48 protein-coding genes and 1 pseudogene (1 of these 49 running past the window's edge) are annotated in these 46,671 nt (G+C 31.7%); 26 read left to right on the forward strand and 23 right to left on the reverse strand.

From position 1 onward, the window contains the following. Both DG508_RS18125 and dprA read right to left on the reverse strand, forming a co-directional pair. A protein-coding gene (locus DG508_RS18125; RefSeq protein WP_159090916.1) for a tetratricopeptide repeat protein crosses the window boundary here: on the reverse strand, positions 1-697 show its 5' portion. Its footprint begins 146 nt before the window's first position; the window shows 697 of its 843 coding nt (coding positions 1-697); the start codon lies at positions 695-697; its stop codon lies off the left edge, out of view. Positions 698-839: 142 nt separating this feature from the next. Then, positions 840-1,943, reverse strand: coding sequence for a DNA-processing protein DprA (dprA, locus tag DG508_RS18130; RefSeq protein WP_108869497.1), 1,104 nt, complete (start codon positions 1,941-1,943; stop codon positions 840-842). Between the two features lie 233 nt (positions 1,944-2,176). Here dprA and DG508_RS18135 point away from each other — a divergent pair, with 233 nt between their 5' ends. Continuing rightward, positions 2,177-3,160: an HU domain-containing protein gene (locus tag DG508_RS18135; protein WP_108869498.1), complete on the forward strand. Its 984-nt coding sequence runs from the start codon at positions 2,177-2,179 to the stop codon at positions 3,158-3,160. A 208-nt stretch (positions 3,161-3,368) separates the two neighbouring features. Beyond that, a complete protein-coding gene (locus DG508_RS18140) occupies positions 3,369-3,878 on the forward strand; it encodes an acyl-CoA thioesterase (RefSeq protein WP_103867000.1) in 510 nt (169 codons plus the stop codon). Between the two features lie 35 nt (positions 3,879-3,913). Here DG508_RS18140 and DG508_RS18145 read toward each other — a convergent pair whose 3' ends face one another. From DG508_RS18145 to porW, 17 genes are all read right to left on the reverse strand, one after another. After that, a complete protein-coding gene (locus DG508_RS18145) occupies positions 3,914-5,143 on the reverse strand; it encodes a murein hydrolase activator EnvC family protein (protein ID WP_108869499.1) in 1,230 nt (409 codons plus the stop codon). After that, the gene (lolB1, locus tag DG508_RS18150) at positions 5,140-5,913 is read right to left on the reverse strand and encodes a lipoprotein insertase outer membrane protein LolB1 (protein ID WP_108869500.1); all 774 of its coding nucleotides are present in this window, start codon (positions 5,911-5,913) and stop codon (positions 5,140-5,142) included. Before lolB1 ends, DG508_RS18145 begins: the two co-directional genes overlap by 4 nt. 7 nt (positions 5,914-5,920) lie before the next feature. Beyond that, complete coding sequence (locus DG508_RS18155) at positions 5,921-7,264, reverse strand: tetratricopeptide repeat protein (RefSeq protein ID WP_159090917.1); 1,344 nt, start codon at positions 7,262-7,264, stop codon at positions 5,921-5,923. Positions 7,265-7,328: 64 nt separating this feature from the next. Further along, positions 7,329-8,345 (reverse strand): sugar phosphate nucleotidyltransferase, encoded by a 1,017-nt coding sequence (locus DG508_RS18160; protein WP_108869502.1) that lies wholly within the window; start codon positions 8,343-8,345, stop codon positions 7,329-7,331. 154 nt (positions 8,346-8,499) lie between these two features. After that, positions 8,500-8,934 carry a dUTP diphosphatase gene (gene dut, locus DG508_RS18165; protein ID WP_108869503.1) on the reverse strand — a complete coding sequence of 145 codons (435 nt, stop codon included), beginning with the start codon at positions 8,932-8,934 and terminating at the stop codon, positions 8,500-8,502. Positions 8,935-9,009: 75 nt separating this feature from the next. Further along, positions 9,010-10,461, reverse strand: a complete 1,452-nt coding sequence (locus tag DG508_RS18170) for an oligosaccharide flippase family protein (RefSeq protein WP_108869504.1) — start codon at positions 10,459-10,461, stop codon at positions 9,010-9,012. A 62-nt stretch (positions 10,462-10,523) separates the two neighbouring features. Continuing rightward, positions 10,524-11,000, reverse strand: a complete 477-nt coding sequence (locus tag DG508_RS18175) for a hypothetical protein (RefSeq protein WP_159090918.1) — start codon at positions 10,998-11,000, stop codon at positions 10,524-10,526. 107 nt (positions 11,001-11,107) lie between these two features. Then, entirely contained in the window at positions 11,108-12,445 is a 1,338-nt protein-coding gene (locus tag DG508_RS18180) for a hypothetical protein (protein ID WP_108869506.1), read from the reverse strand. A 254-nt stretch (positions 12,446-12,699) separates the two neighbouring features. Continuing rightward, positions 12,700-13,560 (reverse strand): ATP synthase F1 subunit gamma, encoded by an 861-nt coding sequence (atpG, locus tag DG508_RS18185; RefSeq protein WP_108869507.1) that lies wholly within the window; start codon positions 13,558-13,560, stop codon positions 12,700-12,702. Between the two features lie 124 nt (positions 13,561-13,684). Beyond that, positions 13,685-15,265 (reverse strand): F0F1 ATP synthase subunit alpha, encoded by a 1,581-nt coding sequence (gene atpA, locus DG508_RS18190; RefSeq protein ID WP_108869508.1) that lies wholly within the window; start codon positions 15,263-15,265, stop codon positions 13,685-13,687. Positions 15,266-15,340: 75 nt separating this feature from the next. After that, a complete protein-coding gene (gene atpH, locus DG508_RS18195) occupies positions 15,341-15,868 on the reverse strand; it encodes an ATP synthase F1 subunit delta (RefSeq protein WP_328515282.1) in 528 nt (175 codons plus the stop codon). A gap of 5 nt (positions 15,869-15,873) precedes the next feature. Then, complete coding sequence (locus tag DG508_RS18200; RefSeq protein WP_108869509.1) at positions 15,874-16,374, reverse strand: F0F1 ATP synthase subunit B; 501 nt, start codon at positions 16,372-16,374, stop codon at positions 15,874-15,876. Between the two features lie 97 nt (positions 16,375-16,471). Further along, positions 16,472-16,660, reverse strand: a complete 189-nt coding sequence (gene atpE, locus DG508_RS18205; RefSeq protein WP_004569351.1) for an ATP synthase F0 subunit C — start codon at positions 16,658-16,660, stop codon at positions 16,472-16,474. Positions 16,661-16,699: 39 nt separating this feature from the next. Then, positions 16,700-17,797, reverse strand: coding sequence for a F0F1 ATP synthase subunit A (gene atpB / locus DG508_RS18210; protein ID WP_108869510.1), 1,098 nt, complete (start codon positions 17,795-17,797; stop codon positions 16,700-16,702). A gap of 580 nt (positions 17,798-18,377) precedes the next feature. Continuing rightward, positions 18,378-18,623, reverse strand: a complete 246-nt coding sequence (locus tag DG508_RS21395) for an AtpZ/AtpI family protein (protein WP_255412587.1) — start codon at positions 18,621-18,623, stop codon at positions 18,378-18,380. Next, positions 18,568-19,014 carry a bactofilin family protein gene (locus tag DG508_RS18225; RefSeq protein WP_108869512.1) on the reverse strand — a complete coding sequence of 149 codons (447 nt, stop codon included), beginning with the start codon at positions 19,012-19,014 and terminating at the stop codon, positions 18,568-18,570. Before DG508_RS18225 ends, DG508_RS21395 begins: the two co-directional genes overlap by 56 nt. Before the next feature lie 30 nt (positions 19,015-19,044). Then, on the reverse strand, positions 19,045-21,687 hold the full coding sequence (porW, locus tag DG508_RS18230; protein ID WP_328515283.1) for a type IX secretion system periplasmic lipoprotein PorW/SprE: 2,643 nt from the start codon (positions 21,685-21,687) through the stop codon (positions 19,045-19,047). Positions 21,688-22,330: 643 nt separating this feature from the next. On the opposite strand from porW, the gene DG508_RS18235 reads away from it, so the two are divergent. From DG508_RS18235 to DG508_RS18325, 19 genes are all read left to right on the forward strand, one after another. Next, positions 22,331-22,522, forward strand: coding sequence for a hypothetical protein (locus DG508_RS18235; RefSeq protein WP_159090919.1), 192 nt, complete (start codon positions 22,331-22,333; stop codon positions 22,520-22,522). A 396-nt stretch (positions 22,523-22,918) separates the two neighbouring features. Next, positions 22,919-23,971 carry a ferredoxin--NADP reductase gene (locus DG508_RS18240; RefSeq protein WP_108869515.1) on the forward strand — a complete coding sequence of 351 codons (1,053 nt, stop codon included), beginning with the start codon at positions 22,919-22,921 and terminating at the stop codon, positions 23,969-23,971. Between the two features lie 304 nt (positions 23,972-24,275). Continuing rightward, positions 24,276-24,851 carry a molybdopterin adenylyltransferase gene (gene mog / locus DG508_RS18245; protein WP_108869516.1) on the forward strand — a complete coding sequence of 192 codons (576 nt, stop codon included), beginning with the start codon at positions 24,276-24,278 and terminating at the stop codon, positions 24,849-24,851. A gap of 508 nt (positions 24,852-25,359) precedes the next feature. Beyond that, positions 25,360-26,478 carry an alpha/beta hydrolase gene (locus DG508_RS18250; RefSeq protein ID WP_108869517.1) on the forward strand — a complete coding sequence of 373 codons (1,119 nt, stop codon included), beginning with the start codon at positions 25,360-25,362 and terminating at the stop codon, positions 26,476-26,478. A gap of 140 nt (positions 26,479-26,618) precedes the next feature. Beyond that, positions 26,619-27,146, forward strand: a complete 528-nt coding sequence (locus tag DG508_RS18255) for a DUF6933 domain-containing protein (protein WP_108869518.1) — start codon at positions 26,619-26,621, stop codon at positions 27,144-27,146. A gap of 172 nt (positions 27,147-27,318) precedes the next feature. Then, entirely contained in the window at positions 27,319-27,813 is a 495-nt protein-coding gene (locus DG508_RS18260) for a hypothetical protein (RefSeq protein ID WP_108869519.1), read from the forward strand. 75 nt (positions 27,814-27,888) lie between these two features. Beyond that, complete coding sequence (locus tag DG508_RS18265) at positions 27,889-28,227, forward strand: hypothetical protein (protein WP_108869520.1); 339 nt, start codon at positions 27,889-27,891, stop codon at positions 28,225-28,227. Between the two features lie 145 nt (positions 28,228-28,372). Beyond that, on the forward strand, positions 28,373-28,840 hold the full coding sequence (locus tag DG508_RS18270; protein ID WP_108869521.1) for a hypothetical protein: 468 nt from the start codon (positions 28,373-28,375) through the stop codon (positions 28,838-28,840). A 676-nt stretch (positions 28,841-29,516) separates the two neighbouring features. Further along, positions 29,517-30,722, forward strand: a complete 1,206-nt coding sequence (locus tag DG508_RS18275) for a CobW family GTP-binding protein (RefSeq protein WP_108869522.1) — start codon at positions 29,517-29,519, stop codon at positions 30,720-30,722. A gap of 121 nt (positions 30,723-30,843) precedes the next feature. Then, complete coding sequence (locus tag DG508_RS18280) at positions 30,844-31,458, forward strand: hypothetical protein (RefSeq protein ID WP_108869523.1); 615 nt, start codon at positions 30,844-30,846, stop codon at positions 31,456-31,458. A gap of 215 nt (positions 31,459-31,673) precedes the next feature. After that, the gene (locus DG508_RS18285; protein WP_234859278.1) at positions 31,674-32,162 is read left to right on the forward strand and encodes a Crp/Fnr family transcriptional regulator; all 489 of its coding nucleotides are present in this window, start codon (positions 31,674-31,676) and stop codon (positions 32,160-32,162) included. Between the two features lie 62 nt (positions 32,163-32,224). Further along, positions 32,225-32,794 (forward strand): DNA-3-methyladenine glycosylase I, encoded by a 570-nt coding sequence (locus DG508_RS18290; protein WP_108869524.1) that lies wholly within the window; start codon positions 32,225-32,227, stop codon positions 32,792-32,794. Next, complete coding sequence (locus tag DG508_RS18295) at positions 32,791-33,090, forward strand: hypothetical protein (RefSeq protein WP_108869525.1); 300 nt, start codon at positions 32,791-32,793, stop codon at positions 33,088-33,090. The genes DG508_RS18290 and DG508_RS18295 overlap by 4 nt, the downstream gene beginning before the upstream one ends. A gap of 408 nt (positions 33,091-33,498) precedes the next feature. Next, positions 33,499-34,962 carry an alpha/beta hydrolase-fold protein gene (locus tag DG508_RS18300; protein WP_108869526.1) on the forward strand — a complete coding sequence of 488 codons (1,464 nt, stop codon included), beginning with the start codon at positions 33,499-33,501 and terminating at the stop codon, positions 34,960-34,962. Positions 34,963-35,090: 128 nt separating this feature from the next. Beyond that, the gene (locus DG508_RS18305) at positions 35,091-35,573 is read left to right on the forward strand and encodes a hypothetical protein (RefSeq protein WP_159090920.1); all 483 of its coding nucleotides are present in this window, start codon (positions 35,091-35,093) and stop codon (positions 35,571-35,573) included. 211 nt (positions 35,574-35,784) lie between these two features. Continuing rightward, entirely contained in the window at positions 35,785-36,600 is an 816-nt protein-coding gene (locus DG508_RS18310; RefSeq protein WP_108869528.1) for an AraC family transcriptional regulator, read from the forward strand. Between the two features lie 75 nt (positions 36,601-36,675). After that, a complete protein-coding gene (locus DG508_RS18315; protein ID WP_108869529.1) occupies positions 36,676-37,170 on the forward strand; it encodes a VOC family protein in 495 nt (164 codons plus the stop codon). 358 nt (positions 37,171-37,528) lie between these two features. Further along, complete coding sequence (locus tag DG508_RS18320) at positions 37,529-37,906, forward strand: DUF2200 domain-containing protein (protein ID WP_108869530.1); 378 nt, start codon at positions 37,529-37,531, stop codon at positions 37,904-37,906. A gap of 79 nt (positions 37,907-37,985) precedes the next feature. Next, positions 37,986-38,540: an SMI1/KNR4 family protein gene (locus DG508_RS18325; RefSeq protein WP_108869531.1), complete on the forward strand. Its 555-nt coding sequence runs from the start codon at positions 37,986-37,988 to the stop codon at positions 38,538-38,540. A 192-nt stretch (positions 38,541-38,732) separates the two neighbouring features. Here DG508_RS18325 and DG508_RS18330 read toward each other — a convergent pair whose 3' ends face one another. Both DG508_RS18330 and DG508_RS18335 read right to left on the reverse strand, forming a co-directional pair. Further along, positions 38,733-39,296 (reverse strand): PIN domain-containing protein, encoded by a 564-nt coding sequence (locus DG508_RS18330; RefSeq protein WP_108869532.1) that lies wholly within the window; start codon positions 39,294-39,296, stop codon positions 38,733-38,735. Next, positions 39,286-39,741 carry a helix-turn-helix domain-containing protein gene (locus DG508_RS18335; protein WP_108869533.1) on the reverse strand — a complete coding sequence of 152 codons (456 nt, stop codon included), beginning with the start codon at positions 39,739-39,741 and terminating at the stop codon, positions 39,286-39,288. The genes DG508_RS18330 and DG508_RS18335 overlap by 11 nt, the downstream gene beginning before the upstream one ends. Before the next feature lie 533 nt (positions 39,742-40,274). Here DG508_RS18335 and DG508_RS18340 point away from each other — a divergent pair. Together DG508_RS18340 and DG508_RS18345 are read left to right on the forward strand one after the other, a co-directional pair. Further along, the gene (locus DG508_RS18340) at positions 40,275-40,784 is read left to right on the forward strand and encodes a HigA family addiction module antitoxin (protein WP_108869534.1); all 510 of its coding nucleotides are present in this window, start codon (positions 40,275-40,277) and stop codon (positions 40,782-40,784) included. 4 nt (positions 40,785-40,788) lie between these two features. Beyond that, on the forward strand, positions 40,789-41,430 hold the full coding sequence (locus DG508_RS18345; RefSeq protein WP_108869535.1) for a nucleotidyl transferase AbiEii/AbiGii toxin family protein: 642 nt from the start codon (positions 40,789-40,791) through the stop codon (positions 41,428-41,430). Between the two features lie 462 nt (positions 41,431-41,892). Here DG508_RS18345 and DG508_RS18350 read toward each other — a convergent pair whose 3' ends face one another. Both DG508_RS18350 and DG508_RS18355 read right to left on the reverse strand, forming a co-directional pair. Continuing rightward, positions 41,893-42,951, reverse strand: a complete 1,059-nt coding sequence (locus DG508_RS18350; protein WP_108869536.1) for a bifunctional transcriptional activator/DNA repair enzyme AdaA — start codon at positions 42,949-42,951, stop codon at positions 41,893-41,895. Between the two features lie 2 nt (positions 42,952-42,953). Beyond that, positions 42,954-43,709: an isocitrate lyase/PEP mutase family protein gene (locus tag DG508_RS18355; RefSeq protein WP_108869537.1), complete on the reverse strand. Its 756-nt coding sequence runs from the start codon at positions 43,707-43,709 to the stop codon at positions 42,954-42,956. A 148-nt stretch (positions 43,710-43,857) separates the two neighbouring features. Between DG508_RS18355 and DG508_RS18360 the strand changes: the two genes are divergently transcribed. The 3 genes and pseudogenes from DG508_RS18360 to DG508_RS18370 form a co-directional block, all read left to right on the forward strand. Beyond that, positions 43,858-45,606: a hypothetical protein gene (locus tag DG508_RS18360; RefSeq protein WP_108869538.1), complete on the forward strand. Its 1,749-nt coding sequence runs from the start codon at positions 43,858-43,860 to the stop codon at positions 45,604-45,606. Beyond that, a complete protein-coding gene (locus tag DG508_RS18365) occupies positions 45,599-46,123 on the forward strand; it encodes a hypothetical protein (RefSeq protein WP_108869539.1) in 525 nt (174 codons plus the stop codon). Before DG508_RS18360 ends, DG508_RS18365 begins: the two co-directional genes overlap by 8 nt. 310 nt (positions 46,124-46,433) lie before the next feature. After that, a pseudogene (locus tag DG508_RS18370) lies at positions 46,434-46,671 on the forward strand (hypothetical protein); the annotation flags it as partial.

Consider the following 46,671-nt stretch of genomic DNA (forward strand, 5'->3'; position numbering starts at 1 on the left):
GAGCTGCTGCTTTTCCATGCCCCATATTAGCCGCTCTAATATAATACTCTATTGATTTATCAATATCTTTTGACACACTCTCATACCCTGTAGCATAATACGCTCCTAAATTATATATCGCTCTTCTATTATTACTTTCTGCTGCTTTAAAACACCAATCTATTGCTTTTGAGATATCTTCCTCCACCCCTATTCCTTGAGCATAATAAACGAATAATTCAAACATAGCATCTGAATTCCCTTTTTCTGCAGCTTTTTGGTGTGCTTCAAAAGATAATTCTAAATTTTCCTCATACGCATATCCTTTATAAAGCATATACCCCTTTAGTAAGTATACTTCTCCACTAGCATCTTTCTCTTCTAATGTATTTACTAAATCAATAATTGTTTTTGCAGGAATATCTGTAAGATCAGCAAAATAAGCTATTCTAATATATTTTATCCAAGCATCCATACCATACCCAGAGTCTGCCGCCTGTTGAAAATATGATACTGCTCGTTCTGCATCTTGATCTACACCTGTACCTATATAATACAGCATACCTAATGCATACCACGCATCAGAATTACCTGAATTTGCTGATGTGGTATATAAATTAATCATTTTATCAACTTCTTTCTTCTCTAATATCCCCAACATCAAATCACCTCTTTCTATCTTAGATTTAATCTCTTCTGCTTTTTGATAATCTGTCATTTCAATTTTTGTTTTAAAAAGACTACAACTTACAAAAAAACATACCACTAACAGAGCGAGAAATAATTTTAAGCTTTTCATTTTTCTATAGCAACTATTTATTTTTAATATATCAATTTCACATTACTGAGTTTATCAAGCATCAAATTACTTCAAACAATTTACCTGGCAAAGGTTTTACAACTCCTTTAAGTTCCATATTAAGAAGAATAGAAGCTGTTTTAAATGTAGGAATCTTACATTGTAATGCAATACTATCTAGCAGCTCTTTTCCTTGATTTTCTAAAAAATCATATATCTTTTTCTCTTGTTCATCAAGCTCTACAAATAATTTTTTCTGCACTACAGGCTTTTGTTTTTTATCAATTTCCCAATTAAGCATATAAATCAAATCGGCTGCACTAGTAAGCATATGAGCTTGTTGTGTCTTAATAAGCATATTACACCCTTTGCTCAATGGATCATATGTTTTACCAGGCACTGCAAATACATCTCTATTATAGGAATTTGCCATATTGGCTGTTGCCAAAGAACCTCCTTTTTCTGCACTCTCTATCACAATAGTAGCCTCACTAAGTCCCGCAATAATTCTATTACGGCTCAAGAAATTTTTGCGATCAAATGTATCAGTACTGTAGAAATCTGTAAAAAAACCTCCATTACACTCTATATCCTTACTATATTTTTGATGTGCTTTAGGATATATTTGATTTAAACCATGCGCAAGACAACTTACTGTTTGTAAATTATGTTTCATTGCCGCACATTGGGCAGTAATATCCACCCCATATGCAAAACCAGATACAATCACAGGATTTATTGGCGCTAATGCTTCTATCAATTCCTCACAAAATCGTACCCCATAACTTGTTACTTTTCGTGTACCTACTACACTTACTATTTTCTTATTATGAAGATCAATTCTCCCTCGACTGAACAAGACTACAGGGCCATCAATACAATGTTTTAATTTTTCTGGATATTCCTGTTCATCATACATCAAATAATTTATATGATTCTTTTCAATAAATTTCAGCTCTTGTTCTGCCAATTTTTGATATTCCAGTTTATGTATATTCTTAACCCTATACTTACCTATACCATCAATTTTGAGGAGGTTATCTGTTTTTTCAGATAACACCGCCTCTGCACTACCTACTTCTCGTATTAATTTTTTGATAGAACTATCCCCTAGATTAGTCACTTTTTTAAGAGTAAGTAATGCAAATAATTTTTCGATATTCATATGGGTTTAATTATAAAAAAACATACTAGTAAGAAAACTTGAAATCAACCATTTATAAAAATATTAATATTTTTATATTCGATCTAATATCTCTACAAGAAACAAAAAAATTCATGACTGTTAATAAATTCAGTGTATAGAATTAAAATCACTTTCATTTTTTTATACCTTTGATTATCTCGGAAAAGTCATTTTACAAAGACTATTTAAAAGATTAAATTTTACAAGGGGCAATGAATACCACAGCTAATTATATAGGTGAATTATTATATCGATACGAATGCGTAATACTTCCTGGGTTTGGAGCATTTTTGACAAGGCGTCAATCTGCTACAATTCAAGAAGGAACTAATACATTCTACCCTCCTCAAAAATTAATTTCTTTTAATAGTCAATTACAAAACAATGATGGATTATTAGCTAACTATATTGCTTCCGCAGAAAAGATATCATATACAGATGCAGTTGCCAAAATTCAACGTTATGTTTTATCTCTTCAAGAGAAAATGGCTCAAGGTCAACGTATTGAACTATCAAAAATAGGAACGTTTTACACTTCTGTAGAAAACACTTTACAGTTTGAACCACTGCAAGAAGTAAATTATCTCACTGAAGCCTTTGGTCTTCAATCTTTTGCTTCTCCTGCGATTACGCGTGAAGTGTATAAAGAAGAGGTTGAAGCTATTGAAGAAGTTACACCTCTTACTTTTACTCCCGAAAAACGTCGTGAACGCCCTTATTTACAGTATGCTGCTGCGGTGGCTGTAATATTAGGAGTAGGTGGATTTTTTGGCTTAAAACAAGTGAGCGACACTAATATAAGCTACAACAATAAAGAATGGCAAAAAGCCAATCAGGAAATAGAAAACAGAATACAGGAAGCTACTTTTGAAATCTCAAACCCGCTTCCTGCTGTAAATCTTTCTATTGTAAAAGATAAAGCAAACACCGAATCCGAATCAGATTCAAATATATCTACTACGGTATCAAAAAAGTTTCATGTAGTTGCTGGTGCTTTCAGAGTGCTTTCTAATGCTAATCAAAAAATACAGAAACTCAAAAAACAAGGGTTTGAAGCTCATCTGATCGGAGTAAATAAATATGGGCTACATCAAGTTGCCTATGAGAGCTATGAAAATCGACCTGAAGCATTGCAAGCATTAACCAAAATAAAAGAGCAAGAAAACTCTTCTGCATGGCTATTGATCAAAGAATAAGTATTTTCTTTGATCAATTAGAATACCATTTTTACACTATTATAACATTCATTTTACAAAGCCTACATGCGTATGTTTATTTTGTAAAGGATTTCTCATTGATTTTACCTTAACAATATTGACTTAGCACTTCTGGCAGAGGGCCTAAATACTGTGTAACTAATTTTTTCATTACGGCATTACCTTATATCTTTGCTAAAAAAATTACATGGAAGCTAGACATCCCTCAGAATCACTTACTACACTAACTGATTTGGTACTCACGGGAGAGACCAATCCATTAAACAACTTATTTGGAGGAGAGCTTTTAGCTCGTATGGATCGAGCAGCAGGAATTGCTGCTGGCAGACACTCTAGACGAATTGTTGTAACTGCTTCTGTAAATCATGTTGCATTCAATAAAGCTATCCCATTAGGAAGTGTTGTAACTGTAGAAGCAAAAGTTTCTAGAGCGTTTAGATCTTCTATGGAGGTTTATATAGACGTATGGGTAGAAGACCGCCAAAGTGGTGAAACAACAAAAGCTAATGAGGCTATTTATACTTTTGTTGCAGTAAATGAAAGCGGAACTCCTGTATCTGTACCACCCATACAACCAGAAACAGAACTTGAAAAACAACGCTATGACGCAGCACTACGTCGTAAACAACTGAGCTTGGTTCTTGCAGGAAAAATGAGTCCTAATGATGCTACAGAACTAAAAGCTTTGTTTGTTTAAATCTATAAGACAAAACTTAACATCAGAACTAAGCTTTACATCTTATAAATCCAGCTTTGAGGATTTAATCTTTTTGCATTTTGGTAGATTAAGAATTTCATAATTGCTCTACCAGTTGTTGGATTGGTACGCACCTCTCCTAAAGATTGTTTGGTCGCTACTTTCTGACCTTCTTTGACTGTTATATTTTCAATATTATAATAAGTAGTGATATAATTACCGTGTCTAATCTGAACCAAACGGCTTGCTCCTTTCAGCTTTTGAATTGCTATAACCTCTCCTTCAAAAATCGCTCTGGCGCGTTCTCCTGCCCTTGTTTCGATTTCTACACCACTACTATTGATTTGTATATTAGGTAGCGTAGGATGCGGCTGACGCCCAAATTTTTTGGTTACTTTTCCTGTACCAACTGGCCAAGGCAGCTTCCCTTTATTAGACGTGAAATTATCAGCCATTATTTTGGCCTCAGCTGTAAGAGCAAATGTAGTTGCAGATCCTTTTTTTGTGACTTTTTTACCGGCTTTTTTGTTTGCTTTGGCAATCGCATCTCTAATTAATTTTTCGATCGCTTTATCAATAGCACTGGCTTGTTGTTCCTTTTTCTTGATCTGTTTTGTATAAACTCCCTGCTTCTTCCTAATAGAAGCCATCAAAACTTGTTGTTCCTTTTTTTCTGCCTTAAGTTTATCTTGTGCTCCTCGATTTTCTTCAATCAACCCTTGCTTATCTTTTTTTTGCCTAGACAAATCTTGATTAAGAAATTGAAGTTCTTTTGTATTATTTTCTATTCGGATAGCTTGATCTTTACGATGCTCATTATATTGTTTCATATACTGCAATCGCTTATAGGCCTGAGTAAAATCTGCAGAAGACAACAAAAACATTATTTTGCTTTGATGTGATTTACTTTTATAGGACTTTGCAACCATTTTGGCATACTCTTTTTTGAGTACTGTAAGCTCCTTACGATATCCTTCTATTTTCTTGAAATTTACATTGATTTCTCTAGTCAATAGATTAGCTTGCTGATTGGTAACTTTTATTAGATTTTTTCGTGTATTGATTTGCGAATTGATGGTCTCTACTTCATCAAGTACAGAACGCTCCTTAAGCTTGTTATCAGCTCGTAATTGCTTCATCTGCTCAATTTCTTCTCTAAGTCGCTGACGTTCTTCTTCTAATTGTTGCTGTTTTGTACTTTGTGAAAAAGAAGGGCTGCAAACCAATACTAAACCTATAAAATATATAACTTGTAAAAATCTCATTGAATAGTAACTTGCTTATATCCTGATGGTATTTTAAACGGAAAACTTACTTTAGCATTGTAATCTACTGCCTTATAATCTATCTCTATTGTCGTTTTTTCTTTGTCTTGTATTGCTTCTATATAAATTTCTTTAGGAAAATCTTGATTACCTATCTTTTGATAGCTTTGGTAGTTAATCTTCAAATCTCTATTCTCTATTGGCTGTTTCAATTGCTGTGAGAATATCTTAAATGAATTTGGATGCACCAAAAACAAGCGTTCAAAAAGTGCTAGTTCTGTTTTAGGTCTTAATTGATACACCTTGCCTTCTATCGTCGATTTGTATTTATCTTGTCTCAAATTAAACAAGGCCTGCCCCAAAAGCATTTGTTGCACTTTGTTATAATCTAAATCTGTGCCCAACCATTCACTTAATAATTTAAAATCACCTTCAAAATAAGTGTTATTGATTTTTTCATAATAACTCACCTTTTTTGGAGTAATTAATGCTTTTGCAAGTGTAATTCCTAACATTTTTACACTTACCCAGATAGTTTTATCTTTTTCTATTCGCAAGGTTGCATTTGGACTAAACGATTGCCTCTTGTCGTTATATTTGATTTTTACTCTAGTATTAAGCGTTTCAAAATTAAAAGCTCGATTGTAATGATTCGCTATTACTTTTTCTGCATTTAATCTTTTAATTCCTGACTCACCTATAGCTTTTGTTCCTTTACATGAACTAAAAAGTACTATAGAAAAACATAATAGATATAATATTCTGCTCATTATCTCTTTATGATTTATTCTGAAGTTGATTTACTTTTTGCTGATATTCTGAAGCTTTTGTAGTATCTCCAAGTTTTTGATAAGCTACACTCATCTGTTGATAAAAATCTAATTCCATTTTATGGTCATCTATTACATAATCAATCCCGATAGCAAGGATCTCTACCGCCTCTTCGGCTTTATTAAGGTGAATTAACGAAACTCCATTTACCAAATAAAAGATGGGTTGCGCAGGATACATCTCTAATGCTAATTCACTTCCAATTTGCGCCTTTTCATAACGCTTTAAATCTAATTGCAATAATAATATCCTTTTTAGCAATGCAAAATCATTCGCATTGTTTTTGATACTACGTTCATAAAAATTAAGTGCTTGTTCTTTGTTTTCTTTTTTATAATAATAATGCCCTAATTCTGTAAAAACTTTTCCATTATTCTGTCCATTAGAAAGCAAAGATATGATTGTAGTCAATTGCGATTCATACTCTGGGTTTGTGTCTATAAAACTCAGAAAATCACTAACAATCTTATATTTTGATTCAATATCTGTTTTATTACTTTTTAAAGCAATTTGCATAGAATGAATCGCTTGTTTGATATTATTTTCTCCTAAATAAAACTTGTAAAGTGCTAAATGTACCAGTTCTGATTTTGGCTTTTTATTTAATAAAGATTTAGCCGTCTTAAAAGCTTTTTCCTTTTGATCACTCTTACTATATAGATAAATAAGGTTGAGGTAGTTTTGCTCGACCTCTGGTTTTTCTTTAATTTTTTGTTCTAATCTATTGATTTGACTATTAGGGTTTGTGATTTTTGAAGAAATTCGTTTTCGCAATCGATTACGATATTTATCTACACCATACTCATCATCCAATTCATCTAACGCTACAATTGCTTCGTCATATCTTTTCTCAAGAAAATATAAGTTTGCCAATTGCTCTTTAAACATAGAATTATGTTGTACCAGTTTTTCTACTACTGCCGTAGACTCTTTATACTTATGTTGCTGAAAATAAACTTCAAACAAATACTCAAGAACAAACTTATCGTTGGGTTTAGTCTCTAACACCTTTTTAAAATTATTCTCTGCTTGCTCATACAGCTTTAACTCAAGATAATTCTTGGCTAATTCTAGATATAAGAAATTAGAATTTGCATCAATTTCAACACATTTTTCTAATGCTTCAATTGCCTTATCATAATTGGTGATTGCTTTTTGTTTTAACGCTTCAAAAAAAAGTTCTTGAAATTCATCAGAAACATTTCCTAGGTCATCAATATTCACCTCTTGTTTAGGCTCTATTTCTTGAGAGAAAACAGTATTAACTGTAACTCCTAAGAATAGACACAAAAACCATATATGTTTTCTATAATCAATCATCAAATGAAACTCAAAACCTGTATTACATTATAAATTATTCTAAAATAGAGTAATCCCCGATACTTACTGTAGTGAAGTTTCCATCATAAACAGCATTATTCCCTATCATTGCATTGTCTAAGTTAGCATTTTTTATGATAGTTTGTGTCTGAACTAGACTATTTTTAATGGTTGTATTTTCTATAACACACCCTTTTCCTATAGAAACATTAGGTCCTATGGTTGCATTTTTTAACGTCACTCCTTCACCAAGATAACAAGGAGCTATTACCGTAGAATTCTCTTGGGTAACTGTGTTACTTACCAAATGCTCTCCATCCTTTTGCAAAAAGCCTAACATTCTCGTATTTGTTTCTACAGTTACATTTTTGTTTCCACAATCCATCCACTCATCAACCTGCCCTGTCACAAATACTTTTCCGCTACTCATCATTCTCTTAATACCATCATTGATTTGGTACTCCCCACCATGTACAATATTATTATCTAAAACATATTGTAATTCATTTTTAAGCACCCCTACATCTTTGAAATAGTATATTCCAATTACTGCTTGATCAGAGACAAACTCTTTGGGTTTTTCTACCAATTCTACAATTTGGTTATCTGTATTTAACTTTACTACCCCATAGGCTTCTGGTTGATCTACTTGTTTTACCCATATTACCGAGTCTGCTTCTTTATCCAAATTAAAATCTGCTCTAATCAATGTATCTGCATAGGCAATTACAGCAGGGCCAGATAATGATTCTTTTGCACACATAATTGCATGACCTGTACCTAAAGGTTGATCTTGTCTATAAATAGATGCCTTTGCCCCAAGACCTTCTGCCAACTCAGTCAAACTTGTTACGACATCTTCTCCAAAAAACGCAGGATCTCCTAATATAAAAGCTACTTCTTCTATAGGCTCGCCTAAAACTCTCGCAATATCAGATACTAATCGGTGTACAATTGGTTTTCCAGCAACTGGAATTAAAGGTTTAGGAACTGTAAGTGTGTGAGGTCTTAGCCTAGACCCTCTTCCCGCCATTGGTACAATGATTTTCATTTTTTTTGTTTTTGTGTTATGATAATTACTTCTATAGGTGGGGTATTTATATATTTACTCACTAAGTGAGATTTTAATGCTTCAAAGCTTGCTTCAATATTAAAGGTTAGTTTCAAACAAATACTTCATTGACTTGCCTCGAGGCAACTTATTGTTATTTGATTCCTGTACTTCCAAAACCACCTTCTCCTCTAGAGGTTTCTGATAATTCTGTCACTTCAACCCAATCAGCACGTTCATGTTTTGCAATAACCATTTGGGCAACTCTTTCTCCGTTTTCTACAATAAAATCTTCATTAGAAAGATTTACCAAAATCACTCCTACTTCTCCTCTATAATCAGCATCTACAGTACCTGGTGCATTAAGTACAGTGATTCCTTTCTTTGCTGCCAATCCACTTCTTGGGCGAACTTGTGCCTCATATCCTACTGGTAATTCTATAAATAACCCTGTTTTTATAATTGCACGTTCTAGAGGTTTCAACACTACAGGCTCTGCTATACTAGCTCTTAGGTCCATACCCGCAGAAGCAATTGTTTCATAATTTGGAAGATCGTGTGAGGATCTATTAATAATTTTTATTTGCATATTTATCTACTATTATCCAATAAAACAACAGACTACATACATTATAAATTATGAAAGTCTGAGTGTGAGTTAGATTTATTTTTTTAAGATTTGTTTTAATTCTTTTTTTTCTGAGGCGTACAAAATTACTAAAAACCCAAGTAACAACGGAATAGAAATCATATAATTACTATCAAAAATATAAAATGACACTATCGAAAAACTTATTGATAAAAACAGATATATTCCTATTTTTTTTAAATTATACGGAATCGGATAGTGTTTCCTTCCAAAATACCACGAAAGCATCATCATAACACTATATGCTGCTAATGTAGCTATTGCTGATCCTAAATAACTATAATTAGGGATTAGCATAAAGTTTAATCCCAATGTGATTATCGCTCCTATAACAGAAATATATGCTCCATACCTAGTTTTATCGGTAATTTTATACCACACTGATAGATTATGATATATACCAAGGCATAGATTAGCTAGCAAAATTATAGGAACAATTTTTACGGCTTCCCAATAAGATTCATCTCTTATTATAATTTCTTTTAAAAGATGCACAAAAACTACTACTACAAGCAAAATTACTGCTCCAAAGGCCACAAAAAACTTTGTAATCCTGGCATATGTCTCAGGAGCATTTTTGTTTTCTGAATACTTAAAGAAAAAAGGTTCTATCCCTAATCGAAACGCCGTAGCAAATAAAGTCATAAATAATGCCAATTTATAACATGCCGAATACACTCCTACTAAATGATCTGCTACATTTTCTGGTAATAAATAGTCTAATATAATTCTATCAAATGTCTCATTGATAGAATACGCAACTCCTGATATAAGTATAGGAAATGCATATATCATCATCTTTTTCCACAACTGTTTATCAAAATGATATTTGATTTTGGTATAAAACGGAATCAGTAGCAGCAATGTCACTGCGCTTGCAATCAAATTAGAGATAAAAATATAATTGATCTTATAGTCATCAAAAACAATAGCTTCTAATACTGTAAAATCACTAGATAATCCTCTAAGGAAAATTAAAAGAAAAACATTCAACCCTAAATTAACTACTACATTAAGAATCTTAATACATGCATATCGCATGGGTCTTTCTTTTGCCCGTAACCATGCAAAAGGAATAATTACTAAGGCGTCTAATAGAAGAATCCAGATTACCAGCGTTATATAATCTACATCTATACCTGTAAGTGATGCTATTTGCCCCTTAAACATTAAAGCCAAGACAAAAAAACCAAAAGATGATACTGCCAGTGATATTGCAGATGTGCTTATCACTGCATCTTTATCTGATTCTTTATTAAAGAATCTAAAAAAAGCAGTTTCCATACCATATGCCAGTATAACATTAAACAACACAAAGTATGAAAATATGATTGAAACCTTGCCATATTCTTCTGTAGGAAGTAGCTTGGTATATAGTGGAACCAGAATAAAAGACAACATACGCGGAAGCACAGTTGCCAACCCATAGATAAAGGTTTGTTTAAAAAGTTTTTGAAATATGCTCAATTGGTAGCGTGCTTATAAGCGTAAAAATACAATTTTTTATCACCTACACTATTTTGATAGGCCTACTCTTTTTTTTTGGGTACATTATTTAACTTGAAATCTCCTTTTTCTCCCTTTATGGTATATGTAATCATACACTCATCATCTTTAAGGTCAAAAGGGATTTTCTCTTCAATCTCTGGTAATTGATTTTGAAATTCTTTATTAGAATCATCACTCATGATCAAATCCTGTTGTTTCATAGCTTTTGTATAATGACCTGTATATACATTTCTATCCTCTTGATATGTAAGCTTTAGCTTTTTTCCTTTAAAATACGCATAATCCAATATCAAATTTGGCTTTTTTACCACCTCTATAAATATATCAAAACCAGAAACCTTATCTGTTCCTTTATATATTTGTTCTTCAAAATATACTTTTTTAACCTGTATTGGCATTGGATTATTCATATTTTGATTGCTAGCACATCTAGAAAAGGCTAAAAGCACAAACGCACTAATCAATAAAATTAGTATTACTCTTTTTGCATCCATCATATTTTTATAAAAACATTTAATCACTCATCTAAGCTCACTCAAATATAATACCATAAAGAAGAGCCTACAAATTGCAGGCTCTTATAAAATTAAAAAACGTTCTAAAATTATTGCAGATCAAATGATAAAATTCCACTTCCTGTATAATTACTATACCCTGCAACTTCAATATAATACGCACCTGCATTCAATGCACCAGTTAAAGCAGAATAATCACTACTACCAAGTAAAGTACCTGCACCATCATACAGATAAATATAGTCATCGTAATCTTCTGATATAATCTCAAAATTGTAGTTTGCCTGTGCACTAACACTAAAATGGTAAGCAATTTTGGCATCTACTTCAGATGTAGTAGTAAAATTATAAGAATTGTTATATGGAGCCGAAAGAGCACCTAAATTTATATCTGATAATGTAGGGTCTTGCATTGTCATATTAAATGTCCCATTTATTCCATTATCAATATAACCGTATTCATTTACTACCTCCAAATAATATGACCCTGCTCCTAAATTAATTCCTGAAATATTATTACTATAACCACCTATTATATAATTCCCGTAACTATCAAACAATTTAAAATAAATATTAGCTACAGAAGAAAAAGAATACCCAATTGATTCAGTTATTGAAAAAAGATACCCCAATCTATGATCTGGCTCCTTACCTGACATTGAAAAATCTATGGAGTTTTCATACGGTATTGTTAATACTCCTAGGTCAATATCTGTTGCCTTAAAATTAAACGTTTCTTTTATTTCTGTAACTCCTCCTGACCTATCGTTTGCAACCACTTTTATGACAATATCATCATTGATGAGATCTGAAAAATCACTATAATAATATGCTTTTCCAAATCCATCATAGTCGTCTGAACCAATAATATAATCCTCTCTAATCAATATATCATTAAGATACACATCATATGATAAAATATCTGCATCTGCATCTTGCGCAGGAGACCATTTGATATCAATATAATCGTATGAATTCGCATCAAATCTGATATACTCAAATGCAAATTCTCCTGGTGCTCTGTTTATAAAAACATTTCTCTTTGACTCTGTTCCTTCAGAAATTTCACCCTCACTATTATAGGTTTTAATTTTGATGAGTAACTCTAAGTTAGATCCTTTTGCATAAACTTCTTTACTATTTTTTCCATTGGTTTGGGATAATGTAATAAATTCACTCACATCAAACTCAATCACTCTCTCTGTCGTTTTACTAGCAATTACTTTATCATTGACCACAACTTCAAAAGAAGCTGGGCTATCTGTTGGATACTCCCAATAAAGCTTTACCATCGTTCCTTCTACTACTTCAGCCCCAATGTTACTTACTTCAGATACTGGTGCAATTACATGTCCATCATCATCACTTCCACATGATGTTATCAAAACACATAAAAATATACTTAAAACACTTACTATTTTTCTCATAAAATATTCCTTCTAAAAAAATTAATCTTTGTTAACTATATATAGAATGTCATTCAGCAAGAAAATGTTACCCTAATAAATGAATTATTTTTTTAAGAGATCCTACAATTATGAATTAAAACTATTGAAAAAGAATATATTCCTTCTAAAATGAAAATGGCATAACAAAACAACAAACCTCATAAGAGAACTTATGAGGTTTGATTATTTATTATAATAAACTCAGCCTAGGCTTGAATCATTAGTATATAATATTAGTTATTAAGTGCTTCTGCACCACCGACAATCTCAAGGATTTCATTGGTAATAGAAGCCTGTCGTGCCTTGTTATAAGATAGCTTAAGTGCATCTCTAAGCTCTGTAGCATTATCTGTAGCTTTATGCATTGCTGTCATACGTGCTCCATGTTCTGATGCAAATGAATCACGAATAGCCTTATACAATTGTGTTTTTAGCGACTTTGGAATCAATTCTTCTACAATCTCTTCTTTTGAAGGTTCAAAAACATAATCCAAGTTTACCTCTTGATCACTTTCTACAGGAACAATTGGTAAAAACTGTTCTGTAGTTACATCTTGAGAGGCTGCATTTCTAAACTTATTGTAAACAACTACAATCTTATCATACGAGCCTTTGGTAAAATGCTCCATCAATTCTTCTGCTATTGTAGCAACATTAGCAAAAGTAAGGTCATCATATAACTCACTTTTATTTGCAATTACTGTATGTGTTTTTGATACAACGTCATTCACTTTTTTACCAATGGTAACAAAATCAACTTGTTTACCCACATACTGATTTTCATACAGCTCTCTTACACCTTTAACAATATTGGTATTAAAAGCACCTGCTAAACCACGATTAGAAGCAACAGCTACTACAAGTACCTTATTTACCTCACGTTGTTCTGCATATACACTTGCACTATCACCGTCTAGTGAAGCACTCAGGTTTTGCAACAATTCTGTAAGTTTATCTGCATAAGGTCTCATTGCAGTAATTGCCGACTGCGCTTTATTCAACTTTGCGGCAGATACCATTTTCATAGCACTGGTAATCTGCATTGTTGAAGATACAGAGGTAATTCTACTACGTAATTCTTTTAAGTTTGCCATTGTTTATAGTATTGAGTATTGAGTAATAAGTAGTGTGCTACTATGTAAACTCATACTTTTCTAATATTAAACTCTTGAAGCTATGTATTGGTGAGGTATACTCACCAATACAACTTACTCCTTATTAATTTTTATATTTTGCTGAAATTTCTTTACAAGCCGAAATTAACACATCAGTCACTTCATCAGTTAATTTTCCAGCTTTCAAAGTGTCTAGAGTATCTCTATGCTTTGCATTTAGATATTCTATATAATCACTTTCAAATTCCTTTATTTTATTCACAGGAACATCTCTAAGCAAGTTTTTTGACCCAGCATAGATGATTGCAATTTGATCTTCTACAGTATAAGGATCATTCTGTGCTTGTTTTAAGATTTCTACATTACGTTTTCCTTTTTCAATCACATTCAATGTCGCTGCATCAAGATCAGAACCAAACTTAGCAAAAGCTTCTAATTCACGAAACTGTGCTTGATCTAGTTTTAATGTACCTGCTACTTTTTTCATTGATTTAATCTGTGCAGAACCACCCACACGTGATACAGAGATACCTACATTAATCGCAGGACGTACTCCAGAGTTAAATAAATCTGATGTTAAGAATATCTGACCATCTGTAATAGATATTACATTGGTAGGAATATACGCAGATACATCCCCTGCTTGTGTTTCAATAATTGGTAATGCCGTCAATGATCCACCACCTTTTACTTTAGACTTTAAAGAATCAGGAAGATCGTTCATATCTTTTGCAATTGTATCATCTGCAATTACTTTTGCAGAACGCTCTAATAATCTAGAGTGAAGATAGAAAACATCTCCTGGGTATGCTTCACGACCTGGTGGACGACGTAATAAAAGTGATACTTCACGATATGCTACTGCTTGTTTTGATAAATCATCATAGATAATCAATGCAGGACGTCCTGTATCACGGAAATACTCTCCAATTGCCGCACCAGCAAATGGTGCATATACCTGCATAGGTGCAGGGTCAGATGCATTTGCAGCCACTATCGTTGTATATGCTAATGCTCCTTTATCTTCTAATACTTTTGCTATTCCAGCTACTGTTGATGCTTTTTGCCCTATTGCAACATAGATACAATATACTGGCTCACCTGCATCGTAAAATTCTTTTTGATTTAGAATGGTATCAATACAAACAGTTGTTTTTCCTGTTTGACGGTCACCAATTACTAATTCACGTTGCCCTCTACCTATTGGCACCATCGCATCAATAGACTTGATACCTGTTTGTAAAGGCTCATTTACTGGCTGACGAAAAACAACACCTGGTGCTTTACGTTCTAATGGCATTTCAAAAGTTTCACCTTCGATTGCACCTTTACCATCAATAGGGTTACCTAATGTATCCACTACTCGCCCTACGATTCCTTCTCCAACATTGATAGATGCAATACGCTGTGTACGTTTTACTGTTGCACCTTCTCTAACTTCTGTTGAAGAACCTAAAAGTACTACCCCAACATTATCTTCTTCAAGGTTAAGAACGATACCTTCTAAACCAGAATCAAATTGTACTAATTCTCCGTATTGAGCATTAGACAATCCGTACACTCTGGCGATACCATCACCTACTTGTAATACAGTACCTACTTCTTCTAGTGAAGCCGTAGCCTCAAATCCAGATAATTGTTGTTTTAATATTGCTGATACTTCAGCAGGATTCACTTCTGCCATTTTATAATAGTTTGAAAGAAAGAGCTTGAATACTCTTTCTCATATTATTAAATTTATATTTTAAAACGTATGTATTTAATTACTTAATTCTCTTCTTAAGTTTGTAAGCTTGTTTGCGATACTAGCATTGTATTGCAAATCACCCACTCGTAGAATAAATCCACCAATGATGCTTTCATCTACTACATTCTCGATAGTAGCTTCATTACCTGTAAGCTCTTTTATCTTAGCCAAAACTTTGGAATTCATCTCCTCATCCAAAGGTATTGCTGTAGTAACTTTTGCTATTTGAGTATTATTAAGTTGATCGTGTAAAATAGTATATTGTTTTGCCACTTCTGCCAATATAGCTACTCTCTTATTATCAATTAACACATCAAAAAGCTTTTGTGTAATCTCGTTTGTATTTTTAAAAATCTCTTGCAATGAAGCAAGTTTGATTTCATTTTTAATCAACGGACTACTTAATACCATTCTGAGTTCAGCGCTATCACCAACTGTAGTGATAATACCTTGCATATCCTTCTGAACATCATCGGCTATATTTTTATCTTGAGCCAAGCTCAAGATTGCCTTAGCATAACGTATTGCTGCTCTACTCATTTAGTTTAGTTTAAAGTAACATCTTCTAACATAGTTTCAACCAATTCTAATTGCTTGTCTTTGCCAGATAATTCTTTTCTTACTACTTTCTCTGCAATTTCAACAGAAAGGCCTGCCACCTGATTTTTGAGATCTGCAATTGCTGCTTTCTTCTCACTAGCAATAGTTGCTTGTGCTTTTGCAACGATCTTATCAGCTTCAGCTTGCGCTTCTACTTTTGCATCAGTAATCATATTTTCTTTAAGCTCTTTAGCTTCTTTAAGCATGCTATCACGTTCTGCTCTTGCTTCGTTTAGGATTCTTTCATTATCCGCCTGAAGGTTTTGCATTTCTTTCTTAGCTTCTGCTGCTGCATCCAATGCTCCTTGAATTCCATCCTCACGGTCTTGTAGACTATTTAAAATAGGTTTCCAAGCAAATTTTCTCATTAATAAAATAAGAATCAATAAGATGATTGCCTGCATAAAAAACAATCCGGGAGAAAAATCATTTAATAACTGATCCATTGTGTACTAATTATTATCTTTTATATATTCTTGTTTAATTACTTGTAAACATTTCCTGCAACCAACCGTTGCAGGAAAATGTTTGTTTTGTCTAGGATTACTTCCCTAAGATTAATGCTCCAAAAGCCAAACCTTCTAAAAGTGCTCCGATGATAATCATTGCAGTTTGAATCTTTCCAGCTGCTTCTGGCTGACGAGCAATACCTTCCATTGCTTTTCCACCAATTTGACCTAATCCGATTCCTCCTCCGATTACGATTAATCCTGCTCCAATTAAATTGTACATACTATTGATTTATATAATTAAACAAATTCTTTTTCTATATTAATGGTGATCATGTTCTGCTACAGCCATACCTATAAACAATGATGATAACATTGTAAAGATAAAGGCTTGCAAAAACGCTACTAATATTTCTATAACAGAGATAAACAATGTTAATATTAAAGAAATACCTGTTGATCCTACTGCACCAAACTGAGCTTTTAACAAAATCATTAACCCTATCAAACTCATTACCACAAAGTGCCCTGCCGTAATATTAGCAAAAAGACGAATCAACAATGAGAAAGGTTTGGTTAACATCCCTAACACCTCAATTGGCATTAAAATAATTTTCATTGGCACAGGTACTCCTGGCATCCAGAAAATATGTTTCCAATATTCTTTATTACCGCTAAACTGCACAATAAAGAATGTAAACAACGCCAAGCATACTGTTACCGCAATATTACCGGTAACATTAAAACCTAGTGGTGTCAACCCTAACAGATTCAAAATCCAAATAAAGAAAAATACAGTCAACAAAAAGCCCATATATTTTCTATATTTCTTTTCTCCTATATTAGGTCTTGCAATTTCATCTCTTACATAAATAACTAATGGCTCTAAAACTCTTGCAAACCCAGAAGGGATTGGCCCTTTTTTATACCCTCTAGCCAATGCAGAGAACAACAACAACATAAGCAAACCAGCAAATAACATTCCTACTACACTCTTTGTAATAGAAAAGTCTAATGGTTTTGCATTTGTTGGATGATCATGATCATCTAGTGTAATTGTACCTTCGGCATCAGTTTTATAAACCTTACCGTGGTATAACTTATAATAGCTACCTCCTACTTCTGCAACGCTTTCTCCATGGTGAAATTTTGAAGACATAAATGTCTTAATTCCTCCATCCCACAAAATAACTGGAAGCGGAAATCCATAATGGGTTCCTGTTTCTCCGTCTGTGTAAAAAATAAAATCGTGAGAATCTTGTAAGTGATGCCTAATATAAGCGTCAATTTCTTCTTTGGTATCAATAGGATTACCCTTTGATTTATGTTGCTCATCTCCTGATGAAGCCCATACTACCGTACCTGTAAACATAAGCAGCAATATCATTGCGTACTTGAGAGATCTTTGAAATACTTTCATTTCCTAAATTCTGATGTTTTTATATGCCGTCTGAATTTGGGTGCAAAAGTACATTATTAATTAGTAATAATCGTATAGAGTTTTAGTTTTTTTCTGTTTTTATAGGAATGTCTATAATGATGATGAATTATCAGAAAATATTTTAAGTAGTCTAGATACAATATAAACCAGAACAATGGAGTAAATTATATATAAAATAAGAAAAATCAATCGACTAGGCATTGATTTTGGGTCATCTAGCCATTCTAGCTTATATATAAACAATCCTGCGATAATCATTTTTGCCATTAATAATCCTAAAAAAACAAATCCAGTATTTTTGGGACTAATTTTATAAACTATCAATGAAGACCCGTAAACGAAGAGGGTTGCTATGAGTAGAAACAAATGTTGCTTGTGAATAAAACTCTTAAAAGAGGGTTCAATATAACTTGCAATAACAAAATTATGTATGCAATATAAAATAATACTTGTAGCAATTAGAATTACTAAGGGTTTGATAACTGTTTTATATACCATTGAATAATAACAATAAAGTGTAGGTTATGGCAAAGATACTATTTTGCATAACCTACACTTATTATTTAGATTCTTTTATTACTTGCCAAATCACTGATGTTATTGCCAAAAAAACGGCACCCATACCTACCCATTTGCTATAGAATGGCACTTGATGTCCTAATTTTTCGTCTAGATAGATTCCAAGGTAATGCCCACCAACTATGATAGCCATCATTTGGATTCCTATTGTGGTGAATTTAGCAAATTTTCTAAGCTGATTTCCCCTGTCCTTGCGCTGTTTGCGGTTGTCCTGATTTTTGCTCACTAGGCTTACTCAAAGATTTCACACCACCTTTCATAGAACAAGATGCATTAAAGTTTGCTCCTGGCTCAACGGCTAGCTTACCTACGGTAACTTCACCTTCTATATGTGCTGTTGGTTTTAAAGATAGTGTATTTGTCACATTAAGATTACCAGAAAATTTACCTTCAAAGTCAGCATCAGAGCATTCTAATGTTCCTTGTATAAATCCAGATTGTCCAACAACTACTTTACCCGTTGTTTTAAATGTTCCTTCTATGGTACCTTCTATCCTAAAACCTCCTTCAGAGATTATATCACCTACGATCTTGGTTCCTTCTGAAATTTTGTTCTGATTACGAGAGAAATCGGTTGAACTACCTTGGTCTCTTCCTTTTTTGTTGTCTGAAAACATAATATAGTTATTATATTAAAGGGGGTTAATTTATTCTGTTTCTTCTATTTCGAGTCCTTTTTGATCATAGTCTTTCAGGTTCTTATGAATCTGAACTATCCTATAATTTGGCGAAGCAATTGTAAAATAGGAATTCTCTACTTTTTCGTGGTATTTCTTTTTTCTATCCCATTTTGTTAAATCTACTCCCCTGGTATCTTCTGTCTTACCAAGTGACAGCAACTCTCCCAGTCCTTCTGCTACTAGTCTATTACCATTTGTATGCACAACTACAAATTGCTCATCTTTAGTATACACATCTAGCGAAACTTTCATTTTATCATACCTTAATTCTTTAATAATTGCCTCGATATTCTCTTTTAGAGCTTGCGCTTGATTCTCTCCAAAGGTAGAGAAAGTATAAACTAATTTATGATTATCTAACTCATCTGTAGCAGTCAAAAATACATTGTCTTGTATTTGAGGGATCGTGATTTGATAAATCATCTGTGCTTTTTTACCCTCTGGGCTTTGGGGATAATTTAGTGACACATAATTGAGAGCTTCTTTATAAGCCTGAAATCCTCTATACCTACCTATCGCCTGCGCTTTAAGCAACTCAAATTTTGGTAAATAATCTTCATCACCTCCAAATTTTATAATCATTCTATCACTATCTCTTATGACAGATGCATATTGCTGATTTTGAAAATCTCTATACAACTTATTATATATAGATTTTGAACTATTCTGGTCATCCTCTAATTCCTGATTAGGGTTCTGAAGGATTTTTGCATACCTAGATTCTCCATGATTATTCATAATATCCTGCATATATTCATTAGATTTTAAGGTATTACCTTGCAACACATAAATCTTATATAGGTTGTATTTTGAAGGAACAATCAAACGTTCTTCGGGATCATTTGTCAATAAACCTTCAAATTTATCGATAGCTAAGCCATACTCCTGAAATTTTTCTTTATAAATCACCCCTAATTGATAGTATGCAAAGTTACGATCAGTCTTTAAACTATCTAGAATAACTGGATCAGATGGTAATTGAGCTACATATGTTTGAGGATCAAATGCTGGGTCTTTATCTATCGAATATTCTTCTTTCTTTTTCTCCTCTACCGTAGAAACGGCACTTGGATTTGCAATACTTGAGACCCTCCAATTGTCTTGCAACTCACGATTACCGTATGTTCTTTTAAAAGCTGTTTTACCATAAGCCACTATGGTTTGATTATAAAAATAAAACGTTCCTTCTCCTGCATTTGGCCCTTTGGTAGCAGTTGTAAAACCCGACCCTGGTTGTCTATATCGCTGCTCTGCGGGTAATTCTCCTTTTATTCTGGCTATCTCTGCCGCTTTTTCTGCCTCAATAGCTTTGTTCTTGAGCTTGTCTGTATATGCTGCATAATAGGCTGTTCTCTCTTCTGGAGACATTGCTACTACAGTAAGAATACTATCATTGGTTCTGGCAATCCCTTCATATAAAATAACATCCTCGAGATTATCTCGTTTTTTCTTTAATACCCTATATCTTTTTGAATTTACTACCATCCTCTGTAGTGTACTATCATAATATGCACCAGAAACAGCGTATTCTTTTCTATCAAAACTTATATCTCCTAGTGTATAATAATTGATTGACTCCAGATATTTATCTGTAGATTTTGTACGTAATGATTTATTATAATACTCTATTGCCAAGTCAGTAGAATCCAAGGTTTTGAAGTAGACTGCTTTTTGATTGTATATTTTATCTAGAAACGGTCTGTTTTCTCTATTTTTTTCTAGATCTGTCAATAATTCTAGAAACTCCTCTTTATTACCATTCTCATAATTAAAATTTCTTGCCTTGGCCATATAGGCATTCATCATATATTTTCTGGGTGTCCTTCGGTTTAGATCTATAACCTGATCAAAGGCATAGTTTGCGCTATCTTTATACCCTAATTCATTGAGCAATTGCCCCTTTATATATAGATACCTACCCCTTTCTTCATTTTTTTTGGTATGTACTGCGGCTTTAGTAATATAGGTAACAGCAGTGTCTTTTTTTTCTAGGTTTATATATGCTTGAGCCATCATTGCAACTGCATCTGCATAATCCTGAGGTTTCATAAACTCCTGTTCTATCATCCTGTTTAAATCCTCTATAGCCTTATCATTATTATCCAAACGAAGATTTGTTTTGGCTCTCCAAACTTTAGCATGATTAATTGTATTACTAGTTGGATACTTATAAAGGATATAATTAAATGCTTCTAAGGCGGGAACAAAACGTTGCTCAAAATAGCGGGCTTTACCTAATAATAAAAAAGCTTCATCAATTTTAGGATTACGCTCCTTATTATCAATAAGCATACTATGCCTTTGTATTGCTTTTACTGCTTTTTCTTCTGCTCTGTCAAAATTTTGATTTAGAACTTCATTGGGAAGCCTTACATCCTCACTTACAATCATACGCTCTACTGGTAGTAACTCCCAGAAGTTATCATTGTATGACTGAATAATGTCTTCTTTACCTTTATCAAATGCCAAACGGCCATTGTATAGGGTATTATTTTTTGTGGTAAGATCATGCCATGCACGATTTACAAACTTGTTTTTCTTACGAGAACAAGCCAACCCTACCATAACTAAAAGTAACACTAAGGAGATTTGTGATATTTTTTTTCCCAAACCAGATATTTTTATAAGTGTGATAACTAAAAAACTAGCTTTTTAGTGTGTTTACTTTGCATAAAAACAGAATATACAGGGTAAAAATACATTTCTTTCAGTAAAAAACGGGTTATTAACATATTTTTCTATGTGTAATTATTGTTTTTAGGAGCATTGTTTGACTTATTAACAATAGAAACATCTTTTTTATACCATTCCTAATTGCTATTTCTACTTAAAAATTATTATACCTAATTAAATCTAAAACTCAGAGGAAGCTATTCTTGTGTTGCAAATATTCATGCTACTTATAGAACTGACATAGAATATCAGTTTTGTGGTAGCATAAAAATCCCCACCAATGAATATCGTGATGTTTTTACTGGTTTTCTGTAAGGTGTAAATAGATAAGGTATCTAACACAATCAAGAGAGTCTAAATAATGTTATCAAAGAAAATAATTTGTTATATGTCACGTTATTTAGAAAATCGCAATTATTCCCATTAACCAAAATTATGTTTTAGAAAATCTATTACATAATTTGGGATTATATAAATATTATTTGATAACTTCATTGTCATATTTATTTACACAAATCAATTAGACTCACACCTTGAGTGTCTATAAATGTTTAAGGTAAAACCTCTTAAAACTCTTATTATGAAATCAAAATTGTTAAAACTAGGGAAAGTACTTAACAAAAAACAACAGCAAAGCATTACTGGCGGTGCTCACAGACCTTGTACCAGTCATAGGGATTGCCCTGGTGGACAAGGATGTTGTTATGCTACAGAGTTATGCTTTTTGGATTCTTATCCTGGTTTACAACCTGGTGGCACTTGCTGGAGTTAATCATGTAATACTAATTATATTTTGACCACAGCAGTAGCATTCTTTTTTTGTGCCTACTTCAAAACGAAAATAGTTTAAAACAATTAGGGTATTGAACTCATTTTTTTCTATACTCTACTCTGTCTATATACTATAATCATTCATTTTTTTCTCATGAAGTGATTTCTATTGCTTTGATTTTAGTAAAAAAATAAATAGAAACCTCATCTTTGGTTTCCATTTTTGAGAAGCAAAATTTATATTTTACTCTCTAATTTTACTATAAAATCAAGCTACTTTTATTGCATTTACTATTTTTGTCAAAAATTAAAGAAATAAGACCTTTGACAATCAATCATGGGAGTTGTTTAACTTCATGATTTGATGATTCAAATCTAATATTTTAGAAAAATTACAATGTCAGATTTCCATAAACTATCTATCAGCACTATCACTAGAGAAACCTCTCTCGCAGTTTCAATAACCTTTGATGTTCCGCAGGCTTTAAAAGACACCTACTCCTTTACCGCTGGACAATACATCACTATAAAAACAGAGGTGCAAGGAAAAGAAGTAAGAAGGGCCTACTCTATTTGCAGTGCTCCCCAATGTGATACCCTCAAAGTAACAGTAAAAGAAATACCCAACGGTACTTTTTCTACCATTGCTAATAATGAATTGAAAGAAGGTGATATACTAGAGGTACATCCACCACAAGGTAATTTTTTGCTCACAACCAATTCCCAAGTACAAAAAACCTATGGAGCCTTTACTGCAGGTAGTGGAATTACCCCAATAATGAGTATGATCAAAGCTGTTTTAAAGCAAGAACCCAATAGTCGCTTTGTATTGGTATATGGTAATAAGACACCACAAGAAACTATTTTTTATAAAGAGCTATCAGAATTACAAGAACAGTATGCTGACCGTTTATTTATAGAATTTGTTTATAGTAGAAGCCACGAGGATAATGCTCATTTTGGAAGAATAGAAAAACCAACCATAAATTATATTTTAAAAAACAAATATAAAGATCTTTCCTTCTCCTCATTTTACCTTTGTGGTCCCGAGGAAATGATTGATACTGTTTCTTCTATACTATCAGAAAATGGCACTCCAAAAGAAGATATTCATTTTGAATTATTTACCAGTAGTGCAGAAACCGTAGAAATAGACACCAATCTAGATGGTAAATCCAATATAACCATATTGGTGGATGATGAGGAATTCTGTTTTACCATGGATCAGAAAAAAACCATTTTAGATGCCGCTCTAGAAGAGGATATCGATGCTCCTTATTCCTGCCAAGGAGGTGTTTGTAGTTCTTGTATTTGTAAAATTACGATTGGTACTGCTGTGATGGAAAAAAACAGTATTCTCACCGATACTGAAATTGCAGAAGGATTCGTTTTAGCATGTATGGCACACCCTACTACTGCAACTATTACTGTTGATTTTGATGATGTATAAACAATTCTAGAATATCGAAATCTCTCACAGGGGTTCGCTAGAAATGGTTTCTAAAAAGAAATTTTTATCTTGTTACATAACAATAACCATATTCTAGAAATGACAAATAGATTTACTCCTATTTCTTATGATAAATTTGGAAATGTTAATGAATTGAAAGTAGAATATTTCAATAATAACACTGAATTTTTCACTAAATTAGTGGTTGATATACTACTCAAACGGGCCTCATACCTCATAAATAAACCGTTAGTTGCAAGCTACAAATGTCCATAGAAGAACCTAAAATGAAGTAACGAAAAATATGTCAATAGTCAAAATAGGAATATTAACCGTAAGCGATAGAGCCAATGCGGGTATTTATGAAGATCTAAGTGGAAAAGCAATTATAAATACTCTAAATGATTATTTAACTTCAAAATGGAAAGAAGTATATAAAATAGTGCCAGATGAACAAGAAATTATTGAACAGGCCCTTGTCCAAATGGTTGATCATGAAAAATGTTGTCTAGTGATTACAACTGGTGGCACAGGCCCTTCTAGAAGAGATGTTACACCAGAAGCAACTGAAAATGTGTGTGATAGAATGATGCCTGGCTTTGGAGAACTTATGAGGGCAGAATCTTTAAAATTCGTACCGACCGCAATTCTTTCAAGACAGACTGCTGGACTCAGAGGTACTAGTTTAATTATTAATCTGCCTGGAAAACCAAAATCAATCAGAGAATGTTTAGATGCAGTTTTTCCTGCTGTTCCATATTGTATTGACCTAATGGATGGACCATTCTTAAAATGCAATGAAGATGTAATTAAGCCATTCAGGCCAAAGAAAAAATTAAAACCCACAACTAGTCGAGTAGATAGCCCTCCCCATGATTGAGGAGAGTATGATTTTCATACCATCATATAAACTGGTCTTTTAACGGTTGATAAGCCATCTTCTCATCGCCTTTTATTGTACTTTAAGCATGGACTATTTCGTAAAGCTCCTTGGGGGTGAATTTCTTGTTCAGTCCTTACTTGTGAGACGTTTCTATTCTCAATTCATTCCCTAATAAGTATCATAACTTCTCCAGAACTAACTTGTAGCTCTAGAGATCTTCCTAAATAAAGATATTTTCTTTTATTTGATCTCTACCACACCTACTGAAGAACTCATCATTTCTGATTTTAAAGTAATCTTTATACCTATCTATCAATATTTTAACCTTATCCCCCAGAGATTTGCACCCTCTAGATGAATTATATATCTTAGGTAACTAAAAAATAACAATACCGTGTACATATAAAACCTTAACTGCCTTAAAAATCAGTTTAATCAAACCATTGCACATCACAAAAACTACACACTATTAGCATGCAAACTAAAACACATTAAATCATACATAATGATTCAAAAAAACAGTATTCTACTACTAGTAATATGTCTAATCATTGGGAGCTGCTCAAAAAAACAACCACAAGAACAAAAACATTTTGTTGAAGAAAACGGCACAATTCATGTTCCTTCATTTATTTTACCAGAATCACAGTTCTTAAGTGATGAAAGCAAGAGTATTCTAAAAGAACACCGTGCTTATAAAATCAAAGCGTTGAATGAAATGCAACGTGCTTGTCCTTCTCCAAAAAAAGGAGCCAGTCTTAAGGAAAGAAAACAACACAGAGAATGTTTAGCCTCTCACTTTTATACGACACCATTATACAAAAAAACCATTGAGAGATATCCTGTTGATATTAAAATCGATACCATAAATGGGGTTTACACTGAAGTATTTATGCCTAAAGAAGGTACTACAAAAGAAAACCAAAACAAGGTTTTAATCAGTTTACATTCTGGTGCATTTCAATTTGACTCTCGAACAGCAAGCAGGATAGAGTCCATTCCTATTGCAGCCCTAAGTGGGATAAAAGTGATTAGTATTGACTATAGAATGGGACCAGAACATCAATTTCCTGCAGCTAGTGAAGATGTTACTACTGTATACAAATCTTTATTAGAAAAATATAAACCACAAAATATTGGCATTTATGGAACAGCAGCTGGTGCGCAATTGGTTTCACAAGCATTGGCATGGTTTCAGAAAGAAAACCTTCCGAGTCCTGGCGCTGTAGGAATGATCGGCATGGCAGCAGCCCAGCCAAGACCAAAAACAGATACAATGCACATTGTTTCTGCCATAGAAGGACATCACGGAATCGCTCCTTTCACTGTTTTTGAGCCTTACTATGGATCTGATCCAGATTTTGACGACCCTCTTTTAGTCCCATTAAATTCTAAGAAAATACTTTCAAAATTCCCACCATCTTTGCTCATTGTTTCAACTCGTGATTTTCATATGAGTTCTGTCATTTACACACATACCCAATTGGTGAAGCTTGGGGTAGAAGCTGATCTACATGTATGGGAAGGTGTAGGGCATGTATTTACAGAGAATGTTGAATTACCAGAATCTAAAGAAGCCTTTAATGTAATCGTTAATTTCTTCAAAAAACATTTGTATCAATAGTAAGTACATTTAAGAATTAAGATGTATGGTTCTATTGTAACAAGTAAGAACTCTAAACTGAGTAAAAAGAAAAAGTATGTATAACACAATACTCTATAAAAATGTATTAAAACACATCATACAAGAAACATACTACACTATTGACACGGACTAAAATACATACCACAAAGAAACTTCAAAAATTGATTAAAAAATTTATTTCAATCAATAAGAATGAGCAATGCGGAAAACTTGGAAAGTGGAACGCTACTATTTTCTATGTAGATCGAAAAAAATGTTGGTTGCTCACAAATGGATTGACAAAATACAATGTAATCTTGACAGATATAAAAGCGATTGACTTAAAAAACATTGAATCCATCTTTAAAAACGCATTTTACACCCAACTAATGTATGATGGAATAATAACGGAGTTTGAAAACATAGAGTCAATTATTGGCAATATAGATTTCTTACCAACCGATAATGACCGAAGCACTACTGGATTTCAAAATCAGAGACTTTACGAATTGGATTTGTGGAAATATAGTTACGGAAAATTAGAAAATATGCCCATTAACGATTTAACAAACAGAATGAATACAAGCCCCATTCATATTGGCAAAGGACAAAAAATGTCAGACTATACCAATTCGATTAGAGAAATAAAAAAAATTATGACCAAATAACATAGAGCATCTAATATCAAGGTTTCACCATTGATTAACAACCAACAACAACTACTTAAAGCATTCCTTGACCAATTTAGGATTCATAAATGAAAAAAATAATAGTATTTTTATTCTTACTATAAATAAGTATAAGTGCTATGGTGGCTGTATTTTATTGTTACACACGGTTATGAAAAACTTTATATTAATATTAATTCTGTTATTCTCAGCCGAGACTTATGCTCAAAAGTCTAACCTTGCAATATTTGATAATCTTGTAGGAAAAGCATGGAAAGCAGATGGAAATTGGGGAGATGGAAAAAAATTCAAACAAGAAATTCGATTTGATTATTCCTTGGATAGTACACTAGTCATTGCAAAATCTATTGGATTCATCAATAAAGAACAAACTGAATTAGGACTGAGAAATCACGGAATAAGACAGTATGATAAAATTACTGAAAGCATAAAATTTTGGGAATTTGATATTTTCGGTGGACTGACCAAAGGAAACGTTTTTTCTGAAGGTAAAAATATCGTATATCAATATATTTATGGAACTTCGACTGTAACAGATATGTGGGAATATATTGATGAATCAACTTATAATTTTAAAGTTGGAAATTATGAAAAGGGAGAATGGAAACAATTATATCTAAGTACTCAATTCAAAGTAGTTAAATAAAAAACAACTACTGCAATCACCTATAACCATCACTACGTAACACATTGCCAAGCTATCTCAAATAATGAAATACAAATGGGTGAAATAATTATGGAAATCTTTTTAGAATGGGTTATTGGTGGAATCTGGGGTATGTTGAATATGATGTATGATTGGATTAAAGGGTTGATTTTCGGTATTCCAAAAAACGAAGTAGAAAGAAAAAGAATTGAAAAAAAATGGCTTTACAAAAAAGTAGCCTTAAAAAAGCAACTCGATAATAGAATTGAAATTGGTACAACTGGAACTGTTATAGAATTGATTGATAACAAAACTGCTTTTATAGAATTTTATGATAAACAAGGAGAGCTTATTGAAATTGACAATGAATTAATGTTTAAAATAAAATTGAAGAATATAAAACTGAAAAAATAACGTATTACAATCGTCTATACCTGTTCAATAACCTCCATTGCGCCTCACACACCACCCACCATAAAAGTCTGGTAAATCAAACACACAACGAGTAACTATAAATATTCACCAGCATTAATCTTTACAGTTACTTCTTACAATAAGTATGATAAAAAATAATAGTATTTTTATTGTTGTAAGTAATTTAAAAAAAACAAAATCAATCGAATTTAATATGTTTAGCTTTTTAAAAAAGAAAAAAGATTTGCCAGAATTTGACTTTATTAAGTCATACTCTGAAAAGGAAAAATATTTTGTTCGAGTAAAAAAATGGAATTGGTTAAATCCTGAACAAATCTCTTTGTTAGAAAAAGACTCTAACGGAAAAATAAAAATGACTACAATAGAATATTGGCATCAAGAAATGTTCCTAGATGCTGATGGACAAAAAACAATTTCAGAATATTTAGATATTTTAATTAAGCAATTTAGAGATAGTAAAATGGAAATTCCGTCCGACTTAGATAAGTTTATGGTGGAAACACTTTTGAGCTTAAAAACTGACTTAAAAGCTATTGAATATAGTGATTTACCGACTGAAATTAAAACTGAATACAAAAATCCAATAAATTAATTAAAGATTGGAACTGATATTAATGAACTTTCAAGAGTTGGATCCTAAAACCATAAATCAAACCAGTTTAAAAAACTATTAGAGAATGATAATCATTTATAAAAATCGTGGGATTTTGATTCCCGTATATTTTTTCGTCTCGGTTTTAGGAACAATAACCTTAAATGAGCTACTGAAAGAATATATCGGAGTTTTTTTTCTAATCAATATGATTTTCAAATTGTTTTAGGAGTTAGTTTATTAATCTCTTTCATCTGGACATATTTTACAAGCTATGATTATATAGAAATCGATGGAGAAAAACAAAGGATTGAAATGAATAACCATTTTTTTTATATTTCAAATAGACTTTGGAGTTACATATTCCTAGGTGCTTCAATTTTAGTATTAGCAGGAGGCATTATTGAAACTATAAATAAATAATACATGAATTCAAAGCAAAATTTAGTACTAGATTAAAAAGTCATTTCCTTTTTGTAGTTCGTCCTAAATTTTTATAAATCGAATAAGAAACAAAAACAGTACGGATTAATCGATTGATTCGTGCATACTTGTTTTACTCCAATTCATATATTTGTTAATTTGTTATATTGTATCTTATAAAAAAGAACACCTATGCAATCTAACAAATTAGAAATAAAAACGAAGAACCATTAATAATTCTAAACAAACATCAATGAATACATCCAGAAAGATCCCAGTTGTCATCCTTAATGGATTTCTTGGATCAGGCAAAACAACACTGTTTAGAAACTTTTTATCTCAATCAAAAAAAAAGAACATACCTGTTTGTGCCATTGTAAATGATATGAGCGAACTGGATGTAGACGGTGAATTATTAGGAAACACTGATGCGGTTGAAGAAGATAACAGTATCTTAGAATCCATTCACTCCTGCGTGCTAAGTAGCAAAAAAGGGATAGAAAAACTTGATCAAGCAATTCAAAAATTGCTCTCAAATCAAAATCCAGAATTGATCATTATTGAAACCTCTGGAAGCTGTCACCCTATGCCACTTGTAGAATATTTCAAGGAACAGTCAAAAGTTAAACTTATTGGAGTATTTGCCCTTGTAGACAGCTTAATGCTAAGTCATGACTTCAACTATGGCGAAACTCTAATCCCCAGGCTGCAAAACAACCTGAAGACTGGAAAACGAGATACCGTGAACTTGTTGGTCGAACAAATCATGTTCTGCAGTCACCTATTTCTTACCAAGAGTGATCGAATAGAAGAAGATAAACTACCACATATCGCATCATTCATTCAAAACATAAATCCCTATGTTTCTACACACTCGGTACTCTTTGGTAAACTAGGCATTGAATCGTTGTTTGAACTTCAAGAGTACGACTACTTTAAAGTCGCTCAGTTAGTTGAGGAATTAAAACCTGTTTTAGCATCTGAAGAGCAAGAAGATAGACCTTATAATTTAGCAACCAGAGTAATAAAAGATGATCGTCCATTTCATCCACAACGTCTGTGGAACATTTGTCATGAGTACCTAGATCGAAGGATCTATCGAAGTAAAGGGTTTTTCTGGCTCGCAAGCCGAGATAAATATTCAATGCTCTGGAATCAAGTAGCTGGCGGAATTAATTTGGAGATAATTGGATCTTGGCGATCAGGAATTGTTGAAGATGAAAACCACGGTCTTTCTGAAATGGAAATAACTATGCTTAAGGAAATGTTAGCAAAAGAATCTGGACGTTTTGGTGATCGTCATTGCGATCTAACCGTTATTGGAGACGAATCACAAGTAGATCGATTTACTGATGCTTTAGAATCTTGTTTTCTTTCTGATAAAGAGATAGCACTTTGGAGTGCTGGTCATCAATTTGAAGACCCATGGCCAAAAAACATAGTAAAGATGGTAAATTAAGTGCTTAAATGAAAATGAATTGTATAAATTTAAGATCAATTATTATATAAAAAATAGTGTGTAGACATACATTTCTTTTCATATACATAAACCTTATGTGTCATACAACAAACCCTCTTTAATGAACAAAGTCACAAAAAATATTTTAAAATACCTTATTGAATTAATCATTGTAACGTTTGGTGTTTTTTTAGGAGTTTATTTTAGCAATATAAATGCAGAAAACAAGACCAAAGCAGACAAAGAAAAAATGCTAGAAATAATTGTTAAGGAATTAGAGTATAATCAAGAATTGCTGAAAGAGTACATTGATTATCACGAAGAGTTAAAAATCCAAATTGACAGTATAGTTCCTTCTTTAAGAGATGAAAATAGATTTTCACCTTTGGCAATAGATAATAAATTTCAATTCAATAAAATTAAAGGATGGAAAGGGTTTCAATTTGCTAGGCTACAAAAAACGGCATTTGAAGGGGCTAAAATTAGTGGAATACTTAAAGAATTTGATATTGAACTAATTCAAAAAATATCGAGTTCTTATGAATTACAAGATACTTATATTGATTTTGGGACATCAATTTTAAACAAAGCAATAGATATGAATTCATCTACAAAAGTTATTGATGTGATAGGTATAATAACATTAACAACATCTGACTTACTTAATATGGAAAAAGGACTAAGTCAAGGATTAGAAAAAACCATCGCAGAATTAAAAACACTACGCAATAACTAAGCAAATAGAGTGGTAAGTACTCAATTTAAAAGCCAGATTGTGTATACAAATGTCGCCAAATATTTTGTTTGGCTTTTACAAAGAAAAAAATAAAACAAAATAAAAAGTTTTGGCTCAGGCAAAACCAAAAGTTCAGTAATTTTAATTCCCGTACCAACCATAGGCGAGATCGTTGTATCTCATTCACCACACTTTAAAATAAAGATTAATTCATATTGATAACATCAAAAAAAATAAAAAAGAAAACAATACTTCAGAAAAAAGGACAATTCTGCACTAAAATCTATATGGTAAAATCAGGTTTACTGCGCAGTTACACAATCGATAATAAAGGTAAAGAACATATCTTAATGTTTGCGCCAGAAGATTGGATTATAACAGATAATACTCCTCCTGAGCAACCAGGAGAATTATATATTGATGCTCTTGAAGATTCAGAAATTATTATTCTAGAAAAAGGGAAAGAAGACAAAATAGACTTACAAAAGATACTCAATCGATTAAATGCTTTGCAAAAAAGAATCGTAATGATGATGAGTGCTACCGCCATTGAACGATATGAATACTTTATTCATACTTACCCAAATGTTACCCAACGTATACCTCAACTCATGATTGCCTCTTACCTAGGTATTACTCCAGAAGCACTTAGTAAGGTAAAAAGTAATCGTAAAAAATCTATTAAAAATCTTAACCTAGATTAATGCACGGAACCTTTTGAACTTATAATTTTGGATTCCTTAAAAGCTATTAAATCTAATTCATAATGAATAAATGTATTTGGGCAACAAAACATAAACTCGAAGAACAGTACCACGATACAGAATGGGGAATTCCTATTTATGATGACAGGTTATTATTTGAATTCTTAATCTTAGAAGGTGCTCAAGCTGGATTAAGTTGGACAACTGTTTTGGTAAAAAGAGAACACTACAGAAAAGTTTTCGACAATTTTGTTGCGGATAAAATTGCTAAATATGACCAAGCAAAAATTGACAAATTACTAAGTGACCCAGGAATAATAAGAAACAAGCTAAAAATAAATTCTGCAATAACAAATGCCAAGGCTTTTCTTGAAATTCAAAAAGAGTACGGGAGTTTCTCAAAATTTATCTGGGGTTTTGTAAACGAGAAACCTATTCAAAACAAATGGAGAAATTTTGAAGATATTCCTACTAAAACAGAAATTTCAGATTTAATGAGTAAAACCCTTAAGAAAAAAGGATTTAAGTTTATTGGAACAACTATTTGCTATGCTTTTATGCAAGCAGTAGGAATGGTAAATGATCACACAATAGATTGTTTTAGGTACAACGAAATTAAAAATATAAAATGAGTGTTTTAGAGATTGTAAAATGGAAGGCTAAACCGAATGTTTCAGACAAAAAAATGATTGACTCAGTAAATGCAATGGTTCCAGACTTAAAAAAATTGGAAGGGTTTATTAGTCAAACTTTATATAAAGATAAAAATGACTATTGGATTGATATTTATTATTGGGATACAACAGAAAATGCTCATCTTTCTAATGAACTAATGGCTGATAAAGAATCATTAAAGCACCTGCTGGAACTAATCAAACTAGATACTGTAACAATGGATGTTTTAAAGTCATTACAAAAATCAGAATAAACCCTTTTGTAAAGAAATACAATAACATAAGACCATATGAAGCTTTAGAAATGAAAACACCAGCTGTTATTCATTATTTTTATAATAAATCTTTACCAGACAGAATCCCTAATTTTGAGTACGATACTAAATACAAAGTCCTGAAAATAACCAAAAGTGGAGCTATTAGATGTAAATCCTATTCCTAGGTCTATTTAACCACTGCTTTAAAATGTAAACATCTTGCTATTGAAGATATTAGAAATGGTATTTGGAAAGTCTTTTATAGAGATGTATTTTTAGATTTCTTTGAAAAAAAACATCTAAGAAATAAAAAACAATCAACAAGGTTAGAAACTAATTTAGTGTAAACACCTAATCTTTAACTTGTGTAAACTATGTATCTTAACGAACATTAAAAATACTCGTATGAGAAAAATTCACATTTTAAGTATCATCTTCATAATAATTGGATTCCAAGCAAAAGCACAAATATTTGAAGTCGGTTTTGATTCAAGTTTAATACATGAGGATTATTCAGGCAATGTTTTACTTTACCTATCAAAGGAAAATAAATCACCGAAAGATATTTTTGTAGGACTTGAATTAACACCAGTTTTTAGAGTTAAAGTCAAGAATATGAAATCTAATGAAAGTATCATTTTTGATGATAATGCTGTATCATATCCAGTTGAATTATCAAATATTGAACGAGGAGAATATTATGTACAGGCTGTATTCGATTTGAATTTAGGAGATGCCAATATTGGCACTAGTTCTGGAAACTTATATTCTGAACCAATTAAAGTTGATTTGACCAAAGATTTTAAAAAGGTCTTCAAGTTAAAAGCTGATAAGGTTATTCAACCCATTAAGTTTAATGAAACTGAATTTCTAAAAGAATTAAGTGCTAAATCAAATCTTTTAAGTCAATTTCATAATGAAGACATTTTTGTTAATGCAGCAGTTAGCTTACCAAAAGAATACTATGACCAACCTGATAAAAAATATCCAGTCATATTTTCAATTTTTGGTTTCGGGGCAAATTACAAATTACACTCAGGTCAAAATACATTTTTAGAACAGCTAGGGGAGCAACCTACAATTGTCGTTTATTTAGATGGTAATTGCAAAGAGGGGCATTCTACCTATGCCAATAGCGATGTTAACGGCCCTTGGGGAGATGCACTGATAAAGGAGTTTATTCCTTTATTAAAACAAAAATACAGAACTAACGGAGCTTTCTTACTACACGGTCATAGTAGCGGGGGATGGACTTCACTTTGGTTACAAATTAATTACCCAAAAACTTTTGCAGGAGCTTGGGCAAGTGCACCTGACCAAGTAGATTTTAGAAACTATCAAAACAAAAACATTTATAAAACAAACAATATGTTTTATGACGAAAAAGGTAATTTATTAGCTGATGTCACTATAGCAGGTAGATTCCCCCTAATAAGTGCAAAAGATTTTTACAGGACAGAAAATGTGATTTACCGAGGTTCTCAATTACGTTCTTTTGATGCTGTTTTTGGAGGGTTTGATATTGATGGAAATAGAATCAGATTGGTAAATATTCCAAGTGGAGAAATAAATAAGAAAGCGATTCCTCTTTGGAAGAGATATGACCTTTCAATCATTTTAAAAGACAATTGGAGCAATTTAAAAGAAGATCTTGATGGAAAAATCAGAATATCAGTAGGCACAAGTGATAATTTTCATTTACACCACGCCGTCAAACTATTAGATAAAGAAATGAAAAGTATAGATGCTAATATAGAATTTGAATATTATGCAGGTGACCACTTTACCTTATTTACAGAAGAATATAAAAAAGAGGGAACTCAATTTTTATTAAAGAATTATAAAAAATGGTTGAATGAACACCAATAACATATGCCAACAATGGTGGTTGTTTCACAAGTTAACAAAACAAAATATAAACTTTTGGCTCAGTGTTTAATCAAAAGCTTACTTCTTTTAATTCTTGTGCCAATCATAGTCAAGACATTACCACACCTATGAAAAAACATATATTATTAATAACTATATTGGTTACAGGAGGAGTTCTTTCGCAAGAAAAAAAGACAATATTTCAACCTGAATTTGCCCCTTACACTATACAATGTGAAAAAATTGGAAGAACTATAGCTAACAAAAACAGTAGCTCTGATGTATCTGAATGGTATGAAGGAGAAAAATTACAAGAAACAATCTCACAAATCTCAAAACTAGAGTCTGATATAGATACCTCTGAACTGGAAGTTACTTATTATCTAGTTCTTATTAATGAAGAACCCCCAACATACTCATTTCATTTTTTCAATAAAGAAACAAAAGAGGAATTTGGACAATTATCCCTGCTTTTCAAAAATAGAGATAACACTTTGATAGATGAAATAAGATTAGTAGATAAAGCTGGATTAGAAAAAATCAAATCTAAATCTGAAAAAGATTTTGAGTTCAAAAATATTCCTTCACCACCACCGGTTATAAAAAATTAAAACGTGCTGTAACATTCTATATGAAATCAGAGCAAAATTTAGTACTACATCAAGAGGACATTTCTTTTTTGTAGTGGTACTAAGTTTTTATAACTTGAACAAGAAATAAACAACAATCAACAAGTTTAGAAACTAATTTAGTGCAAACACTTAACCTTTAATTTATGTAAAGGATGTGTCTTAACCAACACTAAGAAAAAACGAACTATTAATGAATTATCAGACATTTCAGCCTCATCCAGATTTAGAATCTCTTATTAGTTGTTATTGGACTTTAGAAGTACCTGCTGATAATGATTCGCAAAAACAACGTATTGTTCCTGATGGCTGTATTGAGATGGCTTTTATTCTTGGAGACGACATAAAACGATATACCTCTAAAGATGAATTTATCCTACAACCACGTGCAATGGTGCTGGGACAAACCATTGAACCATTTTATATCGAACCAACAGGATACGTCAATACATTTGCAATCCGATTTTATCCTTATGGGTTTGCCAATTTTGTAGCAGAACCAATTAAAAACCTTGCTAATAAAGAAACACCATTAGAATTATTATTTGAAGAAAAAATCGCCAAGGAACTAGAGCAAAAAATAATCCAAGCCAAAGACGTTAAACAAAGAATAGGAATCATAGAAAAATTTCTCTTAGAAAAGTTAAACGACAAATCAACTGTTGAGAATATTGTAAAAACAACCGTTGATGCTCTTTTGTTGACAAACGGAAACGCACCGATAAAAACGATTCTTAAAGATGACTTGACAAAAAGAAGACAACTTGAGAGAAAGTTTGCAAAACAAATTGGAGTTAGCCCAAAACAATTAGGTAAAGTAATCAGACTACAAACCGCATTAAAAATGTTACTTAATAAAGAGACAGAAAGCCTAACCAATATCGCTTATAAAAGTGAATACTATGACCAAGCACACTTCATTAAAGACTTTAAGGAATTTACAGGAACAAATCCAAAAGAGTTTTTAGCAAATGAAAACATGGCTCTTTCTACTCTTTTCTACAAATAGATTGAGTGTCGCATTTTTACAATTTCAACCTTCATAAATAATCTAATTTTGTATCATTAATTTAAACAGGAAAAAATGAAAAGAATTATACTAAATACTACTGTAATACTTGCCTTTAGTCTTATGGCCTGTAACAATCAAAATAAATCTAATCCAGAAGTACAAAAAGTAGATTCTAACCAAGAGCAAATAACTAATGATATGAAAAGTTTTATTTCCCTTTTTGAAATTCCAGCAACCGATATTTCACGAGCAGTCAATTTTTATCAAGCAATTTTGGATATTAACATTCAGAAAATGGAAATGCCAGGAATGGAAATGGGGATATTTCCATACGAAGGACAAATGGTTACAGGAGTTATAATGAAAACAGAAGGGTACAAACCTTCAGCTGATGGAGTAACCATATATCTAAATGGAGGAAACAACCTTCAAACCATTCTTGATAAGGTCGAAAAAAATGGAGGAAAAATCATTGTTCCAAAAACGGCTCACGCAGATGAAAATGGATTTTTTGCTTTGTTTTTAGATACTGAAGGAAATAAAATCGGTCTAAATTCCCCAAACTAAACCCAGAAAAAGCGAGCACACAGTCAAGTAGACAAATGATAGTTAAACAATCACCTCTATACTCCACCTCCACATATTAAGTATACCTATAATAGGCAACGCCAGTAATTATAATCGTTTTGAGGTGTTATACTGGTTATACTTTGAATTTACTGTAAAAAGAAAATCAACTATTTTTTGTTTATGCAAAGAAGAGAATTTTATTGCGGTAAATTCAAAGTGTAAATGGTATTAATATTAGGATGCTTTTTTGAAACACCGTTTGTTTGCCCCACTGGATAGAAAAGAAAATTTCTTAGCTTTGAGAAAACTAAACGAAACATAACACTTCGCAAACTCCAATTTAAAATCGTAAAAAATGAAGGTTACAGCTGAAAAAAACGAAAAAGTTGCTAATATGATCTTTGCATCTATTTACCCCCTTTATTGGAATAGATTGAAAAAGCATGGTAGAACAAAAGAAGAGTTCCATCAAGTAATAGAGTGGTTAACTGGTTTTGATCAAGATAAACTACAAACACTTATTGCAGAGAAAGTAACATTTAGAACGTTTTTTGAAAAAGCAAAAATCCATCCCAATGCACACATGATTAAAGGAGTTGTTTGTGGTTATAGAATTGAAGAAATAGAAGATCAATTTGAAGTGTATAAACAATGTAGACGTTTAGAGAAATTGATTGATGAATTGGCAAAAGGTCGTAAAATGGAGAAAATTTTGCGACAAGAAAAGAAATAAAAATACGCAGATAGATCAATTGGTTCTTGGCTTTATTGCCTTGCTCCGATTTATATATTTAGTGTTAGCAATTATTAAAATGAATATCAAAAATATATTTGACGAAATAAACGGAGAACGCCAAGAATTAACCAATGAAGCCATTCTTAAATTTCAAACTGAATGGAACCAACCCCTTTCAAATGAAGAATTAAATGATTTAAGGAAAAATGACATTAAACCATCATATTGGAGTGACAAGACCTATGGAGAATGGAAACCAAAAAAGTTTGAAAATTGGGCTTTTCCAGAGGGGACTTTCCCAAAAGAATTCATTGAATTAATTAAGATATATAGTGGTTGTGGTTTTTTAAAAGGAGAAAGAGAATTTAGTGTTTTTGGCCCTAACGATTTGAGAGAAATGAATATAGCTTACCAATTACCAGAATATATAAAAGGAGCTATATCTTTCGGTTTAGATGGCTCGGGAAATCATATAGTATTTGATATGCGTTCAGAAAATAATCATAGTAAATACAAAATATATGGAGTACATTCTGGCTATTTAGAATGGGAAGGAGCTAAATTAATTGCTAATGATTTTTGGGAATTCATTAATGGAACCCAAAACATAGATGAACTTGTAAATGGGTAAAAAACAATCACTAACACCCGTAACCATCACACAAACCCATAATTTTAAAGAAAACAACTTTATTGTAAGCCTCAATACTGTATTCTCACTACTCAATACCAGCTCTATACTATTTTATTAATTTTTTATGAGGATTTTCTACAAAGCGTATGATAAAAAATAATAGTCTTTTTATTCTCAACAATAATTTAACTACAATTGTGAATGTAGAAAATCAGCTGCATCTTTTAATCCTCTATTTCTGAGTATATTCAAAACTTGAAACTCATCCAAATCTGGATTTCTTCTATTTAATACCAGTTCTTTAAAAGCTTTCACTGCCCGCTCTGGATTTAAATCTATAATATCTGTTAAGAAATCATCAGCTGTTTTTGCTGCTAATCCAAAAGAAGCTAAATATTCTTTTGGAAAATCTTTTATGTTATTTGTTACAATAATATTTGCATTTGTCTTAATTGCTGCCGCAAGAACGTGTCTATCTTTAGGATCTGGCAATGTCAAACTACTAATTAACCCAGAATAATTATTAACTAAAGCATCAGGAAACGCTGTATTTGCCCTTTCAGCTCTTTTATTGGCTTCCTCTTCACTAACTCCTTTCCTTGCCATTACATCTTTCCATTCATCAAAAATATGCCCACTCCATTTTGGAGTAAACATATCATAATAGGCAAACCAAAATAGTAAATCCCGAATCTCAATCGGATAAATTACATTAGTATCTAAAACGCATTTAAATCTTACACTATGAATCATACAACCCTAATTCTTCATCTGCCTTCATTATATCTATAATATTTTGTTTCTGAATTTTCTTCATTCTCTTTTTATAATTCATAACATCTTCAAACTTAATCCTTCTATGTTTACCAACTTTAGTATACTCTATTTCTCCACCTTCAAGTAGTTTAACTAAATGAGGTCTTGAGCAACCTATAATCTCAGCAGCCTTTTGGGTTGTAACTTCTGTTGCAACTGGAACTAATGAAAATGACTTTCCTTGACTCATTGTCTTTAATATTTCACCCAAAAATTTTAAAGCACTTAAAGGAATTTTAATTCTCTCTTGAGTCTCTTCAATTTCAATCTCTGGATTTTCTGATTTCAATTGTTCAATCACAGAAACCAAAGCATCATAGGATTCCATTGCTAACTTTTGCTCATCTTTTGAAGCCTTATTGATTTTTTTATAAGTTTCCATTGTCGCTTTTTTAGGTAATTATACACAATAATAAACGAAATAAACGAAACAACCTTACGTCTGATGTTAATTTTTTTTAAAAACTACTACTAACACGGGTAACTGTTGCACGACTCCAAACCTTTCTAGAATCATCCTTTCTGATTTTCTAAACAAACACAACTCACTGATTATTAATACTAATTATTTAGGGTTTCGTTCAAGATTTTAGTTTTTTATCAAAAAAGATAGTTGTGCAACAGTCACATTATATATGAAATCAGAGCAATTTAGTGTTAGATCAAAAGGTTATTTCCTTTTTGCAAATGAGCTAGATTTTTATAAACTAACAAGAAATAAAAATGCGTAGATAGATCAATTGGTTCAGGTATGCTTGCCTTGCTCCAATTCATATATTTGGCGTTAGCAAACAGCTGACTCATTAGTATAAAATTGGTATGATTTTTGAATTTTAAGTAAACAAAATTGTTTATTTAATATAAACGTTTTTGTTTACCAATAAATATTTTGTATTTTACCATAAAACATGAATTATGTTACCAAAATTAAATAAAATTAAAGGAATACATCCTGGCACACTATTAAGATGGGAGTTAAATAAACGAAACTTAAAAGGTTGCGAATTAGCCGACAATATTGGTGAACATAGACAAACAATAAGTGCCATTCTCAATAAAAGAAGAGGCATTAACCCAAAACTTTCTATTAAACTATCAAAAGAGTTTAGAACGGATAAAGATTACTTCATGATATTACAGGCAAGTTATGACGTAAAATTACTATCAGAATCTGAAATAAAAAACACACCAAATATTAATAATATAAGAAGAATAATTTTTTGGGACACTGATTTTAATAAAATTGATTGGAACAAAAATAAGAAAGCCGTTATAAAAAGAATTTTAGAAAGGGGAAATAAAACTGAAATAAATGAGATCATTTCATTCTACGGAAAAAAAGATATTTCCAAGGAAATAAAATCAATAAAAAAAAGTCACTTACCTTCTTTTGAAAAGAATATTATTGAACATAATTTAATATAACAAAATGGAATTGTATTTGAATACTGTTTCTGATTTACTTTGGAATTCTCTTAAGCAATTAATGTCAATTGATGAGTTTAATAGTTTTAGAATAGTTGGAGGTACTTCACTAAGCCTACAAATTGGTCATAGAGAATCAATTGATATAGATTTATTTACAGACGCTGAATACGGCAGTATTGACTTTACTATACTTGAAGCTAAATTAAATGAAACCTTTACTTATGTAGATATGCCATCAGTTGATTTAGTTGGTATGGGAAAGCCCTATTTTATTGGTAACAATGAAAATGAATTAGTAAAATTGGATTTATTTTATACAGATCCTTTTGTTTTCCCTTGTATTCTTGAACAAAATGTTAGGTTTTCAAGTATTGAAGAAGTAGTTGCAATGAAATTTGAAATAATAGCTAATGGTGGACGAAAAAAAGATTTTTGGGATATTCATGAGCTATTAGAAACTTATACACTAGATGAAATGATAGACTTTTACTTCAAAAGAAATCCTTATGGGGTTTCTAAAGATGAAATATTACTAAAGGTTGTTGATTTTTCTACAGCAGAGAATGATTTTACGCCAAACTGCTACAAGGAAAAAGTATGGGAATTAATTAAGTTAGATTTTGAAGAATCAGTAAAAAAATAAAGCCGACTTGCTAACACTATATATAGCAAATAGGGCTGGTTAGTGTTTAACCGAAAGGTCCTTGTCTATTTGCAAAGTCGCCAAATCTTTTGATTTGGTATTAAAAGAAAAAAGCACACTATACCCCTCTCTACAAAGGCTTTCTTTAATATACGCTCTATAGTATAGTTTTACAGTAAACACCATATACAGGACACCAAAGTTTCACCTACATTAATCTTTACAGCTATTTCTTGCAATAGGTATGATAAAAAAATAATAGTATTTTTATTATAAGTATATCGGTTCGTGTAAGAATAGTAAGGGGTTAAAATGCACTTGCTTTTCGGTTTATCACTTAGCCAAATTTACAATTTTTTCTTTTATTTTTTAACTGAATGCAAAATTGTAAATTTGGCGGACTTTGTAAAATGCACTGAACTTAGAATTAAGTACTAAAACCCTTATTGTTTTTACACTTTGTTATGTGCTGGCATTATTTCGTTCGTGTTCAATCAGCCATTTTTTTCGTTCAATTCCTCCACCATATCCAGTCATTTTTCCATCTTTTCCAATTACTCTATGACAAGGTATAATTATTGAAATTCGATTATAACCATTTGCAGATGCAACTGCTCTAATAGCTTTTGGATTGTTAATTTTTTCTGATTGTTTTTGGTAAGTTGTAGTTGTTCCGTATTCTATTTGTTGTAAACAGTTCCAAACTGAATTTTGAAAATCAGTTCCTGGTGTTTCAAGTTTTACATCAAAAGTTTTTCTTGTGCCTTGAAAGTACTCTTTAATCTCTTTTTTGACTTGTTTAATATGTTCATTTTCGCCCGAAATGATATTTGCTTCTAACAACTTTTGTAAGTCTTTAAATTCCGTCTCAAGCATTCGTCTATCAACAAATTCTAATAAACAAATTCCATTGTTGGTTGCACAAACAAACATTGGCCCTAATGGTGTCGTAATACGGTTTATAAGTATTAGATTTTTATTTTTACTTTGTTTTGGTGATTTACCCACTAGTTTTTTAAAAGTGTAGCCAAAACCACTTAAAGATTCGTAACTCGTGTCAAAAGCTGTATGAGTAGTATTCTTTCCTTTTTTCAATTCTTGAAAAGCATTGTTTATTCTATACATTCTTTGATATGCTTGAAAAGTCATACCATAATGTTTTTTAAACCATCTACGCACAATTTCTGGACTAATTCCTTTTTGCCTTAATTGATAATCAGTTATTTTCTCTTTAGGATTTTCCTTAACCAATATAATTGCATTTTCAACCTGTTCAGGTGCTTGATTTGCATTTTCAGTTGGTTTACAAACCTTGCAAGGTCTATAACCATTATTCAAAGCCTCTTTAAAAGTCGTATAAAACTCAACATTCTCTTTTTTTGGTTTTCTTGCTCTGCAAGTAGCAATGCAAAAAACGGAAGTGGTTTTTACGCCTACAAAGAAAATACCAACAAAGCTCTGTTTTCTATCTAACAGAGCTTGATAATAGGTTTCGATTTTGTTATTGTCTTTAATTAACATATTTAAAATATTGACTTAAATGAACTTTGATTTAAAACAGTTTGTAAACTCTCTTCAAACTCATCATACATCTTGTCGAAAAGGAAATTCCCCATACTTATTCGTTTTACACCTAATTTTGTTAATGTCTCAAAATTTGGAAGGTTAGGCATACACATTACATTAATTGGTAAATTTGTACAATTTACAATTTCTTTAATATCATCTTCTTTCTCAATGCAAGGTGCGAAAATTCCATCCGCTCCTGCATTTGCATAAAGTTGAATTCTTTTTTTTGTTTCTTCTACGATATTCTCTTGAAGTAGGATAAATGTATCTGTTCTCACGTTTATAAAAACATCAACATTCTCTTTTTCTAATTCCCCTTTTATTTCTTTAAGTGTCTTTGCGAAGTCATTAGCGTTTAATAAAATCCGTTTTTCGTTAATAACACTATCTTCGATATTAATTCCAATAACTCCTAATTGTGCTAATTTTTTAATGTGGTTAACGATTTCTTTTGGTTTGCGACTATATCCCGATTCCAAATCAACTGACAAAGGTAGATTTGTGTTTATGGCAATTCGCTTTACGAAATATTCCAATTCAGAAAACTCTATTTCTTCACCATCGTTATATCCTAAAATTGATGCAATTGCCGAACTCGAAGTTCCAATTGCTTGAAAATTTAATTTTTCAACTGCTTTTGTACTTGGCACATCCCAAACATTTCCGATTAATAATGGTTTATCTTGACTGTGTAAATTTTTAAATTCCATCTTTTTATGTTTTGATGCAAAGTAACTATGATGAAATTTAGTCAGCAACCGAAAATTGGACGAGTATTTTTTTCCGCTTGCACATAACAAAGAGTATAGTTACTATGGTGACTGTGTTTTATTGTTATAAGCCATTAAAACCAACAATATGGGGAATCCAAGTATAGTATTCGGAGAATACGTGCCAAAGTTAAGAGGAGAACTATTGTTTTCTGGTGTAAATGTAAAAGACAACAAAGCGATTGTCGTATTTAAGCCAAAAAATGATTACAAGGGCGAATTTGGATTTGATTGGTGTGAATGGAATATTGAAAATGGCATCATTGAAAAATTCCAAGATACAGAAGCGTCTGATATAGAATATACATTTAATGATACTGAACAAAAATATATATCTGCCACAGATGTTAATATCTATAAAATTCTAAAGTCTTTATATCCTAAAAAAAGTATTGGATTTGGGAAACAATACTATATCTCTTGGATGAATTTACCAAAAGGTAATAAAGCTACTTTAAAACTCACAACAATTTATATAAGCAAAAGAGAAAGTGCAGATGATGAAGAATATATAACCTTTAAACCCAATACAGATTATGACATAAATTACAACGGTCAACTAAATGATACCATAAAGATTCCTTTAAAAAAGAAAAACAAAGCAACATACGATATAGAAATATTTGCAAAAAATGAAACAGAAAATAATTCTTATATTGAAGCTATAGATGAAAAAGGAAATATAGTTGGAATTATAGAAATGCATCCTAATAAAAAAGTAGATTTAGACATAAAAATTATCCCTGTTGTTTTTAAATCTACAGAAGTCAAAGAAAAAAGTGAAGCAACAATATTGTATAACAAAACTATAAAGGCAAAAACAACAGATTTAGGTAACAGTTTAGATGACACATTAAATAAACATTCGCTAAATCAAGCAGGAATACAATGTAAAATTAAAACCATAAAAACTAACCCAGAAAGGATTGTTATTGATCTAGCTACAGATAATTGGGGAAAGTTTTATGATAGTACAAAAAAAGAATTTAAAAATTGGGAGTTTACACCAACTGAGTCTAATGCATCCAAAAGACCATCTCTATGGATAAGTGAAGATGGAGATAAAGCCTATGAATATAAAGAATATGAAGTCGAAGAGAAAGATGCTACAGGAATAGTTATTGGCACAAAAAAAGTATTTAAAACAAAAAATGATAAACGTTTATTATTAGATGAATTAGAAGATGCATACTATACAGAATATAGCAGAGAATTCAAAGGAGCTTTACTTTTTGTAACAGAAGAGAATTATTATAAACCTGACACTTTGGGGTATTCTCAAAGTAATCCTCTTAGAAGTCAAGGAACTGTTGTTTTTAAAGCAGGATTAGGTATGAGTGAAGTTTATGCGCACGAATTGGGTCATATGCTTGGGCTAGAACACGTCTTTTTAAAAACAGAAGAAGATGAAATTACAGAAATAACAAAAAATATAGCAACCCAAAATTTGAACATTACTAATTATGAAGAAAACATTCAAAATAGAAAAGAATTAATAGAAAATAGAAATGAAAATATTGCTTTTGAAACAAAAAGAATGAATGACTATGCATATAATGAAGATGGCTCAATACATAGTCAGGAATATATAGATGAACAGCAAGCCAAAATAGCTAAGCACCAAGCTGAAATTGATGAATATGATGCTGAAATAAAAGACTTCGAGAATAAAATTGAAGACTTTAAAAGAAAAATAGCGATAGAAAAAGGAAGAGGCTTTAAAATTAAAGAAGGAACCAGTACTAATTTTATGGACTATGATATATCGCGATTATATTTTGATAAATTTCAATGTTTAGTAATGCAACAAGAAGTTAAACATTTTTATAATGATTAAATATATATATATCTTAATACTAGTTTTTTTAACCCTATCATGTGGAACACAAAAGGTAATTACTAAAAAAGATTTATTATACAGTTCTACACCTGAAAATTTAGACAAGTTCGGCACATTTATTTGGGCAAAAAATAAGAACGATTCTATAGTAATTAATAAAAAGAACTTAGATATTATTAAATTAAAGAAAGGAATGCACTATAAATCATTAGTTATATATACTTTTTCTTTAACACGTTCTAAATACATAATAGAAAATTTAACATTTTCAGAAAGAAGTAAAACACTTGCATATTTAATATACTATATAAAAGAAAATAGTATAGAACCCAACATCATAGAATATACCATTTTAGATGATAAAAATTTTCGCTACTATAATGAATTTGAGAAGCACAACTATTATAATCTTCCAAACTTCAAAAACGAGTACAGAGAGAAATTTGAAAAATTAAAACCACCAAAAAAACTTGAGCCAACCCCCGTAATTAACATCATAGATAAAAGTGATTAATAGAAGCTTAGAACACCAGTAACCATTACACAAACCCACAACCAAATACCAGCGTTGTTTTTTTGAAACACCGTTTGTTTTCTCTACTGGATAGAAAAGAAAATTCCTTAGCTTTGAGAAAACCAAACTAAACAGAACACTTCATAAACTCCATTGATTAAATAGTTTGCTCTTGCTATCGCTACGCAAACGATTTAATCAACAATATTAAGGCTGAGTTTACTACAACATTCTCAGCAATTACTCAAAAAATTTAGGTAACAATTACAATTATTGAGACATCTATAATAAATAGGTAAACAAAATAATTATGAAAAAAACAATCTTATTGATTGGACTCATTGGAATAAGCTTTGGAATTAAAGCTCAAAACACATTTCCTACAACAGGTAATGTAGGAATTGGAACAACAACACCAAAAGGCTCGCTTCATTTATCATCGCCAATTACATCAAAAAATTCCGTGCAAAATATTGATGCTAACTTGATAATCGAGGGTAAAAGCAACACTAGAGCGACCAATCAAGGAGCTTCTTTGGGTTTTGTAG

This window comes from Aquimarina aquimarini (assembly GCF_900299535.1).
GTDB classification, from domain to species: domain Bacteria; phylum Bacteroidota; class Bacteroidia; order Flavobacteriales; family Flavobacteriaceae; genus Aquimarina; species Aquimarina aquimarini.

Bases quoted from the DNA above. Each gene is read 5' to 3' on its own strand.
- dprA (WP_108869497.1), bottom strand. From the start codon at position 1,943: ATGAATATCGAAAAATTATTTGCATTACTTACTCTTAAAAAAGTGACT.
- DG508_RS18135 (WP_108869498.1), top strand. From the start codon at position 2,177: ATGAATACCACAGCTAATTATATAGGTGAATTATTATATCGATACGAA.
- DG508_RS18140 (WP_103867000.1), top strand. From the start codon at position 3,369: ATGGAAGCTAGACATCCCTCAGAATCACTTACTACACTAACTGATTTG.
- DG508_RS18145 (WP_108869499.1), bottom strand. From the start codon at position 5,143: ATGAGATTTTTACAAGTTATATATTTTATAGGTTTAGTATTGGTTTGC.
- lolB1 (WP_108869500.1), bottom strand. From the start codon at position 5,913: ATGAGCAGAATATTATATCTATTATGTTTTTCTATAGTACTTTTTAGT.
- DG508_RS18160 (WP_108869502.1), bottom strand. From the start codon at position 8,345: ATGAAAATCATTGTACCAATGGCGGGAAGAGGGTCTAGGCTAAGACCT.
- dut (WP_108869503.1), bottom strand. From the start codon at position 8,934: ATGCAAATAAAAATTATTAATAGATCCTCACACGATCTTCCAAATTAT.
- DG508_RS18175 (WP_159090918.1), bottom strand. From the start codon at position 11,000: ATGATGGATGCAAAAAGAGTAATACTAATTTTATTGATTAGTGCGTTT.
- DG508_RS18180 (WP_108869506.1), bottom strand. From the start codon at position 12,445: ATGAGAAAAATAGTAAGTGTTTTAAGTATATTTTTATGTGTTTTGATA.
- atpG (WP_108869507.1), bottom strand. From the start codon at position 13,560: ATGGCAAACTTAAAAGAATTACGTAGTAGAATTACCTCTGTATCTTCA.
- atpA (WP_108869508.1), bottom strand. From the start codon at position 15,265: ATGGCAGAAGTGAATCCTGCTGAAGTATCAGCAATATTAAAACAACAA.
- atpH (WP_328515282.1), bottom strand. From the start codon at position 15,868: ATGAGTAGAGCAGCAATACGTTATGCTAAGGCAATCTTGAGCTTGGCT.
- DG508_RS18200 (WP_108869509.1), bottom strand. From the start codon at position 16,374: ATGGATCAGTTATTAAATGATTTTTCTCCCGGATTGTTTTTTATGCAG.
- atpE (WP_004569351.1), bottom strand. From the start codon at position 16,660: ATGTACAATTTAATTGGAGCAGGATTAATCGTAATCGGAGGAGGAATC.
- atpB (WP_108869510.1), bottom strand. From the start codon at position 17,797: ATGAAAGTATTTCAAAGATCTCTCAAGTACGCAATGATATTGCTGCTT.
- DG508_RS18225 (WP_108869512.1), bottom strand. From the start codon at position 19,014: ATGTTTTCAGACAACAAAAAAGGAAGAGACCAAGGTAGTTCAACCGAT.
- DG508_RS18235 (WP_159090919.1), top strand. From the start codon at position 22,331: ATGAAATCAAAATTGTTAAAACTAGGGAAAGTACTTAACAAAAAACAA.
- DG508_RS18240 (WP_108869515.1), top strand. From the start codon at position 22,919: ATGTCAGATTTCCATAAACTATCTATCAGCACTATCACTAGAGAAACC.
- mog (WP_108869516.1), top strand. From the start codon at position 24,276: ATGTCAATAGTCAAAATAGGAATATTAACCGTAAGCGATAGAGCCAAT.
- DG508_RS18250 (WP_108869517.1), top strand. From the start codon at position 25,360: ATGATTCAAAAAAACAGTATTCTACTACTAGTAATATGTCTAATCATT.
- DG508_RS18260 (WP_108869519.1), top strand. From the start codon at position 27,319: ATGAAAAACTTTATATTAATATTAATTCTGTTATTCTCAGCCGAGACT.
- DG508_RS18265 (WP_108869520.1), top strand. From the start codon at position 27,889: ATGGGTGAAATAATTATGGAAATCTTTTTAGAATGGGTTATTGGTGGA.
- DG508_RS18270 (WP_108869521.1), top strand. From the start codon at position 28,373: ATGATAAAAAATAATAGTATTTTTATTGTTGTAAGTAATTTAAAAAAA.
- DG508_RS18275 (WP_108869522.1), top strand. From the start codon at position 29,517: ATGAATACATCCAGAAAGATCCCAGTTGTCATCCTTAATGGATTTCTT.
- DG508_RS18280 (WP_108869523.1), top strand. From the start codon at position 30,844: ATGAACAAAGTCACAAAAAATATTTTAAAATACCTTATTGAATTAATC.
- DG508_RS18290 (WP_108869524.1), top strand. From the start codon at position 32,225: ATGAATAAATGTATTTGGGCAACAAAACATAAACTCGAAGAACAGTAC.
- DG508_RS18295 (WP_108869525.1), top strand. From the start codon at position 32,791: ATGAGTGTTTTAGAGATTGTAAAATGGAAGGCTAAACCGAATGTTTCA.
- DG508_RS18300 (WP_108869526.1), top strand. From the start codon at position 33,499: ATGAGAAAAATTCACATTTTAAGTATCATCTTCATAATAATTGGATTC.
- DG508_RS18305 (WP_159090920.1), top strand. From the start codon at position 35,091: ATGAAAAAACATATATTATTAATAACTATATTGGTTACAGGAGGAGTT.
- DG508_RS18310 (WP_108869528.1), top strand. From the start codon at position 35,785: ATGAATTATCAGACATTTCAGCCTCATCCAGATTTAGAATCTCTTATT.
- DG508_RS18315 (WP_108869529.1), top strand. From the start codon at position 36,676: ATGAAAAGAATTATACTAAATACTACTGTAATACTTGCCTTTAGTCTT.
- DG508_RS18320 (WP_108869530.1), top strand. From the start codon at position 37,529: ATGAAGGTTACAGCTGAAAAAAACGAAAAAGTTGCTAATATGATCTTT.
- DG508_RS18325 (WP_108869531.1), top strand. From the start codon at position 37,986: ATGAATATCAAAAATATATTTGACGAAATAAACGGAGAACGCCAAGAA.
- DG508_RS18330 (WP_108869532.1), bottom strand. From the start codon at position 39,296: ATGATTCATAGTGTAAGATTTAAATGCGTTTTAGATACTAATGTAATT.
- DG508_RS18335 (WP_108869533.1), bottom strand. From the start codon at position 39,741: ATGGAAACTTATAAAAAAATCAATAAGGCTTCAAAAGATGAGCAAAAG.
- DG508_RS18340 (WP_108869534.1), top strand. From the start codon at position 40,275: ATGTTACCAAAATTAAATAAAATTAAAGGAATACATCCTGGCACACTA.
- DG508_RS18345 (WP_108869535.1), top strand. From the start codon at position 40,789: ATGGAATTGTATTTGAATACTGTTTCTGATTTACTTTGGAATTCTCTT.
- DG508_RS18350 (WP_108869536.1), bottom strand. From the start codon at position 42,951: ATGTTAATTAAAGACAATAACAAAATCGAAACCTATTATCAAGCTCTG.
- DG508_RS18355 (WP_108869537.1), bottom strand. From the start codon at position 43,709: ATGGAATTTAAAAATTTACACAGTCAAGATAAACCATTATTAATCGGA.
- DG508_RS18360 (WP_108869538.1), top strand. From the start codon at position 43,858: ATGGGGAATCCAAGTATAGTATTCGGAGAATACGTGCCAAAGTTAAGA.
- DG508_RS18365 (WP_108869539.1), top strand. From the start codon at position 45,599: ATGATTAAATATATATATATCTTAATACTAGTTTTTTTAACCCTATCA.